The organism is Lutibacter aestuarii (assembly GCF_042676885.1).
Taxonomy (GTDB): Bacteria; Bacteroidota; Bacteroidia; order Flavobacteriales; family Flavobacteriaceae; genus Lutibacter; species Lutibacter aestuarii.
This window is the reverse complement of the sequence record NZ_JBHTIC010000008.1, coordinates 634,387-692,057: the sequence shown is the minus strand read 5'-3', so window position 1 is coordinate 692,057 and position 57,671 is coordinate 634,387. Positions and strand designations below refer to the sequence as shown.

The 57,671-nt window shown below is 28.8% G+C and carries 54 protein-coding genes and 1 other RNA gene (2 of these 55 only partly in view); 29 read left to right on the top strand and 26 right to left on the bottom strand.

Annotation, left to right across the window (positions count from 1 at the left end; all coding sequences use genetic code 11):
• A protein-coding gene (locus ACFQZW_RS10710) for a glycosyltransferase family 2 protein (protein ID WP_386782918.1) crosses the window boundary here: on the bottom strand, positions 1-324 show its 5' end (the start). Its footprint begins 624 nt before the window's first position; 324 of the gene's 948 nt are visible here — the first part of the coding sequence; the start codon lies at positions 322-324; its stop codon lies off the left edge, out of view.
• An 18-nt stretch (positions 325-342) separates the two neighbouring features.
• Complete coding sequence (locus tag ACFQZW_RS10705; protein ID WP_298263228.1) at positions 343-867, bottom strand: DUF4199 domain-containing protein; 525 nt, start codon at positions 865-867, stop codon at positions 343-345.
• A gap of 180 nt (positions 868-1,047) precedes the next feature.
• Here ACFQZW_RS10705 and ffs point away from each other — a divergent pair.
• The 3 genes from ffs to fsa all read left to right on the top strand — a co-directional run bounded on the left by ffs (position 1,048) and on the right by fsa (position 2,767).
• Positions 1,048-1,146: signal recognition particle sRNA small type (gene ffs / locus ACFQZW_RS10700), an RNA gene on the top strand.
• A 102-nt stretch (positions 1,147-1,248) separates the two neighbouring features.
• On the top strand, positions 1,249-2,052 hold the full coding sequence (locus tag ACFQZW_RS10695; protein WP_386782915.1) for an SDR family oxidoreductase: 804 nt from the start codon (positions 1,249-1,251) through the stop codon (positions 2,050-2,052).
• A gap of 61 nt (positions 2,053-2,113) precedes the next feature.
• Positions 2,114-2,767, top strand: a complete 654-nt coding sequence (gene fsa / locus ACFQZW_RS10690) for a fructose-6-phosphate aldolase (protein WP_298263226.1) — start codon at positions 2,114-2,116, stop codon at positions 2,765-2,767.
• A 66-nt stretch (positions 2,768-2,833) separates the two neighbouring features.
• Here fsa and ACFQZW_RS10685 read toward each other — a convergent pair whose 3' ends face one another.
• Both ACFQZW_RS10685 and uvrB read right to left on the bottom strand, forming a co-directional pair.
• Positions 2,834-4,648: an alpha-L-fucosidase gene (locus ACFQZW_RS10685; protein WP_386782912.1), complete on the bottom strand. Its 1,815-nt coding sequence runs from the start codon at positions 4,646-4,648 to the stop codon at positions 2,834-2,836.
• A gap of 100 nt (positions 4,649-4,748) precedes the next feature.
• A complete protein-coding gene (gene uvrB / locus ACFQZW_RS10680; RefSeq protein ID WP_298286615.1) occupies positions 4,749-6,737 on the bottom strand; it encodes an excinuclease ABC subunit UvrB in 1,989 nt (662 codons plus the stop codon).
• 122 nt (positions 6,738-6,859) lie between these two features.
• On the opposite strand from uvrB, the gene ACFQZW_RS10675 reads away from it, so the two are divergent.
• The gene (locus ACFQZW_RS10675) at positions 6,860-7,408 is read left to right on the top strand and encodes a hypothetical protein (RefSeq protein ID WP_386782910.1); all 549 of its coding nucleotides are present in this window, start codon (positions 6,860-6,862) and stop codon (positions 7,406-7,408) included.
• Between the two features lie 88 nt (positions 7,409-7,496).
• Here the strand turns inward: ACFQZW_RS10675 and ACFQZW_RS10670 are convergent, their stop codons facing one another.
• Both ACFQZW_RS10670 and ACFQZW_RS10665 read right to left on the bottom strand, forming a co-directional pair.
• Complete coding sequence (locus tag ACFQZW_RS10670; protein WP_298263221.1) at positions 7,497-8,342, bottom strand: ABC transporter permease; 846 nt, start codon at positions 8,340-8,342, stop codon at positions 7,497-7,499.
• A 2-nt stretch (positions 8,343-8,344) separates the two neighbouring features.
• Positions 8,345-9,247, bottom strand: coding sequence for an ABC transporter ATP-binding protein (locus ACFQZW_RS10665; protein WP_298263220.1), 903 nt, complete (start codon positions 9,245-9,247; stop codon positions 8,345-8,347).
• 91 nt (positions 9,248-9,338) lie between these two features.
• On the opposite strand from ACFQZW_RS10665, the gene ACFQZW_RS10660 reads away from it, so the two are divergent.
• On the top strand, positions 9,339-10,403 hold the full coding sequence (locus ACFQZW_RS10660; RefSeq protein ID WP_298263219.1) for a hypothetical protein: 1,065 nt from the start codon (positions 9,339-9,341) through the stop codon (positions 10,401-10,403).
• A 124-nt stretch (positions 10,404-10,527) separates the two neighbouring features.
• A complete protein-coding gene (locus ACFQZW_RS10655; protein ID WP_386782906.1) occupies positions 10,528-11,442 on the top strand; it encodes a DMT family transporter in 915 nt (304 codons plus the stop codon).
• Here ACFQZW_RS10655 and ACFQZW_RS10650 read toward each other — a convergent pair.
• Positions 11,439-11,936, bottom strand: coding sequence for an IS1096 element passenger TnpR family protein (locus ACFQZW_RS10650; protein ID WP_386782904.1), 498 nt, complete (start codon positions 11,934-11,936; stop codon positions 11,439-11,441). The two genes, ACFQZW_RS10655 and ACFQZW_RS10650, sit on opposite strands and share 4 nt — an antisense overlap.
• A gap of 78 nt (positions 11,937-12,014) precedes the next feature.
• Here ACFQZW_RS10650 and ACFQZW_RS10645 point away from each other — a divergent pair, with 78 nt between their 5' ends.
• Genes ACFQZW_RS10645 through ACFQZW_RS10635 form a run of 3 tightly spaced genes read left to right on the top strand, consistent with a single transcriptional unit; the run spans position 12,015 to position 14,379 of the window.
• Entirely contained in the window at positions 12,015-12,431 is a 417-nt protein-coding gene (locus tag ACFQZW_RS10645; RefSeq protein WP_298263215.1) for a PaaI family thioesterase, read from the top strand.
• 5 nt (positions 12,432-12,436) lie between these two features.
• A complete protein-coding gene (locus tag ACFQZW_RS10640; RefSeq protein WP_386782901.1) occupies positions 12,437-13,297 on the top strand; it encodes an alpha/beta fold hydrolase in 861 nt (286 codons plus the stop codon).
• A gap of 8 nt (positions 13,298-13,305) precedes the next feature.
• Positions 13,306-14,379, top strand: a complete 1,074-nt coding sequence (locus ACFQZW_RS10635) for a chorismate-binding protein (protein WP_386782898.1) — start codon at positions 13,306-13,308, stop codon at positions 14,377-14,379.
• A 199-nt stretch (positions 14,380-14,578) separates the two neighbouring features.
• Here the strand turns inward: ACFQZW_RS10635 and ACFQZW_RS10630 are convergent, their stop codons facing one another.
• Positions 14,579-15,712 carry a helix-turn-helix domain-containing protein gene (locus ACFQZW_RS10630; RefSeq protein WP_372800263.1) on the bottom strand — a complete coding sequence of 378 codons (1,134 nt, stop codon included), beginning with the start codon at positions 15,710-15,712 and terminating at the stop codon, positions 14,579-14,581.
• A 136-nt stretch (positions 15,713-15,848) separates the two neighbouring features.
• On the opposite strand from ACFQZW_RS10630, the gene menD reads away from it, so the two are divergent.
• Both menD and ACFQZW_RS10620 read left to right on the top strand, forming a co-directional pair.
• Positions 15,849-17,513 carry a 2-succinyl-5-enolpyruvyl-6-hydroxy-3-cyclohexene-1-carboxylic-acid synthase gene (gene menD, locus ACFQZW_RS10625; protein WP_386782896.1) on the top strand — a complete coding sequence of 555 codons (1,665 nt, stop codon included), beginning with the start codon at positions 15,849-15,851 and terminating at the stop codon, positions 17,511-17,513.
• A gap of 7 nt (positions 17,514-17,520) precedes the next feature.
• Positions 17,521-17,940: a DNA-binding protein gene (locus tag ACFQZW_RS10620; RefSeq protein WP_298263208.1), complete on the top strand. Its 420-nt coding sequence runs from the start codon at positions 17,521-17,523 to the stop codon at positions 17,938-17,940.
• Positions 17,941-18,017: 77 nt separating this feature from the next.
• On the opposite strand, the gene ACFQZW_RS10615 is transcribed toward ACFQZW_RS10620, so the two are convergent.
• From ACFQZW_RS10615 to ACFQZW_RS10605, 3 genes are read right to left on the bottom strand one after another with little or no spacing between them, the layout of a single operon-like run.
• Positions 18,018-19,175 (bottom strand): C1 family peptidase, encoded by a 1,158-nt coding sequence (locus tag ACFQZW_RS10615; RefSeq protein WP_386782893.1) that lies wholly within the window; start codon positions 19,173-19,175, stop codon positions 18,018-18,020.
• Between the two features lie 13 nt (positions 19,176-19,188).
• Positions 19,189-20,391, bottom strand: a complete 1,203-nt coding sequence (locus ACFQZW_RS10610) for an alpha/beta hydrolase (protein WP_386782890.1) — start codon at positions 20,389-20,391, stop codon at positions 19,189-19,191.
• Between the two features lie 22 nt (positions 20,392-20,413).
• Positions 20,414-24,118: a metallophosphoesterase gene (locus ACFQZW_RS10605; protein ID WP_386782888.1), complete on the bottom strand. Its 3,705-nt coding sequence runs from the start codon at positions 24,116-24,118 to the stop codon at positions 20,414-20,416.
• Between the two features lie 72 nt (positions 24,119-24,190).
• Between ACFQZW_RS10605 and ACFQZW_RS10600 the strand changes: the two genes are divergently transcribed.
• Positions 24,191-25,426: a Pycsar system effector family protein gene (locus ACFQZW_RS10600; RefSeq protein WP_386782885.1), complete on the top strand. Its 1,236-nt coding sequence runs from the start codon at positions 24,191-24,193 to the stop codon at positions 25,424-25,426.
• Here the strand turns inward: ACFQZW_RS10600 and ACFQZW_RS10595 are convergent.
• Positions 25,418-27,808, bottom strand: coding sequence for a GAF domain-containing protein (locus ACFQZW_RS10595; protein ID WP_386782883.1), 2,391 nt, complete (start codon positions 27,806-27,808; stop codon positions 25,418-25,420). The two genes, ACFQZW_RS10600 and ACFQZW_RS10595, sit on opposite strands and share 9 nt — an antisense overlap.
• Before the next feature lie 159 nt (positions 27,809-27,967).
• On the opposite strand from ACFQZW_RS10595, the gene ACFQZW_RS10590 reads away from it, so the two are divergent.
• Together ACFQZW_RS10590 and ACFQZW_RS10585 are read left to right on the top strand one after the other, a co-directional pair.
• Positions 27,968-28,807: a 1,4-dihydroxy-2-naphthoyl-CoA synthase gene (locus ACFQZW_RS10590; RefSeq protein ID WP_298263199.1), complete on the top strand. Its 840-nt coding sequence runs from the start codon at positions 27,968-27,970 to the stop codon at positions 28,805-28,807.
• A 46-nt stretch (positions 28,808-28,853) separates the two neighbouring features.
• Positions 28,854-29,465 carry a fumarylacetoacetate hydrolase family protein gene (locus ACFQZW_RS10585; protein WP_298263197.1) on the top strand — a complete coding sequence of 204 codons (612 nt, stop codon included), beginning with the start codon at positions 28,854-28,856 and terminating at the stop codon, positions 29,463-29,465.
• A gap of 4 nt (positions 29,466-29,469) precedes the next feature.
• Here ACFQZW_RS10585 and ACFQZW_RS10580 read toward each other — a convergent pair whose 3' ends face one another.
• Positions 29,470-29,889: a hypothetical protein gene (locus ACFQZW_RS10580; RefSeq protein ID WP_298263196.1), complete on the bottom strand. Its 420-nt coding sequence runs from the start codon at positions 29,887-29,889 to the stop codon at positions 29,470-29,472.
• 159 nt (positions 29,890-30,048) lie between these two features.
• Between ACFQZW_RS10580 and ACFQZW_RS10575 the strand changes: the two genes are divergently transcribed.
• From ACFQZW_RS10575 to rimO, 7 genes are all read left to right on the top strand, one after another.
• Positions 30,049-31,293: a competence/damage-inducible protein A gene (locus ACFQZW_RS10575; RefSeq protein WP_298263194.1), complete on the top strand. Its 1,245-nt coding sequence runs from the start codon at positions 30,049-30,051 to the stop codon at positions 31,291-31,293.
• A gap of 79 nt (positions 31,294-31,372) precedes the next feature.
• Positions 31,373-31,612, top strand: a complete 240-nt coding sequence (gene rpmB / locus ACFQZW_RS10570) for a 50S ribosomal protein L28 (protein ID WP_298263192.1) — start codon at positions 31,373-31,375, stop codon at positions 31,610-31,612.
• 9 nt (positions 31,613-31,621) lie between these two features.
• Positions 31,622-31,807 (top strand): 50S ribosomal protein L33, encoded by a 186-nt coding sequence (gene rpmG, locus ACFQZW_RS10565; protein ID WP_291799720.1) that lies wholly within the window; start codon positions 31,622-31,624, stop codon positions 31,805-31,807.
• Positions 31,808-31,852: 45 nt separating this feature from the next.
• On the top strand, positions 31,853-32,005 hold the full coding sequence (locus ACFQZW_RS10560; RefSeq protein ID WP_298263190.1) for a DUF4295 domain-containing protein: 153 nt from the start codon (positions 31,853-31,855) through the stop codon (positions 32,003-32,005).
• 88 nt (positions 32,006-32,093) lie between these two features.
• Complete coding sequence (gene ftsY, locus ACFQZW_RS10555) at positions 32,094-33,047, top strand: signal recognition particle-docking protein FtsY (protein WP_386782877.1); 954 nt, start codon at positions 32,094-32,096, stop codon at positions 33,045-33,047.
• An 83-nt stretch (positions 33,048-33,130) separates the two neighbouring features.
• Positions 33,131-34,780 carry an amidase family protein gene (locus ACFQZW_RS10550; RefSeq protein ID WP_386782875.1) on the top strand — a complete coding sequence of 550 codons (1,650 nt, stop codon included), beginning with the start codon at positions 33,131-33,133 and terminating at the stop codon, positions 34,778-34,780.
• 66 nt (positions 34,781-34,846) lie between these two features.
• Positions 34,847-36,160 carry a 30S ribosomal protein S12 methylthiotransferase RimO gene (rimO, locus tag ACFQZW_RS10545; RefSeq protein WP_298263187.1) on the top strand — a complete coding sequence of 438 codons (1,314 nt, stop codon included), beginning with the start codon at positions 34,847-34,849 and terminating at the stop codon, positions 36,158-36,160.
• Positions 36,161-36,232: 72 nt separating this feature from the next.
• Here rimO and ACFQZW_RS10540 read toward each other — a convergent pair whose 3' ends face one another.
• Positions 36,233-38,701 carry a M14 metallopeptidase family protein gene (locus ACFQZW_RS10540; protein WP_386782872.1) on the bottom strand — a complete coding sequence of 823 codons (2,469 nt, stop codon included), beginning with the start codon at positions 38,699-38,701 and terminating at the stop codon, positions 36,233-36,235.
• Between the two features lie 101 nt (positions 38,702-38,802).
• Here ACFQZW_RS10540 and ACFQZW_RS10535 point away from each other — a divergent pair, with 101 nt between their 5' ends.
• The 3 genes from ACFQZW_RS10535 (at position 38,803) to bshC (ending at position 41,931) form a co-directional block, all read left to right on the top strand.
• Positions 38,803-39,501 carry a Dph6-related ATP pyrophosphatase gene (locus ACFQZW_RS10535; RefSeq protein ID WP_386782870.1) on the top strand — a complete coding sequence of 233 codons (699 nt, stop codon included), beginning with the start codon at positions 38,803-38,805 and terminating at the stop codon, positions 39,499-39,501.
• 85 nt (positions 39,502-39,586) lie between these two features.
• Positions 39,587-40,249: a class I SAM-dependent methyltransferase gene (locus tag ACFQZW_RS10530; RefSeq protein WP_386782868.1), complete on the top strand. Its 663-nt coding sequence runs from the start codon at positions 39,587-39,589 to the stop codon at positions 40,247-40,249.
• Between the two features lie 80 nt (positions 40,250-40,329).
• Entirely contained in the window at positions 40,330-41,931 is a 1,602-nt protein-coding gene (gene bshC, locus ACFQZW_RS10525; protein WP_298263183.1) for a bacillithiol biosynthesis cysteine-adding enzyme BshC, read from the top strand.
• Here bshC and ACFQZW_RS10520 read toward each other — a convergent pair whose 3' ends face one another.
• The 5 genes from ACFQZW_RS10520 to ACFQZW_RS10500 all read right to left on the bottom strand — a co-directional run bounded on the left by ACFQZW_RS10520 (position 41,932) and on the right by ACFQZW_RS10500 (position 47,798).
• Positions 41,932-42,351 (bottom strand): hypothetical protein, encoded by a 420-nt coding sequence (locus tag ACFQZW_RS10520; protein ID WP_386782865.1) that lies wholly within the window; start codon positions 42,349-42,351, stop codon positions 41,932-41,934.
• Positions 42,352-42,368: 17 nt separating this feature from the next.
• A complete protein-coding gene (locus ACFQZW_RS10515; RefSeq protein WP_372800562.1) occupies positions 42,369-42,797 on the bottom strand; it encodes a hypothetical protein in 429 nt (142 codons plus the stop codon).
• Positions 42,798-42,911: 114 nt separating this feature from the next.
• Entirely contained in the window at positions 42,912-44,300 is a 1,389-nt protein-coding gene (lpdA, locus tag ACFQZW_RS10510) for a dihydrolipoyl dehydrogenase (protein ID WP_386782862.1), read from the bottom strand.
• A 145-nt stretch (positions 44,301-44,445) separates the two neighbouring features.
• Complete coding sequence (gene argS, locus ACFQZW_RS10505; protein ID WP_298263179.1) at positions 44,446-46,221, bottom strand: arginine--tRNA ligase; 1,776 nt, start codon at positions 46,219-46,221, stop codon at positions 44,446-44,448.
• 53 nt (positions 46,222-46,274) lie between these two features.
• Complete coding sequence (locus ACFQZW_RS10500; RefSeq protein WP_386782859.1) at positions 46,275-47,798, bottom strand: serine hydrolase; 1,524 nt, start codon at positions 47,796-47,798, stop codon at positions 46,275-46,277.
• A gap of 79 nt (positions 47,799-47,877) precedes the next feature.
• Between ACFQZW_RS10500 and ACFQZW_RS10495 the strand changes: the two genes are divergently transcribed.
• Positions 47,878-48,378 carry a YkgJ family cysteine cluster protein gene (locus tag ACFQZW_RS10495; RefSeq protein WP_298263177.1) on the top strand — a complete coding sequence of 167 codons (501 nt, stop codon included), beginning with the start codon at positions 47,878-47,880 and terminating at the stop codon, positions 48,376-48,378.
• Positions 48,379-48,682: 304 nt separating this feature from the next.
• On the opposite strand, the gene ACFQZW_RS10490 is transcribed toward ACFQZW_RS10495, so the two are convergent.
• The 3 genes from ACFQZW_RS10490 to ACFQZW_RS10480 all read right to left on the bottom strand — a co-directional run bounded on the left by ACFQZW_RS10490 (position 48,683) and on the right by ACFQZW_RS10480 (position 51,096).
• Positions 48,683-48,868 (bottom strand): hypothetical protein, encoded by a 186-nt coding sequence (locus ACFQZW_RS10490; RefSeq protein ID WP_298263176.1) that lies wholly within the window; start codon positions 48,866-48,868, stop codon positions 48,683-48,685.
• A gap of 48 nt (positions 48,869-48,916) precedes the next feature.
• On the bottom strand, positions 48,917-49,423 hold the full coding sequence (locus ACFQZW_RS10485) for a CAP domain-containing protein (protein ID WP_298263175.1): 507 nt from the start codon (positions 49,421-49,423) through the stop codon (positions 48,917-48,919).
• Between the two features lie 461 nt (positions 49,424-49,884).
• Positions 49,885-51,096, bottom strand: coding sequence for an exo-beta-N-acetylmuramidase NamZ family protein (locus ACFQZW_RS10480; RefSeq protein WP_298263174.1), 1,212 nt, complete (start codon positions 51,094-51,096; stop codon positions 49,885-49,887).
• A gap of 5 nt (positions 51,097-51,101) precedes the next feature.
• On the opposite strand from ACFQZW_RS10480, the gene ACFQZW_RS10475 reads away from it, so the two are divergent.
• Complete coding sequence (locus ACFQZW_RS10475; protein WP_386782855.1) at positions 51,102-52,337, top strand: ABC transporter permease; 1,236 nt, start codon at positions 51,102-51,104, stop codon at positions 52,335-52,337.
• Between the two features lie 50 nt (positions 52,338-52,387).
• Positions 52,388-53,749 carry a pyridoxal-phosphate dependent enzyme gene (locus ACFQZW_RS10470; protein WP_298263172.1) on the top strand — a complete coding sequence of 454 codons (1,362 nt, stop codon included), beginning with the start codon at positions 52,388-52,390 and terminating at the stop codon, positions 53,747-53,749.
• Positions 53,750-53,786: 37 nt separating this feature from the next.
• Here ACFQZW_RS10470 and ACFQZW_RS10465 read toward each other — a convergent pair whose 3' ends face one another.
• Together ACFQZW_RS10465 and ACFQZW_RS10460 are read right to left on the bottom strand one after the other, a co-directional pair.
• Complete coding sequence (locus ACFQZW_RS10465) at positions 53,787-55,373, bottom strand: peptide chain release factor 3 (RefSeq protein WP_298286546.1); 1,587 nt, start codon at positions 55,371-55,373, stop codon at positions 53,787-53,789.
• 66 nt (positions 55,374-55,439) lie between these two features.
• Positions 55,440-55,859 (bottom strand): MarR family winged helix-turn-helix transcriptional regulator, encoded by a 420-nt coding sequence (locus tag ACFQZW_RS10460; protein ID WP_298263170.1) that lies wholly within the window; start codon positions 55,857-55,859, stop codon positions 55,440-55,442.
• A gap of 346 nt (positions 55,860-56,205) precedes the next feature.
• Between ACFQZW_RS10460 and idi the strand changes: the two genes are divergently transcribed.
• Together idi and ACFQZW_RS10450 are read left to right on the top strand one after the other, a co-directional pair.
• The gene (gene idi / locus ACFQZW_RS10455; protein WP_298263169.1) at positions 56,206-56,724 is read left to right on the top strand and encodes an isopentenyl-diphosphate Delta-isomerase; all 519 of its coding nucleotides are present in this window, start codon (positions 56,206-56,208) and stop codon (positions 56,722-56,724) included.
• A gap of 3 nt (positions 56,725-56,727) precedes the next feature.
• Positions 56,728-57,138 carry a 6-pyruvoyl trahydropterin synthase family protein gene (locus ACFQZW_RS10450; protein WP_298286544.1) on the top strand — a complete coding sequence of 137 codons (411 nt, stop codon included), beginning with the start codon at positions 56,728-56,730 and terminating at the stop codon, positions 57,136-57,138.
• 26 nt (positions 57,139-57,164) lie between these two features.
• Here ACFQZW_RS10450 and ACFQZW_RS10445 read toward each other — a convergent pair whose 3' ends face one another.
• Together ACFQZW_RS10445 and ACFQZW_RS10440 are read right to left on the bottom strand one after the other, a co-directional pair.
• Positions 57,165-57,374, bottom strand: a complete 210-nt coding sequence (locus ACFQZW_RS10445; RefSeq protein ID WP_386782850.1) for a YgaP family membrane protein — start codon at positions 57,372-57,374, stop codon at positions 57,165-57,167.
• Positions 57,375-57,446: 72 nt separating this feature from the next.
• Positions 57,447-57,671 carry the final stretch of a hypothetical protein gene (locus ACFQZW_RS10440; protein ID WP_298263166.1) on the bottom strand. The gene runs 366 nt beyond the window's last position, so 225 of the gene's 591 nt are visible here — the last part of the coding sequence; its start codon lies beyond the right edge, outside the window — the gene reads right to left on this strand; it ends in the stop codon at positions 57,447-57,449.

The window sequence follows — 57,671 nt, the reverse complement described above, 5'->3', positions numbered from 1 at the left end:
TAAATTATATAGTTCAGGAATTTCATCTGGACTGTCTTGTAAATCGGCATCCATTGTAATTATTACCTTGCCTTGAACTTCTTTAAAACCAGCATTTAATGCTTGTGACTTCCCATAGTTTTTTTGAAACCTAATTCCTTTTACCTGTGGGTTTTCTTGAGATAGCTTTTCAATTACTTCCCACGAAGTATCTGTACTACCATCATCAATAAAAAGAATCTCATAAGAATAACGATTGGATTGCATAACTTTTGCAATCCAATCGTGTAATTCTTGTAAAGATTCGTCTTCGTTAAGTAGTGGAATAACTACTGATATATCCATGTATGTTTTTTTAATATTCTATTCTTCTACAGATCTTTTTAAAATCAATCCTTCAATTAATGAGATAATAAATCCAAAGAATAAGCTACCTACAATTCCCATAGCTGCACCAATTAGTGGGCTAGACATTTTTTGTTGCATTGCTTTTGCCGACTCTAATTGCTCATCACTCATATTTGGATATTGTTCTAACATTTTTTGCTCACCTACTTTCATCATATTTTCCATAAAATCAGGTTCAATAAAATTGATAAATATTTGATTGTAAATAATTGAAATAATTGCTCCAACTAAAGCAATACCTAAACCAATTTTTAATGCTTCTCCTAAACTTAAAAGATTATTGTTCCCAGCTCTAAAGTTTTTAAGTGCCATAAAAATAATTACAGCCATAATAACAAAGCTAGCAAACATTACTCCAAATCCTTGGTCATAGATTTTACCCATAGCATAAATTGCAACTGAAAGTATCACAGATACTACCCCAAGAATTAAACCATAATTTAAAATTACTTGTTTTGATGATGATTTTTGGTTTTCCATAATTTGTTTGTTTGATTTTTGTGTAACAAATATACTAAATCCCTATTTAGTATTAATCGTTAAGGTTAACATTATTCTTTTTTTTAAACTAAAATATTAGTAAACAGTTTTTTAAAAATGTTACATAAAATTATAAAAAAAAAGATTGTTTAAACTGAAAATAGATTGTAAATTTGCGCCCGGCAAGTCCTACACAACCAGCTCCCTTTGAATCCTCCAGGGCGGGAACGCAGCAAAGGTATTAGGTTGTAGCGGTGTGATGTAGGTAGCTTGCCTTTTTTTATACACTAAATTTAGGTAGTTTTTTCTTGTATAAAATTATTTTACCTTTTGTCTTAACATAAACTTTTTAATTTTACAGCGTTTAAATTTACACTTCATATGTCAAAAGTTGTTTTAATTACTGGTGGTTCTTCAGGTATAGGAAAATCGGTAGGAGAATTTTTATTACAAAAAGGGTTTATTGTTTATGGAACAAGTCGAAATCCTCAAAATAACCCAAACCACCCTTTTCAACTAATAGCATTAGATGTAACAAATGTTGAAACCATTCAAAAAGCTATAGATAAAGTAATTTCAAATGAAGGTAGAATTGATGTGTTAGTAAACAATGCGGGTATGGGAATTACAGGGCCTATTGAAGAAACTCCTACACAAGAAATGCGAAACGTATTTGAAACTAATTTTTTTGGTGCCATTGAAGTTATGAAAGCTGTATTACCTCAAATGAGACAACAAAAAAGAGGCTTAATTATAAATGTAACTTCCATAGCGGGATATATGGGACTGCCTTTTAGAGGAATCTATTCTGCAACAAAAGGAGCGTTAGAGATTGTTACAGAGGCGATTAGAATGGAGGTGAAAGGTTTTGGAATTCATATTACTAATGTTGCGCCAGGCGATTTTGCAACAAATATTGCCTCAGGAAGATATCATACCCCTGTTTTTGAAAACTCACCTTATAAAAAAACATATCAAGAAAATTTAGATTTAATGAATGCTCATGTTGATAGTGGAAGTGATCCTTTAGAAATGGCCAAAGCAATTTATAAAATAACCCAAACCTCAAAACCAAAAGTACACTATAAAGTAGGTAATTTTATGCAAAAGTTTTCAATTGTATTAAAAAAAATACTTCCAGATACAATTTATGAAAAGTTATTAATGAATCACTATAAATTGTAATCAATTAATTACTTTTGCCGAAGTAAATAATTCAATATAAACTAAATAAACACAACTCATAATGAAATTTTTTATTGATACAGCTAACTTAGAGCAAATTAAAGAGGCGCAAGCTTTAGGTGTTTTAGATGGAGTTACAACAAACCCATCATTAATGGCTAAAGAAGGTATTACCGGTAAAGACAACATTTTAAAACATTATGTTGATATTTGTAATATTGTTGATGGTGATGTAAGTGCCGAAGTGATAGCTACAGATTTTGATGGAATGATTAAAGAAGGTGAAGCACTTGCTGCATTACATCCACAAATAGTTGTTAAACTACCAATGATAGCTGATGGAGTAAAAGCTTGTAAATATTTTTCTGATAAAGGAATTAAAACAAATGTAACTTTAGTATTTTCTGCAGGACAAGCATTGTTAGCAGCCAAAGCAGGAGCTACTTATGTATCGCCATTTATTGGTCGTTTAGATGATATTTCTACAGACGGTTTAAACCTAATTTCTGAAATTAGATTAATTTATGATAACTATGGCTTTGATACAGAAATATTAGCTGCCTCTGTACGTCATACGATGCACATAATTGACTGTGCTAAATTAGGTGCTGATGTTATGACTGGACCTTTAAATGCCATTAAAGGATTGCTAAAACACCCTTTAACAGATATTGGATTGGCACAATTTTTAGCTGATTATAAAAAAGGAAATTAAACTTTTACGTATAAAATAAAATCCCGCATTTGCGGGATTTTTTATTAGATAAAGCAAAGAATCTAGTTACTTTACTAAGTAATTTTTAATTTTAAATGTCCAAGCAAAGTTACTAGGCATTTCATTATATTTAACGTTATCAACCTTTATATGAAGCTGATTATTTTTGTAATACCAATCTAAATTACCTTCTCTTCCTACTAATTGAATTTCTGTTTCTTGTTTTGGTTTTGGAATATTTAAAACAAGTTCTTCGTTTGGCCATTCTAAAGATATGGCATATAAGTTATTGTTATTTGTTGTATAAGCAATGTGTTGCAACATAGAATTGTAAGTTCCAGTTAAGCCTTTCTCTTCGACATTGTTATGTAATGTGGTAAATGCAGTTGTAGGGATGATCTCTTTTACTTGAGATTTACTTTGCCAAAATAATTTTACAAAAGCATTTTGTTTAGATTCGAAATAGTCAATTTTAATCTTGTATTTTTTCCCTTTTTTGAATTTAATTTTATTTATAGCTTTTTCTTTATTTACGTTCCCCATTACGTTTCCATCAGAAGCTTGATCTTTATTCTTCCATTGATCTAAAACAAGCTTATCATCAATATAAACTCTAATTCCATCATCGGCAGTTGCTTCTAATGTATAAGTTTCAGAAAATTTAGATTGTATAAAGCCTTCCCAAGAAATATTAAAATCATCTTCTTTAATAGGCTCTAAAGGCGTATTTCTAGCCCAATAAAAGTCAATATTTTTATCGATTCTTTTTTTAGAAATTTCTTTTTCTTCACCAGATTTAATCCAAGGTCTAGAGGCATAAATAGCCTCTTTATTGGTTTCAATCCAAGCTCCAAGTTGTAACAAACGTTCTTGTTGTAATAAAGGAATTTGTCCATCGGCTTTAGGACCAACATTTAAAGTGATACCACCACCATTTGCGACTGCTTTTACAAAGAAATGAATAAGTTCTTGTGGTGACATATAGGCCTCTAATTTCTCATTTCTGTTTAAACCAAATGAACGTCCAATTCCTCTGCATTCAGCCCAAGGTCTGTCTGGACTATTGATTCCGGCACTATACTCAGGTGTTAAAAAACCAGTGTCACTTCCATGTCCCCATCTGTTATTTACAATGGCATCATCGCCAACGATGTTATAGTACCAAGAAATAAGCTCGCGTGCGTGCCAAGTTTCCGCAGTATTAAACCACTCTCCATCTGTAAAGAGTACAGAAGGTTTATAGGTTGAAATTAAATCTTTAAATTGAGGTAACATTATTTTATCAACATATTCGCCGATGTTTTCATGGGGATCTATATACCATCTATGTAATTTATTGTTCCATTCTGGGAGTGAATAATACAAACCCATTTTCAATCCTTTTTTTCTAATAGCAGTTGTTAAATCTCCCACTAAATCTCTTTTAGGACCTACATCAACCGAGTTCCAGTTAGGGGCTTGTTTACTTGGCCAGAGACAATATCCATCATGATGTTTGGATACAAAAATGATGTATTTTGCTCCAGCTTTTTTAAATAAATCAGCCCATTCATTTGGATCGAATAATTCAGCTTTAAACAAAGGAGCAAAATCTTTATAAGTAAAGTTTTCACCATAATTTTTTTTCATAAAATTGGTACGAAGTGAATCTTTCATCTGTAAACCTCTTAAATACCATTCTCCATAAGATTCTTTACCTCCATAAGATGGTACAGAATAGAGTCCCCAATGAATGAAAATACCAAGTTTAGCATCTTTAAACCATTCAGGATAAGGTCTGCTATTTATAGATTCCCAAGTAGGTGCAATTTGCTGTTGAGCATAGTTAATATTGGTACTTAAAAGTACTAATAACACTAAATAATATAATTTTTTACGCATAGTTTAATTTCTTTGCCATTAAAATTAAAATTTCTGTTTACACTTACCAAAAATATTCCCCGAATGACAATTTTAGGAATATGAATGATCCATAAAGAAATTAAATCTTTTCTTTGAGATGTTTTATTTCGTCTCTGAGTTGAGCGGCAATAATAAAATCAAGAGCTTTGGCTGCTTCTTCCATTTGTTTTCTTTTCTCACGAATTTTATTTTCAATTTCGGATTTTGATAAATAATTCAATTCATCTTCAGCAGCAATTTGTTCATTCATATTGTATTTATATGATGAAACTGTATTTTTACTTAAAGTATTTTCTATACTCTTTTTAATTTGAGTGGGTGTAATATGGTTTGCAGTATTGTAAGCTATTTGTTTTTCTCTTCTTCTTGTAGTTTCATCAATAGTCAGTTGCATGCTTTTTGTTATTTTATCTGCATACATTATGGCTTTTCCTTCTACATTACGAGCAGCTCTTCCAATTGTTTGTGTGAGTGATCGGTGAGAACGTAGAAAACCTTCTTTATCAGCATCTAAAATGGCTACTAAAGAAACTTCTGGTAAATCTAAACCTTCACGTAGTAAGTTTACACCAATTAATACATCAAACAAACCTTTACGTAAATCAGCCATAATTTCAACACGTTCAAGAGTGTCAACATCAGAATGAATGTAACGACAGCGAATTTGAATTCTACTTAAGTATTTAGTCAATTCTTCAGCCATTCGTTTGGTTAGTGTTGTTACCAGTGTACGTTCATCTTTATCAACTCTTACTTGAATTTCTTCAATTAGATCATCAATTTGATTGATACTTGGTCGAACTTCAATTTCAGGATCCAGTAAGCCAGTTGGTCTAATTACTTGTTCTACAAAAACTCCTTCTGTTTTTTGTAATTCATAGTCAGCAGGAGTTGCACTTACATAAATCACTTGATTTTGAATGGTTTCGAACTCTTCAAATTTTAAAGGCCTGTTATCCATTGCAGCGGGCAATCTAAAGCCAAATTCAACTAAATTTTCTTTACGAGATCTATCACCACCATACATAGCATGTACTTGCGGGATGGTTACGTGGCTTTCGTCAATAACCATTAAATAATCATCAGGAAAATAATCTAATAAGCAGAAGGGTCTTGTACCTGGATTTCTTCCATCTAAATACCTAGAATAATTTTCTATCCCACTGCAGTAACCTAATTCTCTAATCATTTCTAAATCAAACTCTGTACGTTCTTTTAAACGTTTAGCTTCTAGATGTTTGCCAATTTCTTTGAAATATTCATATTGCTTCATTAAATCTTCTTGAATGGCATGAATGGCATTTTGTAAAACATCTGGTGAGGTTACAAATAGGTTAGCTGGATAAATATTAAGTTGCTCAAATTTTTCAACTACTTGATTGTTAGACACATCAAAGCTTTCAATTTCTTCAATTTCATCCCCAAAGAAATGTATTCTATAAGCGTGTTCTCCATAGGATGGATATACCGTAATAGTATCACCCTTTACTTTAAAAGTTCCACTGCTTATTTCTATTTCTGTTCTAGAATATAAACTAGTTACTAGTTGTTGTAAAAATTTGGTGCGTGAAATGGTTTGATCAACTTCAATTGAAATTACATTTTTCTTAAATTCAACAGGATTACCAATACCGTATAAACAAGAAACAGATGCTACTACAATAACATCTCTTCTGCCAGAAAGTAGGGCAGATGAAGTACTAATACGTAGCTTCTCAATTTCTTCATTAATTGATAAATCTTTTTCTATATAAGTTCCAGTAACTGGAATGTAAGCTTCGGGTTGGTAATAATCGTAATAAGAAACAAAGTACTCTACGGAATTGTTTGGAAAAAATTGCTTGAATTCTGAATATAATTGAGCAGCTAGTGTTTTATTATGCGCTAAAATTAAGGTAGGTTTTGAAACTTCTTGAATTACATTGGCTACCGTAAATGTTTTACCTGAGCCAGTAACACCTAATAAGGTTTGGTATTTTTCATGAGATTTAATTCCGTTCACTAATTGTTGAATGGCTTGTGGTTGATCTCCTGTAGGTTTAAAATTTGAAGCTATTTGAAATTGCATAGTGCAAAAATACTACTTAATTTTTTGAATATGTATGGTTCATTTTTATTTAACGAATCTTTAATTTAGTTACTTAGAATAGCAATAAAAAAATGTAAATTCGTTTATTAAAATATAACAATATGAAATTTAAGCTAGTACTTATAGGTTTTTGTCTAGTTTTTAGTGGTTTTAAAGGAATTAGTCAAGAAGTTTTTCCAAAATTTTGGGAAGGAAACTATAAAGGAGAATTACAAATTTATGGAGTAGACTCTGTACAAATGAGAGTTGCAATGCAACTTGCAATTGTAAAGAAAACAGACTCACTATATCAATGGAAAATGACTTATAATTATAGAGGGAAAGAAGATGTTAGAGCTTATGAATTGATAGTTAAAAATCATTCAAAAGGTCATTATATTATTGATGAAAAGAACAGTATTTTAATTGATGGATTTTATAAATCTGGTATATTTACAAGTTTTTTTAAAGTAATGAATTCTTTTATCGTTTCCACATATACCAAAAAAGGAGATGCTATTATTTTTGAAATAATAAGTGTAAATGGTAAAAGCAATACAAAATCAGGGAATCAAAAAATTGAAAATGAAGAAATACCTGAAGTAGTTTCCTATTTAGTTAATGGAAGACAGAAAGCCATTTTAAAAAAGGAGGATTTACCTTCCAATTAATTATACTAAAGTAAAACATCAATTTAGGCAATTCAATTCCATACTATAGTTCCATCAAAGTAATAAGAATCTTAAGAATGGTTTAAAATTATAAATCTCTTTTTTTAAGTAATTTATAAGAAAAATAGATAAAAATACTAGTCCAAAATAAAACAATAAGAATATCTAATGGTTGTACAGAAAAATCTTTTGATAAATCTTCTCCTACTTGTTTAGCTACTGTTTTTACAGCACTTAAACGTGTAAAAGGTTCTTTAATAAGGTTAGACATAGACTCTAGAGGTAGAAATTGCAAAATGGCATTAACCTTTTCTGTTGTGTTTTCTGCATCTTTAAATTGCCAAAATAAATAACCTTTAAAAATACTTTCTCCAAAAAACCAAATTACAATTCCTCCTACAGCAAATGCAGATCGTTTCACTAAAATACCCATAAAAAGTCCAAAAGAAAAGAATCCTACTAACTTTACAAAAAAGGCTAATAAATATTCTAAATCAGTTGTTACTATTGAAAATTCATTAAAATCGGAATAGCTGTACCCTAAGATAATTGAAACGATAAAAACAAAAATAGTAGAGATTAAAGCTAAAAGTATAACGGTATAAAACTTAGATAAAATAAATTCTTTTTTACTTAAGCCGTCAATTAAATTTTGTTTTAAAGTTTTGTTACTGTATTCATTAGCCATCATTGAAACAATAACTAATAATAAGAAAAATTTAAATATGGCAGCCATAAAAGTGTTAAAATGCCAAATGTATGGGAAGTTAAAAATACCCTGTTCTGCAAGGTGAAATTGTATAGGTCCGATATCAAATTTAATAGCAGCAATTAATGCAATGGAGGTAAGTAAAGCAAAATAAATAATAATTAAAACTTTACTAGCTCTGTTATGTTTTAATTTGTGAATTTCAATATTTAATAATCGTAGCATGTTTATTTTTTATTGTTAGTTAGTGATAAGAATTGTTGTTCTAGACTTGGTTTTCTTTTTACTAAATGAGATAGTACAATGCCATTTTTAAATAAATATGAATTTATTTCAGCAGCGGTTATAGGTTTGTTTAGCTTTGCAATTAATTTATCATCTTCGTTTTTAACGGTTTCAATTCCATCAAAACTCATCAGTAATTCTGTTAGCTTTTCTTGATTATTTTCAACTTTTAGTTCAAACAATCCATAAGAAGCAATCATTTCATCTACACTTCCTGAATATAATTTAATGCCTTCTCTAATTACTACTACATGCGAACAAACTTTTTCTACTTCATCTAATAAATGTGATGCCAATAAAATGGTAGTTCCATTGCTTGCAATGGTTTTAATAATTTGTCTAATTTCATGTATCCCCTGTGGATCTAAACCATTTGTTGGCTCGTCTAAAATTAAAATTTCAGGGTCATTTAATAAGGCTGAGGCAATAGCCAACCGTTGTTTCATACCCAAAGAAAACGTGCTGAATTTACTATTTTTACGTTCAAATAAATTAACTAACTTTAATTTTTCTTCAATTTTTGTAAAAGGAATTTCTTTGATTTTACAAACTAATTCTAAGTTTTGAACTGCGGTCATATACGGATAAAAATTAGGACGCTCAATAATAGCACCTACTTTTTTTAACGCTTGATGTGTAGATAAACTACCATCAAACCAACTAAATTCTCCGGTTGTTTTATTAACTACATTTAAAATAATTCCTAAAGTTGTAGATTTACCACTACCATTTGGACCTAAGATTCCATACACATTTCCCTTTTGAATTTCAAAAGACAAATTATTTACAGCATGAATTTTTCCAAATTTTTTGTTTAAATTATTGATTGATAAGATTGTTTCCAATATTTTTATGTTTAGTATAAAATTAAGACGATATTTAATAACAATTGTTACAGCAATATACTAAATTTGGATTTTACAATATTTTTAATGAATGGAAGAACAAAAATTAATTTCACAAAAAAAACCAGCTTATCCAATTAATGAAGAGCTATATAACTATTTAACAGAATATAATAGAAATATTAAAATTCCTGTTTTTTATGATGATTTATTACGCTTTGCAGGTGCTATTGTTGTATATGATAAAAATGGAGAAGATACTTTATGGGTAAGGGTTTACTATGCTGAACATGAAAGAGATGAAATTGATTTAAGTTTAAAAAGAATGTATTTAATTTTACACGGTGATGGTAGTGAAGACTCTTTACCTTTTTTAACAGTTGACGCCATAGATTATTGCACGTTTGGGAACTCTAAGCCATTTAGAATTAAAGTTAGAAATATTTTAAATGATAATCATACTTACCTATATATTAAAAAGGCTGATGCATCTAGAGTTTATGGATTAGAGCTAGAACATATTTTATCACCAAATAATATTAATTTTTTAGTTTATAAAGATACTTTAATTGAAGAGCATGTACTTGGTATTCCAGGAGATCAGTTTTTAGCTGAAAACTTAGAAACGGTTTCTGTTAGAGGTAAAAAACGTTTGTCTAAAGAATTTGTAAAATTTAATGAACGTTGTATGATTAGAATGCTAGGTGATATGCGTTCATATAATTATGTGATAGTAGCTTCTTACGATTTTGATCAGGTTGAATATAGAATACGAGCAATGGATTTTGATCAGCAGAGTTTCGAAGGCAACCTAAAAGTATATTTCCCACAATTTTTTAAAGAAAATTATCCATTTGTTAAAATGGTAGAAGAAAATCTACAAAAAGAGTCGGTTGAACAATATAAAAGAGAAGAACGTTCTGCAATTGCAAGAAGAATTAGAGGTTCTCAAGAACGTGTACATGATTTATTAAATTGCATGATAAAAGATAAAATTTCTACAACCGATAAAATTACCCAACTAAAAATGGATTTATACAACTATACCTTAGATATGGATTTTAAAAAGTGTAAATCTATGGGAGAAATTTTAAAAGTAGCTTTTGCTTTTGTAGTAAGAAACTATGAAAATGTAAATACTTATATCATACGATAATCTATTTTTAACAATTTTAAGAACTATAAATTAACAAATAAGGTAATATTTAACAATTTATTGATTAAATAAGGCTACTTTAAAAAATTCAACTAGCTTATTTTTGCCGATCAAATTTTAAGATATGACAAAAGCAAGAGTAGCATTAATAGTGGGTATAATTTGTATTTCAATTTTTCCAATTTTAGTAAAATTACATTTAACTTCAGGAGTAATATCTGCGTTTTACAGAATGGCAATAGCATCTGCAGTTATTTTACCGTACGTTTTAATCTTCAATAAATTCAGATTGCCCTCTAAAAGAATGTTGTTGCTTTCTATACTCTGCGGAATTATATTTGGAGCCGATGTTGCAGTTTGGAACATTGCAATACAAGAATCTACAGCTACACAAGCAACACTTTTAACAAATTTATCTCCAGTATGGGTTGGTATAGGAGCTTTTTTCTTTTTGAAAGATAAACCAACTCAAAATTTTTGGATTGGTACTGTTATAGCTATTTTTGGGATGGTTCTTTTGGTTGGGTTTAGTACTTTTTTAAACTTTAATTTTAATGTGGCTTTTTGTTTTGGAGTACTTTCAGGGATGTTATATGCTGTTTATATGTTAACAAGCAAAAATATTTTAAATGAAATAGACGTTACCAGTTTTATGACTATTAGTGTAGTCTCTTCAGCTATTTCTTTAGGGTTAATTAGCTATTTGATAGGAGCTTCTTTTACTGGATTTAGCGATTTAGCTTGGTTTGTATTATTAATACAAGGACTGGTATGTCAATTATTAGCTTGGCTATTAATAAGTTATGCTACAAAAAACATGAGAGCTACCAGAGTTTCTGTAAGTTTACTTGGACAAGCGGTATTAGCAACTTTATTAGCTTGGTTGTTTTTGGATGAAAAAATAACGTTACAAATGATTTTAGGAGGTTTCTTTTTGCTGTTTGGAATTCGAATTACATTTTACCAAAAGCAATTAAGCTTAAAAAAACTAGTGTTAAAAAGAAAACAATATAAAGTTAATCTAACCTTAAAACCTTAATAATTATCAAAATCAAAATCATCTATATTTTCAAAGTCGTCTTCATCATTGAAAATATCAAAATTATTGTTTGAATTTTCTGCTGTAAATTCTTTTTTAGGGGCTTCATCTGGAACATTACCAATAGATAAAGCTATATAAGGTAAGTTTTTATCGGTTGAAGTTATTTTAATTAATTCAATATAAAATGTCCACATAGAAAAGAAATCGTACACATAAATAAGTTTATCTCCTTTTGTTGTAAGAACAGATGAAAGGACGCAATTTTGCATAGAAACAGCATTTTCATCCTCAGACATATTGAATAAAGGAATTTCTTCACCTAGTTCCCATTCATTATTAGTTTGGTAAAATGAAGCCATTTCTTGTCCTTTAAAACCAAAAGATTTTGCAATTGTAAAGTGCAACTCTTCTAGATTAATAGATTCATTAACAATAAGATCTCTAATTACATCTTCATTTACATCTAATATTGCCCTAATTTTATATGCCATTTTGTTTAAATTCTATTCTAATGCAAAGGTAGTACTTATAGTTTTAATTCTTATTTTTACAACCTAACATTTTTTAAGATGGATCAAAAATTAGAAACATTAAAAGCTTTAAATAGTTTGTGTAAAGGTACTTTAATGGAAACTTTACATATAAAATATACCGATGTAGGGGATGATTTTTTAGAGGCTAGAATGCCAGTAGATTCAAGAGTTTATCAACCAGCAGGTATTTTAAACGGAGGCGCCACAATGGCATTAGCTGAAAGTGTAGGTAGTCCAGCTTCTTTATTAGTAATAGATAGAGATAAATTTACGGTTAAAGGTTTAGAATTTTCGGCAAATCATTTGCGAAGTGTAAAAGATGGGTATATAACAGCAACGGCAAGGTTTATTCATAAGGGAAGAACCACTCATTTACTAGAAATTAGGGTAGAAGATGATAAAGGAAAGTTGGTTTCTATGTGTAAATTAACCAATATTATTTTACCAAAATAATATGTATGAAGAAAAGGCTGAAAAAGATAGGTAAAATAACATTACTATTAGTTGTACTATTGTTAATAGTTTTAATAGCACTATTTTATCAATTTTCAACCCCAAAAGCTACACATAAAATAGAAAAAGAATTTGAAAAATTGTCATTTCCTATTTCACTTAGTACAAAAACTTACCAAAAATATAAATACCGAGTTTTAGAACTTCAAAAAAAGATTGATACAACATTACCAACCATAGTTTTTATTCATGGTTCTATAGGTTCTATTTTAGATTTTAAGAAATATTTAATGGATGAAGAGTTAAATTCAAGAGTAAATTTAATTTCTTATGATAGAATTGGATATGGAATTTATCATACAGGAAATGTTCAAGAATCTATACAATTTGAAACGAATTTATTAGAAGATTTAATCAAGAATATTCCATCTAAAAAAGTAATATTAGTTGGTTATTCTTATGGAGGACCTATTGCTTTAGCTTCGAAAAAAAAATATAAAAAAATTATTCTATTAGCTCCTGCTGTTTTTTCAAATAAAGAAGTTATGCCTTGGGCTTTAAACTTTTATAAATGGAAATTGACCAAAAATTTAATCCCCAAAACTTGGCAAGCGGCTTCAAAGGAAAAGTTATCACATCAAAAGGATTTAGAAAAATTTGAAAATAGTTGGAATAAAAACCCTTCAACGATTTTAAGTATCCATGGAAATGATGATGGAATTGTGCCTTATGAGAATTCACTTTATTTAAAAAATAATATTTCACCACAACAATTTGAATTGGTAACTTTGGATGGTGTAGGCCATGGGTTAGTTTGGTCTAATTTTAAGCAGATTAAAAGCATTTTATTACAACAGATAAATTAAATATCATATTGAAAAAAGAGATTGCACATTTTTTTAAAGAAATTGAAGTACTATTAACATCTAATTTGCCTTTTGTAGTTTATAGGAAACCTAATGAAAAAAAAGTTTCTTGCTTGGCTCAAAAAGATAAAACTTTGAATATTTTAAAAGAATTTAATGATTCTGGTTTTGTTTTTGCTCCATTTGATGATAGTAAAAACACCGTAATATTCCCTTTTAAAAAGTGTAAAAGTTTTGAAACTGAAATTTCGTTCAAATCAGATTTAGAAACTCCTCAAAACCTTGCTAATGTTAAAGCAAAAACCTCTTTAAAAAAGGCTCAACTTGAGCATGAAAAAATAGTTCAAAAAGCAATAAATTTTATTATAAGTGGCTCATCAAACAAAATTGTTTTATCTAGAAAAGAGGAATTAATAAGTTCAAATTTAGATGTGTTAGTTACATTAAAAAAGATGTTAAATACTTATAATAATGCTTTTGTGTATGTGTGGTTTCACCCTCAAATTGGTTTATGGATGGGAGCAACTCCAGAGCGATTATTAAGTGTTTCAAAAAATGTTTTTACTACTATGGCTTTAGCTGGTACACAGTCATACAAAAATTCATTAAGGGTAAATTGGGAATCAAAAGAAAGAGATGAGCAACAGTTTGTGACAAATTATATTTTATCAAGTATTCAAAAATGTGTTGATAATTTATCAGTTTCAAATCCATATACTATTAAAGCAGGAAATTTATTGCATTTAAGAACCGACATTACTGGTAAATTAAAGGAAACTAGTTTGTTAGGTGATATTGTAAAATCGTTGCATCCAACTCCTGCAGTTTGTGGATTGCCTAAAGAAGTTGCAAAAGAATTTATTTTAAAAAATGAAAGATATGATAGAGCCTACTATTCAGGTTTTTTAGGAGAACTAAACCTATATAATTCAACAAATTTATTTGTAAATTTAAGATGTATGCAGATTGAAAATTCGGTTGCATCATTGTATATTGGTGGGGGCATTACTGCAGAGAGTATTCCTCAAAATGAGTGGTTTGAAACAGTTTCAAAAGCCGAAATTATGAAAAAAGTGCTTTAAAAATCAACCGAATGAAAAGAACTAAGTTAAAACATTTTCAAATTTATAATGTTTGTGGGCTAACATTATAAATTTTCATGCAATTCTTCCCATGTATATTTAAGTACTTAACATCCAGTTGATTTTCTATTGTAAAACTATAAATAGTTGAAAAAAATAAACGTTTAAATCGTATAAAAGAGTGTTTAAATCGTAAAATTTAAAGAATCTTTTTACGATATTCTGAAGGAGTACATTTCTCCACTTTTTTAAAAATCCTGATAAAGGAATTTACAGACCCAAAACCAGCTAGTTCACTAATTTCTGTGATGGTTTTATTTGGAGTTTGTTTTAAAAGTAGTTTAGCTTCTTTAATTCTGTAGTTATTTACAAATTGGTTGAAGTTACAACCTACTTTTTCATTGATAACATTTGAAATATAAGAACGATTGGTTCCTAAATGTTTCGCTACTTCCCAAATATTTAAATTTGGAACTAACCAAGGTTTTTCATTGCTAAAATATAAGTATAACTCTTTCTCTAATTCGTTAAATTCATAAAGCTGTTCTTTACCAGCCTCATTTTTAGGAACCATTGTTTTTAAATCTATTGCCACAGGGATTTGGCGTATTCCTATTATAGCAATAATTAAATAAAGTAGGGAGAAGAGTATGCAAGAACTTAACAAAAGATAATCATTCGTATTTAATGGTGTTCTACCAATTAGAGTTACATAAAACCCTGGAATCGACATAAATAAGATGAAGGAGATGTTGACTACATAAAAATACCTAAGTTGATACTTATCTAAATTTGAAAATGAGTTATTCATTTCTTGATGCGCTCTCAAAATAAAGCGAATGGTTAAAAAATTGTATCCAATAATTTGAACTAAGTGAAAAAATCGAGTTCCTCTATATAAATAAGCTAATATTTTGGATGAACTTGAAGTTAATTCACTAGCATAAAGATTGTTATTCATATATTCGATATAATTTTCCCAACTAACTAAACTTGTAACAATTAACATTAGAGCTGCTATAATTATTGAGGGAGTAAAATGATAAATCCATTTAATAGGTATAATATTAAAATTAAAAGCACTATAGATATACAGATAATAAAGAGGATAAAAGGCTAAAATTGCTCCTAAAAAAAGGAAATCAAAATACTGAAATATTTTCCAATACTCATAAAACGATAAAAAATGACCGAGAAATAAAATAAAACTATTGGCTAAAAAAAGCCCTAAAAAAAATCTATTTTTAAATTGTTTAGTTGCTGTTGCAAATAAAAAAATTGCTCCATATAAATTGATAGAAAGTGGCGATAATAATGCAATTAGTTTAATCAAAATAAATTTTTTGCTTATTAAATTTAATGTAATGAATTCAATTTTTATATGATAAAAATCAATTATACTAAATTATTAATTTCTTTAAAAACTAGCATAACTTTACGTAACTTTGCACTTAAAATTAATTTATTAAATGCCTCAATTTCCTAAAAATAACTTAGCGCAGCTTGTTATTGCTTCTTGTATTTCTCATCAAATTAAGCACGTGGTAATTTCTCCTGGTTCAAGAAACGCTCCGCTAACTATTGGTTTTTCAAATCATACATCTATTCAAACATATAGTATAGTAGATGAACGTTGTGCGGCTTTTTTTGCTTTAGGAATGGCACAACAATTACAACAACCAGTTGCAATTGTTTGTACATCAGGGTCGGCATTATTAAATTATTATCCAGCTGTTGCAGAAGCTTTTTATAGCAATATACCTTTGATAATTATTTCAGCAGATCGACCAGATCATTTAATTGATATTGGTGATGGACAAACGATACGCCAAAAAAATGTTTTTGAAAACCATATTTTATGTTCTTCTAACTTAGTAGCTGATGAGGTTTCTAAAGCTTCAAATTTTGAATTAGTAACTACAGCTTTAAAACTTGCTAAATCTCAAAAGGGACCTGTTCACATTAATGTACCATTTGATGAACCTTTATATGAAATAACCAACAAAATAGTTGGTTTTGATGAAATTGATACTGTTGTAGAAGAAGTTCCTTTAGATGTCGATGAACTTCAAAATTTTGCAGATATTTGGAATGCTTCAACCAAAAAAATAGTATTGGTTGGAGCGCATTTTCCAGACAAATTAATACAAACTCAGTTAGAGCATTTCACAAAGGATCCTTCCGTTTTAGTTTTAATTGAAAACACAGCCAATGTTTCACACTCCAAGTTTATTAACAGTATAGATAAGTTAATTTTTCCTTTTGTTGAAGATGAATTTGAGCAATTTCAACCAGATATTTTGCTAACTTTAGGAGGGCTGATTGTATCAAAAAAAATTAAACAGCATTTGAGAAAATATCAGCCAAAACATCATTGGCATATAGATTCAAAAAGAGCTTTTAATACTTTTCATTGTTTATCAAAACACTTTAAAATTTCACCACAGTTATTTTTTAGTCAGTTTTTCTTTTTAACAAAGCCTAAAGAAAGTAGTTTTCAACAATTTTGGCTTCAAAAGAAGGTACACCGATTAAAAAATCATCAAAATTTTATAGATGGTTGTTCATTCTCTGATTTAAGAGTTTTTGAAAAAATACTACCAACTATACCTAATAATTCGCAATTGCAACTTGGAAATAGCTCAATTATTAGATACTCTCAATTATTTAATATAAATAATACTTTACAGGTGTTTTGTAATAGAGGTACTAGTGGAATTGATGGTAGTACAAGTACTGCTATTGGGGCAGCTATAGTATCAAACATAAGAACCACCTTTATAACAGGAGATATTAGTTTTTTTTATGATAGTAATGCACTTTGGAATGATTATATTCCAGCAAATTTTAGGATTATATTGATCAATAATTCAGGAGGAGGTATTTTTAGGTTTATACCTGGACCACAGCAGTCAAACGCCTTAAATTATTTTGAAACAACTCATAATTTAACAGCTGAACATTTGTGTAAAATGTATAAATTTGATTATGAGGTAGTTTCAGATGAAGAAAGTTTAATTAAAGTACTTGAGTGTTTTTTTGAAGATTCTAAACAACCAAGGTTATTAGAAATAAAAACGCCAAGAGAGAAGAACGATCAAATATTAAAAGCATATTTCAACAATTTAAAATAAATAAAGAATGGAGTTAAAAACAGGAGATAAAGTAGAGTTAATTGTTGTTAGAAATACAGCATTGGGTTTTACAGTTTTAGTAAATGAAGAATTTGAGGGAATGTTGTACAAGAATGAACTGTATCAAAAAATTGAAGAAGGACAAAAATTAACGGGTTATGTTAAAAAAGTAAGAGAAGATGAAAAAATTGACGTTAGCTTACAACCTGTAGGGTTTAAACAAACTATTGTAAAAAATGAAATTACTATTTTAAAAGCCTTAAAAAAGCATGATGGTTTTTTAGCATTGCATGATAAAAGCGATCCTAAAACTATTAAATATGAATTGGGAATGAGTAAAAAAGCCTTTAAAAATGCAATTGGAGGATTGTTTAGACAAAAGCTAATTACAATAGAAGATGAAGGTATAAGGTTGGTACTAAAATAAAAAGATAATATTTATAAATTAAAAGCGTCAAACTAAATTTAATTTGACGCTTTTTTTGGTTTGCAATTCTTGGTTGATTATACTTTTAACTCTTTTTTGAGAGTTTCACTTAAAGCATTTTTATGAACCATTACAGAAATGGTTTTCAATCTAAAAAATGGTTTACTCATATAAATATATCCACCATTTCCTATGCGTTTAGAATCTGTACCCCAAGAATTTTTGACTTTGTAATATTCAGTGCCATTTTGATCTTTTACCATTCCAACAATATGCATTAAATGGTCGTCTGTAGTATTATAGTTTTCAAATTCTTGTTGTCTAAATTCAGGAGTAATAGTTGCTTCATCAACTATATAAGTTAAAGCTTTTTCAGAATTTTTAAATTCTTTTGGAACTACAGCAATACCATATTTTGATGAAAATGTTTCTTCAGATACATCACAATCTAATGCTAAAGTATACCCTTTTTTTAGGGCATTATCTACTTCTTTAACAAAAATATCTAAATCAATATTGTAAAAACTTCCATTGGAAAAATTATCAGGAATGTTCAATATAAATGTTGAATTATAAGGTTGGTGTGTAAAAGAAGTAAGTGTAATATAATTTGACGTATTAATTTTTGTCATTTCTAAAAATGATTTTGGGGTATACGTAACACCATTATATATAAATTCTTCAGGTGCTTTCCCTAAATGAACAGTTAAAATTGAATCTACTGCTAATTTCCAATTAGGAAAGTTTGATTTTTTATCATTTTTAATATAAGTATCTAACACAGTTTTTAATTCAGGGATAATTTTTGAATGATCATAATTTTTAGTACTGTTTAATAAACCTGAATAAGAACTTTCCGGAACTAAGCCATTTAATTTTATTGAGTTCATAACATCATGAGCCAAACCACCCTCACTAAATTGAATTTTGCCTTGCCTCATTATATAATTCCACGATTTTGCATTGTATGTATGACGAACATTGTACATTTCTGAAATATCTATCATTTCACCAGAATTTCTATATATTTCCGACTCAATAAATGATGAAGCAGAAAAACTCCAACATGTTCCTGTGTTTCCTTGATTTTTAACAGCTGAAGCTTCAATATCGATAATAGGTGTAAATTGATATTTTTGTTCTTTTGGAATATTAACTTTTATAGCTACATCTTCTTGAGCATAAAATAAAGAAGTAATTGCTATAAATAGAATTGAGAAAAATGTGTTTTTCATGGATTATTTGTATTTATTGTTTATTAGGTTCGATATATGTTCCGTCTCGTTTGCTTAAAACTCTTTCAATATTTTTATAATAGCCATCAGCATTTGGATCTCCTTCAGGTAATTTCATATAGCCATTTTTGTAGTATTTAAGTGCTTGTTTAAATTTGCCACCTGTTTCATAATAGCGACCAATATAATAATCGCCAATAGGGGAATCGTTGTACAATCTATTAATCATTTCACCAAAACTTTTTAAATAATCACCATTTTCCTTATCCAAAATAATGCTTTCAATTGCAAAAATATCTCGTTCTCTAATTTTTAAATTACTACCAAATAGGTATTCAATTTCTACATATTTATTCTCTAAATAAGCAATGGCATCAGCAGGGGATAAATTTTGGATGTTATTTTCAAACTCTTCTTTAGAAATAGAAGAGTACATTTCAAAAATAAACGCCAAAGCACCTGAAATAGATTGTCCTATAGATGCTGTTTTGGTACTAGTATCAAATGTTTCGTATTGATATTTAAACTTTCCGTTGTTGGTGGTTGCTAATAATTCATTGGTAGCAGAAATTGAATTTCTGTACTTTTCTGAATTGTATTTTCCGTTAGATAAGTAATAATATATATTTTCATCTTTTATTGAAGGGATTTTATGTTGTAGCATTGTAGGCATATCTATTGCTAAATAAGGGTTAATGGATATAAATGCATTAAAACCTGGAAAATCTTCAATTAAAAAATAATTAATAAAATTAGCGGTTAATGTATTACCTACAATGGTTTTAAATTGTGATGTTCTATAATTTTCTTCTACATAATCAATTAGTTCACCTCTTATAAACCTGTAGAAAGCTTCACCTTCTTGGGTTGGATAACTATTTTCTTTGGAATAAGAACAATCTTCATAACGCTCGTTATATCTATTTTGATTAATTCCAATAATTATTTGTTCAGGAGCTTTGTCTTTAGCAGCAAAAAGTATGGCATTTCCTACAAATACATCAAATAAATATTCAGCATCTAATACTAAGGTAACTGGATATAATTTGGTAGAATCTATTTCATAACTTGGCGGAACATATATTTTTATATACCGTTCTGTTAAAAGTTCACTTGAATTAAATTTTTTGGTAGTTATGCTTTGTGAATTAAGATTCCAACAAGTTACTACAGTAATAATAATTGCTATTGAGTTTTTGATTTTAGATTTTTTCATAGTTTAAATTTACTTTTTTTTATTAAAACCCAAAACCTAAACCAAATTTAAAATAAGTTCCATCTTTAGAATTGAAAAGTGAAGCATTTAAATTAATAATTTCTGCAGCAACTAACCAAAAACCACCTCCATAGGAAGTTTTCCAATCTTTAGAATTTTCGTTTTTCAACCAAACTCTTCCGTAATCAAAACCACCAAATAATCCCATTTGAAGGGGTACTAGCCCTGTTTTAACTTTCCTTAGATTAAATCGAATATCTGTGTTTTGGTAAAAAGAGCGATTCCCAATAAAACGTTGATTTCTATAACCTCTCAACCCATCTAAACCTCCAATACTTGCTGCATTGTAAAATTTAAAGTGATCACCAATTATTAGATTTCCTTTCATTTTTGTTGCTAAAACTAAGTTTCCATTAGACGATATTTTGTGTGTGATGCCTAAAGATGGAGTAATATAGACATGATTTTCTATGGAATTTTTCAAATTAGTTTTCCAACCCATATCAAATGTAAAGTTCATACCTAAAGTTGGAAATAACTTATTGTCATAATTTTTATAAGTATATGACGATTTTAAACCTGTATAATTTTCTCTCTCATCTAACTTAAAATCTAATGTATTAATAAAACGATTGGTTGTATTTTCTACCTCGATACTTTCAATAAATGCGCCAATTTTAAATTCTGCACCAAAACGTCCTTTCCATTTTAAAGCTGGAGCTATGGAATAAGTACTCAATTTAACTCTATGAAAATCTTCATCAAATTCAACTTCATAATTAATAGTTTCATTTCCAAAACCAAAATAATTAATACTATAATTAGGACTTGTAAATGTTGATTCTATTTGAAAATTCCATTTGTTAAAAATAGAAGCAAATTCACCTGTATAGCGAATATCAAACCCTTTATGACTGAAATAATACGCAGCGTTTATGGTATGTTGTTGGGTAAATGGATTTCTTTCAAAAGCATATTTAGTAAAAACACTATTGATTCCAATTTTTATACCATCATCAGGATTAGAACCAATAGAAGGTAACAATTGGTAGTGATTGTATTTTAATTTTTTATAGTTGTAAAAATTAGTTTCGTAGTTGTTATATAGTTTTTGTTTTCCTTTGGTTGTTGTAAATGTATTTTTTTTAGTTTTATAATCGTAAATGGTTACTTTTTTATCGTTTTTAATGTTGTATGTATCATTATTTTGACCGCCAATAATTCTTAAAGGAATTATATTTTGTTTAATACCTGTTACATTAAAAACATCATTATCATCTAAGCCATATACCCAAAGTTCTTTAGTTTTATTTTTTGAATAAGTTTTTTCAAAAATTTTGTTTCCTTTTTTTTTGTTTTTTATGTTGAATATTTTAATAGATGTTTCTCCGTTTTCTAAACGCTCAATATCAAACCAATTATCTTTGTCGGTTCCTTTAACAACTCCATATTTTGAAAGTTGATTATAATATTTTTCCGCAATTAAAGGCAAATTTTGAAGTCGACCTTTTAATTTCTTTTTAATTTCAAGAATTGTTTCATCATTCACTTCAGTAGGTAATTTATTGAAAGCATCTTCAATTACTTCATCAGTTATGTTTTTTTGGATGAAATTAACTTGCTCTTGCCAATTTTTATATGTGGAATTATTGATAAGCGCCATGTCTAAAGGGTAAGGCTCTAAATTAAACCATTTTACATTTCTAATATTGGAATCATATACTTGCATTAATTTAAGTGCAGGAATGGCTCTTGTAATAAATCCTAGAATAAAACCGTCATTTTTAGAGAATGCTTGGTCTCTATCTCTAGGTACGGGTTGATATATCTTTTTCTTTCCATCTTTAAATTCTGCCCAACGCCATTGGTCTTCATGTCTATCCCAATCTCCAATAAGCATATCAAATAAACGAGCTCTAATATAACTGTTTTCATCAATAGTATTATCGTCTGTTTCTCTTAATTTTTCTAATAAATCAACAGTACTAATTAACTTATTTGAATAACCAAAATTAGCTTTATCTCCATGATTATTTGCGGCACGTTCTTCAATCATATATAATTCATCTCCAAAATCGTGATTAAAATTTTTTAATGCATTTTGTTTAGGAACATAATATAAAATAGGGTTTGGATGGTAAATATTTATAGCGTCGGAAAGTTTTCCTACAGAAAAAGGAGCGTAGGGATGAGCTGTGGTATAAATGTCGAGCAATAAATTTTCGGCATAGGTGTTTTCAAACTGACCTTCAACGTACGTGTCTTTATAGGCCACTGCTTGAATATATTGTGTGGCACTTTTTCGCAAAGCTCTCATTACATATTCTTTACCATTTTTATCTTCAAGTCTAAGTGATCTAGATTGGTTTCCACCTCCTTTTCTAGTAGGTTTTAAGCCACCAAACAAAGTGTCTAATAATACTGTTGGTGCAGAAATTGATGTTCCATAATATTTTCTATAATGCTTTCCCCATAACATATTGTGCAGTTTACTTTTACGAACTTCACTTTTGGAATAAATGGAACTAGAAACAAAGGGAGGAAATTTTACAGGATAAGATGTTAATTTTGAAGCTGTAGTTGCATTGTGTATTTTGGTAGTATATAATAGGTTATTTTCTCCATTTATTTCTGTAAAAAATTGTACCCAAGACTCTCCATTTTGGTAAACTGTAATTTTAGCGTAGCCTTTTTTCCCATAAGAAAATTGACTTCCATTAATGGCTCTAACTTCAGAAGTTTTAGATCCAGAACCACTAACAATTTGTGGAATATTATCTTTAAAAATATATTGTAGATTATGTTCATGACCCGATGTAAAAATTATTTTATCAGCTTTTTGACTTATGGTAATTAGACGCTTTTTTAATTCTAAATAAAGTTGATTGTTCATGTCTTGTACAGAAATACCGCTGGTTTTTCTTAACACATTAACCATAGTTCCAAGTAATGGTAATGGAATTTTATTGTTAACTGGATAAAATTGTTTGCGAAGTGAAAATTGTCCTCCATGTGATCCGTTACTAAATAAGGGATGATGTATGGCAACAACCATAGTTTTAGTAGCATTTTTTTTAATTAAACTTTCAAATTCATCAAAAAAGCGTTCTTTGGTTTTAATTTCACAATCATCATTCATAGTTGGGTTTTTATCCCAATCCTCTAAATACCACTGAGAATCTACAATAATCAAAACAAGATTTTCGGAGATATCTACTTTTTTTAGTGGACAACCATCTTTGGGTAAAAAACTGTTTTTATTTTTTAAATTTTCAATAATATATTCTTCTTCACGTTTTAGTCCTTTAATACCATCACTATAATACTCGTGATTTCCAGGAATAAAAATAGGTTGACCTTTAAAATTTTTAACTAATTCAATTTGAGCATCTAAACGATGTTCTGAAATTTTTCGAGTGACATGTTCTTTTTTAGGCATTCCTTTTTCATATAAATTATCTCCTAAAAATAAAACTGTTGAATTTTTATCAGCTATTGATAACTCTTCTTTTAATAAGTTGAAATGAGTTAATTGTTCATTTTCTTGAGCATTGCCTGCATCTCCTATTAAATAAAAAGTATGTACAATTTTTTCAGAAGAAGGAGGTTTTTGATTAAAAGAAAAAGTGTCATTTTTAGAATGGTATTTAGCTTGGTAAGTAGCGCAACTACTTAAAAAAAGTAGAGATATTATAACTAAGTATTTTTTGAATAATAGAATCTTCATTAATAGTAAAATTTCAGTGTTTAAAAATACATAAATTTATGTATTTTTGATTTTCAACGATTCATTTGTTTTATGTTAGAAAACGATTTTTTTAAAGAGGCTCAAAGTTTTGTTTTTAATTTATTGAAAAATAACCTATCTCCTAAAGTAGTTTACCACAATTATAATCATACTTATGAAGTAGTACAAGCAGTTTTTGAAATTGCCGTTGCTGAAAATATAATTGAAGAAGAATTAGAAGTTTTATTATTAGCTGCTTGGTTTCACGATACTGGTTATATAGAAGGAATTGAAAATCATGAAGATAAAAGTAAAAGTATTGCTAAACAATTTTTAGAAGAAAAAAACTACCCTGAAGACAAACTTAAAAAAGTATTTTCTTTAATTGATGCAACTGGAATGCCTCAAAAACCATCTAATAAATTAGAAGAAATTATTTGTGATGCAGATTTGTTTCATTTGGGGACTGAAAATTATATTGAAAAATCAAATTTATTACGTTCAGAGTGGGCGCAATTATGTGACAAACACTTAACAGATATTGAATGGTTAAAAAGTACCGAAGAGTTTTTAAGTAAACATAGCTATTTTACCAACTATGCTTTTAGTAAATTAAATGCGCAAAAAACATTTAATTGGTTGAAAATTCAAAAAGATTTAAAAAAAGCAATTGTAAAACAAGAAGAACAGGAAGTTAAAAATAAACTCAAAAAAGAAGATTTAAAACGTAAAAAGGCTAAAGATGAAAGACCTGATAGAGGTATTGAAACCATGTACAGGGTTACGCTTAGAAATCATATAAAATTGAGTGATATTGCTGATACGAAAGCCAATATTTTACTTTCTGTAAGTGCTATTATACTTTCTATAGCATTGTCCAATTTGTTTCCAAAGTTAGATAAGCCTAGTAATTACTATTTGATTTACCCAACACTTTTCTTTTTGTTTATTACAGTGGTTACTATGATTTTTTCAATACTATCAACACGCCCAAAAATTACTTCTGGAAAGTTTACTAAAGAAGATGTAGTAAATAGAAAAGTGAACCTTCTGTTTTTTGGAAATTTTCATAAAATGCCTTTAAAGGAATTTCAAGATGGGATGACAGAAATGATGAATGACCGTGACTATTTGTATCAATCTTTAATGAAAGATTTGTATTATTTAGGAATAGTTTTGGATAAAAAATATAGATTATTACGTATTGCGTATACAATATTTATGATAGGTGTTATTGTATCTGTTATAGCTTTTGTAATTGCTTTTGAACTAATGAAAAATAATGATACCATTGCAAGTTTAATTTAAATGCTCATCTTTTATAACTTTCATAATATCATTTAAAGTAATGCTTTTTTCGGATAAATTGTTATAATTAACAGCAACTCTTATTGCTTTTAATCCTGAAATACCCACTAAATCTTCTATTTCTAATTTTTCAATAGTTGGTAATAGATAATTGTTAGATTGTAAATATTTTATATATTTTAAGTATTCAGCAGCTTCTTTGTTTTGACTATAAACTATAGTGATTTTACCTGGTTGTGTAATTCTTTTTTTGGTGTTTTTTATAAGTGCTTTGTCAATACGTTTTTTAATAATTTCATACCGAATATTATAGGCACCATCAACATCAAATCGCTTTTCATCTAGTCTAAATTTAATAGCTAAAGGATTGCTATGAATAAGTATTAACGAGGCAATTTCTAAAGGGTGTTCTAATGTATCTTTTAATTTATAAGCTATATTTTCTAATTCGCACATTAGTTGCAATTGCCACAATCTTAAATTATATAAATACAACTTGTTGTAGGTGCAATTTTTAACTAAAGATTGACCAATATACATATTGTAATCAATTCCATCTGTTTTATAACGTTCAAAATAATGAGGGAACATTTTTTGAGCTTCTATTTGTTTTTTATCAATATATTTGGCAAGTTCATCATTTAGAATGGTAACACTTTCTTCGTATTTTTTTCTTTTATCATAAACAACAAAAAGTTTATCATCAATTTGTTGCATATAATTTTCAATTTCATTTTTTAAACTTTCATCTAATGTTTTTAAATGATTAAATACGGGATAAATATCTTTTTTTAAAAAATCTGTTAAAGACATCTCATCACCAGAGTTTAGTCCTTTTTTAGTATTATTTAGGCACTCATCAATTCTAAATAATAAATCATTATAAATAGGAAGTTTATAGAGTTGCTTAGCTTTTTCAATTACTTTTGAAGCCAGTCCAAGTTGTTTTACAAGGTCTTGCTGAATGGCTTTGTTTCTTGCAATGGATGATCCTTTAATATCACTTTGACCATATAGAGGAACTACGTTTTCAAAAACAATATTTTTCAAATTAGTAGCACCTTTACTATTAGTTTCGTTGTTAAATAGGTAGGCTTCAGCCTGCTCATAAAATTTCCATTTTACTGCTGGGTGTAGCGAAGTGTAATTTTCTTGAATAATAGATTCAAGTTTGGTTTCATATTCGTCCATATAACGCTCAATAGCAATTTTAAATACTGGAGCTACATCTTTAAGTTTAAAAGCATTAATAGAATTCAGTTCATATTTAGTGTCTGAAACCAATTCCATAACAACAAAAAAGTCTTCATTTAGTTTTAAAGGAACTAAAATTAAACTTTGAATGCCTTGTTGTTTTAAAGATTTATAAAATCCGTTATAATTTGAACCTTCACCATATTCATCAATATTGGAAATTGCTAATAATTCTTTGTGTTCAAAAACTTTGGAAATGATTGAGTTGCAGAAGAAATTTTGGCAATCAACATTTTCAATTGATTTTAAGATAAAACTATTTTGGGCTTGATAGTTTTTTGAAACGAAAGATTCTTTACTAATACCATAAGTTGAGAATCCAAATTTTATATTGTTTGAGCCAAATAAATTTGAAATACTTTTTTCAATTGCTTCAAAGGCTTGCTCATCTTTTCTAAGCAGGTTCTCTTTTAGGTTTGAAAGGGCTTGATCGGGGGTAACGTCAAACAAATTCATCATACCAAAACCTGTAAACTGATAGCTGTTAGGTGGAAATTTTTCTTTCCAAATGTCAATATTATTAAAATTATCTAATAACAACTTTACATCTTCATCAGCAATTTTTGGAGCAGATGCTAAAGGTGTAACTTTAAAAAAATCACCATTTAATAATGTTCTATAATGTTTAGTAATTCCAGTTTTAATATTTGGAATATCAAAAAGAAAAGGTCTTTTAAAATCAATCGTTACATTATGGCAATAAGATAAAATAAAAGCACAGCTAAGAATATATATTTTAGATTCATCAAAATTTCGTAGCTTGAACTCATAGTTTTCACCGGCATCTTCAATAATTTGTTGAAACCTTTTTGAAAGTTTGAATGTTGTAAATTCAAATGGAATAGTTGCAGCTTTTATTTCATTATTTTGTAATAAATCAGGAAATAAAATGGATAATAATTTATCAATTTGATTATTGTATTTATCCAAATAACTTAAGTCTTCAAAACCAGTTCTTAATTCAGGATATTGTTCGTATTCTTTTAATAATTCAAGAGCCGTTGAATTTAAATAATGGTTGTTATCTTTAGTAATATTTTCAAGATACTCAAAAACAGCCTCAAAACTAATTTTAAGTTTTAAAGGTAATTCTACAGGCTTGTTAAAATTAGTAGCAAGTATCCTCATATTGTTGAATTTTTATTTTTGTCGATATTGAAAGACCAAAATTACTGCTTTAATTCCTAATTTTCATTTTTTTGTCACCAAAGTAACATTTCATCTTTTGAATTAGAAATTTTTTTAACCATTAAAATAAGTTATTTTTACACATTAATTAAAATTAAGATGAAAGAAATTAATTGGAAAACAGCTAAAGAATTTGAAGATATAACCTATAAAAAGTGTAATGGTGTTGCACGTATAGCTTTTAATAGACCAAACGTTAGAAATGCTTTTAGACCAAAAACAACAAAAGAGTTGTATGAAGCTTTTTATGATGCTAGTGAAGATACGTCAATAGGAGTGGTGCTGTTGTCTGCTGAAGGACCTTCAACCAAAGATGGAGTTTATTCATTTTGTAGTGGAGGTGATCAAAAAGCACGTGGGCACCAAGGTTATGTAGGTGAAGATGGATACCATAGGTTAAATATCTTGGAAGTTCAACGCTTAATTCGCTTTATGCCAAAAGCTGTTATTGCAGTAGTTCCTGGTTGGGCAGTTGGAGGGGGGCATAGTTTACACGTAGTTTGTGATTTAACCCTAGCAAGTAAAGAGCACGCAATTTTTAAACAAACCGATGCCGATGTAACTAGTTTTGATGGTGGTTACGGTTCTGCTTATTTAGCAAAAATGGTTGGGCAAAAAAAGGCTCGTGAAATATTTTTCTTAGGAAGAAATTACTCTGCACAAGAAGCTTTTGAAATGGGAATGGTCAATGCAGTGATTCCTCATAACGAATTAGAAACAACAGCTTATCAATGGGCACAGGAAATTTTGGAAAAATCACCTACCTCTATAAAAATGTTGAAATTTGCAATGAACCTAACTGATGATGGTATGGTTGGACAGCAAGTTTTTGCAGGCGAAGCCACTCGTTTGGCGTACATGACAGATGAAGCTAAAGAAGGAAGAAATGCCTTTTTAGAAAAGCGTAAGCCTAATTTTGAAAAAAAATGGATTCCTTAATTGAATCAATCATCAATTATACTTAAAATAATATTTACAAGTACATATGAAAATAATTTGTATAGGACGTAATTATGCAAAGCATATAGAAGAGCTAGAAAATGAAAAACCAGAGAACCCTGTTATTTTTTTAAAACCAGATTCTGCAATCTTAGCTAAAAATCAACCATTTTTTATTCCGCCTTTTTCAAATGACATACATTATGAGGTTGAAATTTTAGTAAAAATTAATAAAGTAGGAAAGTATATTGAATCAAAATTTGCTCATAAATATTATGATGAAATAGGTTTAGGAATCGATTTTACAGCTAGAGATTTACAAAACGATTGTAAAGCAAAAGGATTGCCTTGGGAAAAAGCCAAAGCTTTTGACGGAAGTGCTGTAGTTGGATCTTTTTTGCCAAAAGAAAGTTTAGGAGACTTAAATAATCTTTCATTTACATTGCATAAAAATGATGAGTTGGTACAAGATGGGAATACCAAAGCTATGCTGTGGAAAATAGATGAATTAATTGCGTATGTTTCACAATTTTTCACCTTAAAAAAAGGAGATATACTTTTCACAGGTACACCAGCTGGAGTTGGCAAAATTGATGAAAATGATGTGCTAGTTGGTGCAATTCATCAACAAAAAGTATTTTCAATTAAAGTTAAGTAATCAATTAAAACGTAAATAAAATAGGTCTATTTGGGTTTGGTTTTAAATCCTCATTACGGTGTTCTTTTAAAATGTTATATCCGTAATGGGTTTTTACTAACTCTTTAAAATCAAACTTTAACCGAGGAAATTCTCTTAGTAATTTATCAAAATCTTTTGCTGAAGATCTTTCCATAAAATGATGAAGAATTTCCGTATAAGCTTTAGTTAAGGGTAAATTAAATTTTTTACTTTTTAAAGCATTTACATAGTAGTTTTCTTTAATCTCACAATTTTTTTTAGTTGCACCTTCTAACCCATAACGATTAATTAAAATCCAACTAAGTTTAAGTTGAATTTCATGAGTAAATAATTCTGGAGGTAAAGAGCATTCTTTAACTTGTTTTAAAAGCTCTTTGTCATTTAATTTTAAAGTTGTTGTCATAGCCTACTAATTTTTAATTTTTTTAGTTATTTATTAGATGCTAAAACTTTTAAAAGGTTGCTTTAAGAAACTCTTTATTTTTGCGGTTTAGAGAAGTTTTCTTTATTATTTGAAAATCAATTTAAACTTAATACTTTTACCAGATAACAATATCAAACAATGCAAGCAGAAATAATTACCATTGGCGATGAAATTTTAATTGGTCAAATTTTAGATTCAAATTCAAAATGGATTGCTGAGGAGTTGAATAAAATAGGGATATCAGTTTATCAAATAACTTCAATACAAGATGATAAACAACATATTTTAAAAGCATTGAATGAAGCACAAGCTCATGTTGATATTGTTTTAATAACCGGAGGACTTGGTCCAACTAAAGATGATATAACCAAAACAACTTTAACAGAGTACTTTAATGATACATTAGTATTAAATACAACTATAGTAGAGCAAATTAGGGCAATGTTTGCAAAATTAAATTACCCTTTTACTGAAGTAAATAAAAACCAAGCATTGGTTCCTTCAACATGTATTCCTTTAAAAAATGAATTGGGTACTGCTCCAGGTTTGTGGTTTCATAATAAGGGGAAAATAGTGGTTTCTTTGCCAGGTGTGCCAAATGAAATGAAGGGGTTAATGACTAATTGTGTACTGCCTAAGCTAAAACAAACATATAACTTACCATATATAATTCATAAAACTATTATTACTTATGGTATGGGAGAAAGTATGGTAGCTGAACGGTTGGAGGCTTGGGAAAATAACTTACCTTCATTAATCAAATTAGCTTATTTACCTTCTTATGGAAAATTAAGATTAAGGTTAACCGCTAAAGGAAAAGAAAAAGAAATGCTTGAAAAAGCAGTATTTATTGAAACTGAAAAGTTGACTAAAATTATTTCTGATATTATAGTTGGTTATGAAGATACTGTCTCTATTGAAGCAGTTTTAGGTACATTGTTTTCAAGTAAAAAAATAACTTTATCTGTAGCAGAAAGTTGTACTGGAGGTGCTATTTCGCAAAAACTAACCTCTATAGCAGGTGCTTCAAAGTATTTTATGGGATCCATTGTGGCTTACAATCCAATTATAAAAATCAAAGAATTAAGTGTTCAAAAAGAATTGATTGATAAATATTCTGTAGTAAGTTCGCAAGTTGCAGAAGCTATGGCTGTTGGAATTCAAAAAAAATATAAAACAACCTATGCAATAGCAACTACTGGTAATGCTGGTCCTACAGTTGATATAACAGATAAAACAGTAGGAGTGGTGTTTATAGCTATTGCAACACCAACACAAGTTTTTTCTAAAGAATTTAACTTTGGAAAACCTAGAGAAAAAGTTATTGAAAGAGCCTCTAATAAGGCTTTAGAATTATTAAGAAAAGAAATTTTAAAAAACTAGTAAAATAAGTTTGTGTATTAATTTTTAAAATTTTAATTTTGCATCTCGTTTTGAGAATACATTAAAAAGGTACAGAAATATGTCAAGAGTTTGTGAACTTACTGGAAAAAAAGCAATGGTTGGGAACAATGTTTCTCATGCATTGAATAGAACTAAAAGAAAATTTGACGCTAATTTAATTAAGAAGCGCTTTTATATTCCTGAAGAAGATAAATGGGTTACTTTAAAAATAGCCGCTTCTACATTAAAGAATATTAATAAAAAAGGAATCTCTGCTGTCTTAAAAGAAGCAAGAGAAAATGGTTTTTATAAAAAATAATCTAAGAAAATGGCAAAGACTAAAGGAAATAGAATTCAAGTAATATTAGAATGTACTGAGCATAAAGCAACTGGTTTACCAGGTACTTCAAGATATATTACTACTAAGAATAAGAAGAATACACCAGATAGAATGGAAATTAAAAAATTCAACCCTATCTTGAAAAAAATGACAGTTCACAAAGAAATTAAATAATTAGAGGTTTTCAAATAAAGAAAACATCAAATAAAATATAGAACCATGGCAAAGAAAGCAGTAGCATCGTTACAGACAGGATCAAAAAGGTTAACAAAAGCCATTAAAATGGTTAAGTCTCCAAAAACTGGAGCATATACTTTTGTAGAATCTGTAATGGATCCAACAATGGTAAAAGACTTTTTGAGCAAAAAATAAAAAATTGTTCACAAAATTATACTTAAGCTACTTTCAAAAATTGAGGGTAGCTTTTTCTTTTTTATATTTACACGATTAATTTGTAGTAATGAGTTTATTTAAAAAAATATTTTCGAAAGAAAAAAAGGAAACTTTAGATAAGGGGTTAGAAAAAACAAAAACTTCTTTCTTTTCAAAACTAACAAAAGCTGTAGCTGGAAAAACTAAAGTAGATGATGATGTTCTTGATAATTTAGAAGAGGTATTAGTATCTTCTGATGTAGGTGTAGAAACAACGTTAAAAGTTATTGATAGAATTGAAGCTCGAGTTGCTAAAGATAAATATTTGGGTACTGACGAGTTGAATAAAATTCTAAGAGAAGAAATCGCTGGTTTATTAGCAGAAACTAATGTTGGAAACGAAACGGATTTTACAGTTCCTGAAAATAAAAAACCTTATGTAATTATGGTAGTAGGTGTAAATGGTGTAGGTAAAACAACTACCATTGGAAAATTAGCCTTACAATTTACTAAGAAAGGGAAAAAAGTAGTGCTTGGTGCAGCTGATACTTTTAGAGCAGCTGCCATTGATCAATTACAGGTATGGGCTGATAGAGTTGGAGTTTCTATTGTTCGTCAAGAAATGGGAAGTGATCCAGCTTCTGTTGCTTTTGACACTTTAAAATCTGCTGTGGCACAAGATGCTGATGTAGTTATTATAGATACAGCTGGAAGGTTGCATAATAAAGTGAACTTGATGAATGAGTTAACTAAAATTAAACGTGTTATGCAAAAAGTTGTTGAAGATGCACCGCATGATGTTTTGTTGGTTTTAGATGGTTCAACTGGTCAAAATGCCTTTGAACAAGCCAAACAATTTACCAAAGCTACTGAAGTAACATCTTTAGCGGTCACCAAATTAGATGGTACCGCAAAAGGAGGTGTAGTTATTGGAATTTCTGATCAATTCCAAATTCCTGTAAAATATATTGGTGTAGGTGAAGGAATAGATGATTTACAAGTATTTAATAAAATTGAATTTGTCGATTCTTTTTTTAAATAATTAGCTTTAAACTTATAAAAAAACCTCTTAAAATTAATTTTAGGAGGTTTTTTATTTTATACCTTTAGTTAAAATTAATCAAAATGAAAAAACTATTTTTTTTACTAATAATGTTAATTGCAACGCTTTCTTGTAAAAAGAAAGAAAATCCGATTGTTTTTAATAAGTATGATGAATCATTTGAAATTAAAGAACAACAAAACCACGAAATTAATAGGATGCGTTTTAAACTAATTCAATCTAAATACTTAGATATGAATGAGGTTTTTAAACCTTTTGAAGAAGATTTAGCTTATTTTTCTGAGGAAGATTATGAAAATTTAAAACCCTATATCTTAGAAAAAAATATTCCTTCTCTACAAACATCTGTTAAAAATGGAATTTTATCTTATGAAAAAATAGCACTATTTTATTTGTATAGAATTCGAAAATTTGAAAGTGATAATAATCTAGCTTTGCATAGTATTATAACATTGAATCCAGATATTTTAAAGGAAGCAAGAGCTAAAGATAAAATCCATTCAACCAATAAAACAAATACACTTTATGGTTTGCCTATTTTATTGAAAGATAACATAAATACTATTGGAATGCCTACCACCGCTGGTGCATTTGTTTTAAATAATAATATTAAAACAGATGACGCATTTATAGTAAAAAAGCTAAAAGAACAAGGCGCATTAATTTTAGGGAAAGTTAATTTAAGTGAGTGGGCATATTACTTTTGTAGTGGATGCCCTGTAGGTTATAGTGCTGTTGGTGGACAAACATTAAACCCATACGGAAGAAAGGTTTTTGAAACTGGAGGTTCAAGCTCAGGAAGTGGAGTAGCGGTAGCAGCAAATTTTTCAGTGGCTGCAGTAGGTACAGAAACTTCAGGTTCAATTTTATCTCCATCAAGTCAAAATTCTGTGGTTGGATTAAAACCAACAATTGGTTTATTAAGTAGAACAGGTATAGTACCCATTTCGAGTACATTAGATACTCCAGGACCTATGACTAAAAGTGTGATTGACAATGCAATTTTTTTAACTGCTCTTTTAGGTGAAGATTCTAAAGATGTTGCAACCAAAGGAAATAGCCAACAAATTAATTATGTTGAAGCTCTAAAATTGGCAACCTTAAAAGGGAAAAGGTTAGGGGTGATAAAAGAATTGTTAAACGATTCAATTTATAAAACAACCATTGATAAATTAAGAAATCATGGAGTAGAAATTATAGAATTTGACCCTCCACAAGTTAGTTTAAGAGGCTTTTTAACTTTATTAAATAACGATATGAATAAAGATTTACCAATTTATTTAAAAAAGTATGCGGATACAAATCTTCAAGTTTCATCAATAAATGATGTTGTAAAATTTAATTTGAAGGATTCGATAAAAAGAGCACCTTATGGGCAACAACTTTTTGAGGGTATTCTAAAAGATACTACTTCAAATGAAACATTTAAAATTGTGAAAGATAATTTACGCCAAAGTAGTATTGAGTTTTTAAATACTCCTATAAAAAAATATCAGTTAGATGCTATTTTATCAATTAATAATTATCACGCTGGTTTTGCAGCAGTAGCAAAATATCCTTGCGTAACTGTTCCTATGGGATATAAAAATACTGGAGAACCCATTAGTTTAACTTTTATAGCCAAACCTTATCAAGAGCAAAAATTACTCCAATTAGGATATGCTTTTGAACAGTTAACTAAAATTAGAAGGCTTCCAGTTGATTATAAATAAAGAGTTTAGGTTATTTTATGGTTTAAAGTTGAAAAGTAGTACTTTTGCAAACCTTAAATAACAAAGATGAGAACTAAATCAAAAAAAGAGAATAAAATTAATGTAGTTACTTTAGGTTGTTCTAAAAATGTTTATGATAGTGAAGTTTTAATGGGACAACTAAAAGCTAATGACAAAAATGTGGTTCATGAAGATGAAAATGATGATGGTAATATTGTGGTAATTAATACCTGTGGTTTTATTGGTGATGCAAAAGAAGAATCGGTAAATACAATTTTACATTACGTACATAAAAAAGAATTGGGTGAAGTTGATCGAGTATATGTTTCGGGTTGTTTAAGCGAACGTTATAAGCCAGATTTGCAAAAGGAAATTCCTAATGTTGATGAATATTTTGGGACTCATGATTTACCAAACTTATTAAAAGTATTAGACGCAGATTATAAACACGAATTAGTAGGTGAGCGTTTAACCACAACACCTACGCATTATGCTTATTTAAAAATTGCAGAAGGCTGCGATAGACCTTGTTCTTTTTGTGCAATTCCATTAATGCGTGGAAAGCATATTTCTACACCTATTGAAGATTTAGTTATTGAAGCAACAAAGCTTTCAAAAAAAGGAATTAAAGAACTCATTTTAATTGCACAAGATTTAACTTATTATGGTTTAGATATTTATAAAAAAAGAGCATTAGCAGATTTGTTAAAAGAATTGGTTAAAATTGATGGAATAGAGTGGATTCGTTTACATTATGCGTTTCCCACAGGTTTCCCATTAGATGTTTTAGATGTTATAAATGCTCAACCTAAAGTTTGTAATTATTTAGACATTCCTTTGCAACATATCAATGACGAAGTTTTAAAATCAATGCGAAGAGGTACTTCTCATGAAAAAACAACAAATTTAATTGCAGAATTCAGGAAATCTGTCCCAAATATGGCAATTAGAACTACTTTAATTGTAGGATATCCTGGAGAAACAGAAGAAGCCTTTCAAGAGTTAAAAAACTGGATTCAAGAAATGCGTTTTGAACGTTTGGGAGCTTTTGCGTATTCTCACGAAGAAAATACGCATGCTGCCACTTTAAAAGATAATGTTCCAGAAGAAGTGAAACAGCAGCGTGTTAATGAAATTATGGATATTCAAAGCCAAATTTCTTTTGAACTGAATCAGAAAAAAGTGAATAATACTTATAAAGTTTTAATTGACAGAAAAGATGGGAACTATTTTGTTGGAAGAACTGAATTTGATTCTCCAGATGTTGATAATGAAGTGTTAATAGATGCTACAAAGCATTATGTGCAAATTGGCAAGTTTGCTCAAATTAAAATTACTTCGGCTACTGAATTTGACTTGTATGGTGAGCCAGTAAGTTAATTTAAGAATAACAGTATAAAAAAAAGCGAATATTAGTTCGCTTTTTTTGTTTATAGGTATTTTTATTCTTTTTTAATTGAAGAAAACGGCATTCACAAAAAATAGTTTGCCATTTTCCCAAAACGATCTAAATAAAGGATTGTCAACCATATAAATTAGCTGTCCCTTCCCTTTGTTTTCAACTCCAAAAAGTAAAGAATTTGAGATATTTTGTAAAGTATTTACTCCTGCAAACCCAGCAATGTTTTTTGAATCTTTTGGGAAATAACCAACATTATACCCATTTTCTAATAAATTATATGAAGTTGCACTTAATTTTAAACTATAATATTCATTAGTATAACCAAAAGCCAAAGGATGTGTGGCATCAATTGTACTTTTAAAAATACTCCCAGTAATACTGTTTTTCATATAATTTCTTTCACGTTGGTCAAATGGAGTTAAATCAATTTTTGGAGTGGATGAGCTATCTTCTTCTTTTTTAATTTTAATTGAATAGCCATCTTTATCTGCGAAATTATTAATGGCATTTGCAATGGCAATAACAGTTCCACCTTCAGAAGTAAATTTAGAAAGTGACTCAAGTTGTTTTTTACTGGCATTAAAACCACTTGGTAAAATTAAAACATTGTATTTAGTAGTACTGATTCTACTTAAATGATCTTTTTTTATAACATTTAAAGGATATTTTAATTGGGTTTCAAAGAAGTGCCAAATCTCACCAAAGTTTAAAGATGAAATGCCTTCACCAGCCAATACAGCTACTTTTTTTGATGAAATAAGTGGGTAGTTTGAGGAGCCAAAGTCGTAACCATTTTCTACAAAACCTGTAGAAACTGGAATAAATTCTTTAGTTATTCTATCGGCTATTTCTTCAATTTTTTCATTGAAATTTAGAATGTGTCTATTTTCACCTTTAAGGATAATAAAAGTTCCTTTTTTTAATGAATGACCTTCCACAGAAAAATCAGCTAAACTGTAACGAACATTAAAGCCTTCTTCTAATAAATCACCTAAAAGTTGCGCATCTGATACTTCATTCCATTTATGAAGATAGGCATAAACATTTTTTGAGCTTTGATTTTTTAAAGTTTTGTGAATTAATTTTGAAAAATTAGCAGTCAAATCAATTGAAGTTTCCGTTGCAAATCCTTGTAATCCGTAGGCAAAAGGTAAACTCCAAGCAGTAATATCATACGTAACAGAGTCAGTTAATTTAGAAGCTGGTTCAAATAATACTTTAACCATTTTTCCTTTAGGTTGATTGGTTGGAATTACTAAATCATTTTCTAATATTTTAAGTGTATTGGTAGTTTTTGTATGATAATTTAAGACTTTTACACTTTTTCCATTTCCTGCATAGTATTTAATTTCATGGGTATCTAAAAGTTCAGTCACTTTTTCAATTTTTTCAAGAGCACCTCTTAAAATATAATTTTTGTATTTTAAGTTAGAGTTATCGAAGAATTTTGAAAATTCAGTTAGCATTTGAGTCGTGTTTTTTGCAGCAACTTCAACTGTTGAAAGTCCTGTAGTTGTATGGTGGTCAATTCGGTCTCTTAAAGTAAGTTCTGTATTATTTTCAGTTGTAATACCTAAACCAGCTTTCCCATGTCCAGCTTGCTCATAAGTCATACCAATGGCACCCATATACGTAGGGTAGGTATCTCCATAACTTGGATAAAATAAATCAAAGGCTTCTTTTGTAAAATAACGCCAACCATTTTGGTCAAAATATTTTGCATGATTTTTGCCAATTTTAGTTTGAAAATCTCTTTGCCAATCTGTAATTATTTCGTGAAATGGTTCTGCAGCAGGAGCAAAGTAATAGGGACTGTTTATAAACTGTTCATGAAAATCTACATGAACTTGAGGCATCCACTTATTATAAATTTTTAAACGTTGTTGAGTTTCTACTTGTGTAGCCCAAGCCCAATCTCTATTTAAATCAAATAAATAGTGATTTGGTCTACCGCTTGGCCAAGGTTCGTTATGTTCAATAACATCAGGGTTTATGTTGTATGGATTGCTTTTCTTTTGGTTGTACCAATTTACATAACGATCTCGTCCATCAGGATTTAAACAAGGGTCAATAATTACAACTGTATGTTTAAGCCATTCTTGTTTTTTAGTAATTAGCTTGTAAAGAGTTAGCATAGCAGCTTCAGTACTTGAGGCTTCGTTTCCATGAACATTATAGCTTAACCAAACGATACCAATTTCGCTGGTAGAATTACCATTTATTAATCCTGTTTTTTTTAAATTATCTTTTCGAATAATTTCTAGGTTTTTTATGTTTTCTTTAGAAGAAATATAAGATATATATAAAGGCCTGTATTCATTAGTTTCTCCATATTTTTCTAATTGAACATTGTTCGATGTTTCACTCACATATTTAAAATAGTCTATTACTTTATGATGTCTTGTAAACCTTGAACCTAATTCATACCCTAAAAATTCTGAAGGAGATTTAATTGTTTGAGCATTACTAATAACATTAAAAAATAAGCTGATTACAAGTAAAATACGTAGTTTTTTCATTGAAAATTAAAATTTAAGTTTCAAATGTAATTAAATAAACTTAATTATTTAATGCATTAAACTATTCAGATTGTATTATTTTTACTTCAAAATTAGAACCATTGAAAAAAGCATATTTTAATTGGAGTACGGGAAAGGATTCTGCTTTAGCACTTTATAAAATTTTACAAGATAAATCATATTCAACTGAAGTATTAGTAACTACGGTAAGCAAGAAGCTTCAAAGAGTTTCTATGCACGGAGTTCGCGAAGAATTATTAGAATCTCAAGCTAAACAAATTGGTTTACCATTGTATAAAATTTATTTTCCTGAAGATGTTTCTATGGAAACGTACAATATAATAATGAAAGAGAATCTAGAAAAATTAATAATTTCAAATAAATATGAATATGCGGTTTTTGGAGATATATTTTTGGAAGATTTAAAAGCATTTAGAGAAAAAAAATTATCAGAACTTAATTTAAAAGCTGTTTTTCCTTTATGGAAAAATAATACTAAAGAATTGTTGTTAGAATTTATATCACTAGGCTTTAAGGCAATTACTGTAAGTGTGAATGCAAACTTGCTAGACGAAAGTTTTGTTGGAAGAATTTTAGATGAAAATTTTATCAACAATTTACCACCTAATGTAGATGTTTGTGGTGAAAATGGAGAGTTTCATACCTTTGTTTTTGATGGTCCAATTTTTAAAACACCAATAAAGTTTGAAGTAGGTGAAAAGGTTTTAAAAACATATGAATCTTCTGATAATGATACTTGGGACAATAGTTTTTGGTATTATGATTTAAAACCTATTTAAAATTAGTTAAAAAAGTGTTAGATGTTTTTATGTATTTCGACAAACAGTCTAAATTGTGTACTTTTATACTATTAAAAAATAGCCCATGAGCACTATTAAAAAAGAAAACGCTTCCTCTCATTACGATTTTGAAAAGCATTGGAATGCAGCATATCAAAAAACGCCTGTTAATAGCCTTGGTTGGTATGAAAAAAACCCAGCACCTTCTATTAATTTAATTGAAGAATGTAATTTACCTCATGATGCATTAATTTTTAATGCTGGAGCTGGAGCTACTACTTTAATTGAAGAGCTTTTAGATAAAGGATATACAAACATTGTTGTTAATGATATAGCTGTAGCTGCACTAACAGAACTTAAAAATTCTTTGACAAAACATAAAAACTCTAATGTTACATTTATTGTTGATGACCTAACGAAACCTACAGAATTATTAAAATTGAAAAATGTAGATCTATGGCATGATAGAGCAGTGTTGCATTTTTTTACTGAAGAAAAACAACAAAAAGCTTATTTCGATTTAATTAGAAAGGTAGTCAAACCTAATGGTTTTGTTGTTTTAGCTGAATTTAATTTGGATGGAGCAAAAAAATGTTCTGGTTTAGATGTGTTTAATTATAATGAAGAAATGTTGCAAGAAAGGTTAGGTGATGAATTTGTTCTTTTAAAAGGATTCAATTATACCTATACTCAACCATCAGGTAATTTGAGAGAATATGTTTATACCTTATTTAAAAGAAAGGCATAATTTCGTTTATAATTTAGATAATTAAAAAAAATGAAGTCAGAGATTAACTGTTGTCTAATAAAAACAATTCGAGTAACTGAATGAAAGTACATCATATTCCATTTAAAAAAACAGGTTATTTTTCAAAACTAATTAACGATTATCTTGATCAAAATTCTGAGTTAGATCAATTTTATGGTAATTTTCCAAATATTGAAGGGTTTTCAAATCAAATTGAACTTAAATATCAGTCAAAAATTGATTCACAGTTTAATAGAGTTCATTTAGTAAATTCATTAAAAAAGCAATATAGTTTAGTTGAATTTTCTGAAAACACAGCTAGTAATATTGAGTTATTAAAAGAAGAAAACACGTTTACAATAACTACCGGACATCAGTTAAATATTTTTACAGGACCATTATATTTTTTATACAAAATAGTTTCAACTATTAATTTAACAAGGCAGTTAAAAGAAGCATTTCCTTCCTACAATTTTGTGCCAGTTTATTGGATGGCAACCGAAGATCACGATTTCGAAGAAATTAATTATTTTAATTTTAAAGGCAAAAAAATTGAGTGGGAAAAAGACGTTAGCGGTGCAGTAGGCCGTTTAAATACAGAAGGTTTTCAAAAAGTTTTTAATGAATTTTCAAAGCATTTAGGCACGTCTATAAATGAGGAATTTATAAAAGAATTATTTCAAAAAGCGTATCTTAAACACACTAATTTAACAGCTGCTACGCGATACTTAGTAAACGAACTTTTTGGCAAATATGGTTTAGTAATTATAGATGGAGATGATAAACTACTAAAAAAACAGTTTAGTCCACTATTTAAAGATGAATTGTTACAAAAAACTTCCTATAAAAAGGTAACTCAGTCTAGTAAAAAATTAGAATCTATAGGGTATAATATTCAAGTCAACCCTAGAGAAATTAATCTTTTTTATTTAAAAGATGACATTCGTGAACGAATTATTTATCAAAACGATATATTTTATATCAATAATTCAACCATTACTTTTTCAAAAGAAGCCATATTAAAAGAGTTGGAAAAGCACCCAGAGCGTTTTAGTCCAAATGTAATTATGAGACCTTTATATCAGGAAACTATATTACCAAATATATGTTATATAGGTGGAGGTGGAGAGTTGGCTTATTGGTTACAGTTAAAAGCTTATTTTGAGCAAATGAATACTCCTTTTCCAATTTTGTTATTGAGAAACTCGGTATTGTTTTTAACCGAAAAACAAAACAAAAAGCTTCAAAAACTAAAGGTTTCTTTAGAAGAAATATTTTGTAAACAAGGAAAATTAGTTGATAAAAAAGTAAAAGAAATTTCAGAAATAGAAATAGATTTTTCCACTCAAAAAGCTTTTTTACAAGAACAATTTGATAGTTTAAAATTGATTGCAAAAAAAACAGATCAATCATTTATAGGAGCTGTTAATGCGCAAGAAAAAAAACAATTAAATGGATTGGATGCACTTGAAAAACGTTTGTTAAAAGCACAAAAAAGAAAGCTAGAAGATGAAGTTTCTAGAATTAAAGTGCTTCAAGATGAATTATTTCCGAGCAAAAGTTTAGAAGAGCGTTCACGTAATTTTTCAGAAATGTATTTAAAATTAGGAAAAGAATTGATTCCTATTTTATTGAACTCATTAGAACCTTTACAATTAGAATTTACAGTTATTGAGTATTAATTAAATTGGCTTAAAACTGTAGATTTTATTTTTGAACGTATAAGAAATTTCTTCTACATTATCATTTTTAATTTTTTTGGCTTCATCCTCATCAAGTTCAAAATCAATTTCAGTAAAAAATACTTGAGTATTTTTAATCTTTTCAGATTCTATAGTAGTATTATCCGAATTTAAAACAATTATATTATTCTCAAATTTAAATGTTAGAGTACAGCCTGTTCGTTTAATTTTTGTAGAAATATCTCCAATTATAATCGTTTTTATAAATGGAAAACCGCCTAGTTCTTCAAAATCTAAATAGACATCATTATTTAAATTTTCAGCATATTTAGTACCTCTTTTAAAATCAATTTTAGGTAGAGGTTCAGAATTTTCGTTTGTTTTTTTTGATTTTAATAAATTCGAAAGTGAAAAAACCATATAAAAATGTTAAGCTGTTAGTTGTTATGATATAATGTATTATGTTCCAAGGCTTCACCACAAACCTTACAATTACTTGCTGATGCTGCTCCACCAACGCAACCATTTTTACATGTATAATGAAATACTCCTGCTGCGTTTTGAGAAGGTGAAGGAGTAGTTTTGTTAGGAGCACTTGTAGTTTGGTTTGGAGTTAGGGCGTTACTCGGTACATTTAGTGGGCCGCTTTTTAAAAATTCATCCTTATGGTAGGCAGCATTATGTACATATGGTGTATTACAAGTAGCACATATACCAGCCATATTTGATCCACTATTTTCACACTTATTTTTACAAATATAGTGTAATTCTGTTTTTGTAGTTGTTGTTTTTACTTTCGCTTTTTCCTCTTTGCAAGCTATTAATAATGAGAAAAAAATAATAAGTATAACGTTGATATTTTTCATAAAAACTGATTTTTTTCAAATATACTATAAAATTATAGTTTGTGGAATTCTTAGTAAAAAAACAAAAAGCCTAAGCAAAATAAGCATAGGCTTTTTTATATGTGTTTTTAAGCTTTATAAATGAATTACTTCATCATAAGCGTCAGCTACAGCTTCCATAACAGCTTCACTCATAGTTGGGTGTGGGTGGATTGCTTTTAATACTTCATGACCAGTTGTTTCTAGTTTTCTACCTAAAACAGCTTCAGCTATCATATCAGTAACTCCAGCTCCAATCATATGGCATCCCAACCATTCACCATATTTAGCATCAAAAATAACTTTTACAAAACCTTCAGGTGTTCCAGCAGCTTTTGCTTTACCAGAAGCTGAAAATGGAAATTTACCAACTTTTAATTCGTAACCTTGTTCTTTTGCTTGAGCTTCGGTTAAACCAACACTTGCAATTTCTGGTGTAGCATAAGTACAACCAGGTACATTACCATAATCAATTTTTTCAGTGTGTAAGCCAGCAATTTTTTCAACACAAGTAATTCCTTCAGCTGAAGCTACGTGAGCTAAAGCTTGTCCTGGAACTACATCTCCAATGGCATAATATCCAGGAATATTAGTTTGGTAAAAATCATTAACTAAAATTTTATCACGGTCAACAACAATTCCAACATCTTCTAAACCAATATTTTCAATGTTAGATTTAATTCCTACTGCAGAAAGTAAAATATCAGCTTCTAAAATTTCTTCTCCTTTTTTAGTTTTTACTACTGCTTTTACACCATCTCCAGAAGTATCCACAGATTCTACAGAAGAATTCGTCATAACTTTAATGCCTGATTTTTTGAAAGAACGTTCAAATTGTTTTGATACATCTACATCTTCTAAAGGTACTAAGTTTGGTAAAAATTCTACAATAGTAACTTCTGTTCCCATTGAATTGTAAAAATGAGCAAATTCAACACCAATGGCTCCAGAACCAACTACTATCATTTTTTTAGGTTGTGTTGGTAAGGTCATTGCTTGGCGGTATCCAATTACTTTTTTACCGTCTTGTGGTAAATTTGGCAACTCTCTAGAGCGTGCTCCAGTAGCAATAATAATATGATCTGCGCTGTATTCTGCTACATTTCCATCGGTGTCTGTTACATCAACTTTTTTGCCAGTTTTTAGTTTTCCAAATCCATTTATAACGTCAATTTTATTTTTTTTCATTAAAAATTGAACTCCTTTACTCATTCCATCAGCCACATTTCTACTGCGTTTAATTACTGCTTCAAAATCTTTATCAATAGCTTCAGCTTTTAAGCCATATTCATCAACATGTTTCAAATAGTCGTAAACTTGAGCACTTTTTAATAAGGCCTTAGTAGGAATACATCCCCAGTTTAAGCATATTCCACCTAAATTTTCTTTTTCAACAACTCCAACTTTAAATCCAAGTTGTGAAGCTCTAATGGCTGTAACATATCCTCCTGGGCCACTTCCAATTATAAGTACGTCGTATTTCATGTGTTTCTGTTTTATTTTTATTTATGAATGCTGATTTTTCACAGCAAATTTAATGCTTTTTTCTTTTTTTAAAGTTTCTTATTGTATCAATTCACTAAAAGGCTTTCTTAAATTGATTAATTTTAAAATAGTTACTTTAATTATTTTACATTCTTTCAGGAACGTTGATTCCTAAAAGTTTAAATGCAGTTTTTATAATTTCTGCGACTTTAGCGGATAATTGAGTTCTGAATATTTTTTCATTTTTATTTTCACATCCCAAAATTGGCACAGTTTGGTAAAATGAATTGTATTCTTTTACTAAATCATAAGTATAATTTGCAATAATTGCTGGGCTATGATTTTGTGCAGCATTTTGAATGATTTCAGGAAATAATTGAATTTGTTTAATCAATTCTCGTTCCTTTACGTGTAAACCAACTTCATGTTCACTCATTTCAATGCTAAAATCAAAAGTAGCTTTTCTAAGGATAGATTGAATACGGGCATAGGTATACTGAATAAAAGGACCTGTGTTTCCGGCAAAATCTACGGATTCTTCTGGATCAAATAAAATACGTTTTTTTGGATCTACTTTTAAAATAAAGTATTTTAATGCTCCTAATCCAATGGTTTTGTATAAGCTTTCCTTTTCTTCTTTAGAGTAGCCTTCTAATTTTCCTAATTCTTGAGAAATAGTTTTAGCAGTATTGGTCATTTCTTCCATTAAGTCATCCGCATCTACAACGGTACCTTCTCTAGATTTCATTTTACCACTTGGTAAATCTACCATACCATAAGATAAGTGATATAATTGTTTAGCCCAATCAAAACCTAATTTGTCTAAAATTAAAAACAAGACTTTAAAGTGATAATCTTGTTCGTTTCCTACGGTATAAACTAATTCGCTTAAATCAAAATCTTTAAAACGTTCAATGGCTGTTCCTATATCTTGAGTCATATAAACGGCTGTTCCATCAGCACGTAATACAATTTTTTCATCTAAGCCTTCATCGGTTAAATCAATCCAAACACTACCATCTTCTTTTTTATAAAAAACACCTTTTTCTAAACCTTCGAGTACAATATCTTTTCCTAATAAATAGGTATTGCTTTCGTAATAATTTTTATCAAAATCTACACCTAGCTCTTTGTAAGTTTGGTCAAAACCTTCATATACCCATTGGTTCATGGTTTTCCATAATTTAACTACTTCTTTATCCCCAGCTTCCCATTTTAGTAGCATTTGTTGAGCTTCTATTAAAATTGGAGCTTCTTTTTTAGCTTCTTCTTCGGTTTTTCCTTGAGAGATAAGTTGTTGAATTTCTTCTTTATAAGCTTTATCAAAAGCAACGTAATAGTTTCCTACTAATTTATCTCCCTTTAAACCAGTGCTTGTAGGGGTTTCACCATTACCAAATCGTTGCCAGGCGAGCATACTTTTACAAATATGTATACCGCGATCATTAATTATTTGAGTTTTATATACTTTTTTACCTGAAGCCTTTATAATTTCAGCCACAGAATACCCTAATAAATTATTTCTAATATGTCCTAAATGAAGTGGTTTGTTAGTGTTTGGTGATGAATACTCAACCATTACCGCTTTTTCATTTTTTTTAGGTGTTACTAAACCATAGTTTGGAGTTTTAAAAATAGAATTAAAATTTTTGATAAAAAATGCATCTGAAATGACTAGGTTTAAAAACCCTTTTACTACATTAAAATCAGTTATTTCTTGTACGTTTTCTTTTAAATATTCTCCTATTTTGGTTCCAATTTCAACAGGATTTCCTTTTACGTAGCGTAAAAATGCAAATACTACTATGGTAATATCACCTTCAAAATCTTTTCGAGTAGCTTGAAATTCGATTGATGGTATTTCTACCTTATAAATTTCTTTAAATGCTTTTTTTACTGCTAGTTCTAAACTGTTTTGCATATTTTTTTGCTAAATTATTTCGAGGTGCAAAAGTACTAAATTTCGTATAAAATTTACTGTTTTATAAACTCAAATTCTGTAAAATCAAAATCAGGGTTAGGTACATCTATATGTAGCTTAGAAATTTCCCCATTTTTGTTTATATCAAACCATAATTTGCCTTCTGGTAATGAAGCTAAATGTTTTGGAAATCTAAAGGTAAAAATGTGATGATTCCAATGAGTTAAGTTCGCATGGAAAATAGGAGTGTTGTCCATTTTAAAATACAAGCTCTTATTTTTAATACTAACCGTTACATTACCATATATTTTATCTGTATAGATACCAGTATAATTTTGCAGTTCTAAATGATTTTTTTGCAATTTTCCTCTTAGAACTTCATTTTTTTGATACTTTAATGTTGTTAAGCTATCTTGATGTTTTTTATACCCTAAATAATTAGCACTCCAATCTAAGCCACTAGTATTGTTAGTAACTAGAACATCTAATATTTTATTGGTTAATGCACTAGGTACCCAGTTAATGCTATTGGTTAATATAACAACTCCTACATTTTTCTCAGGAATAAAGAAGGATTTTGAAATCATTCCGTCATAACCTCCGCCGTGCGAAATTACTTTTATTCCTTGGTAGTCTTGTACATTCCAACCTAGGGCGTAGGATTTGAAGTGTATATTTTCAGTGTTTTTTCCAACTTCAAAATTAATATGTGGTGTTGTTAGTTTTCTAAAACTATTTTCTGAAATAATTTGGAAGCTGTTTTCTTTTCCTTCAGTTAGGTTATATTGTAGCCATTTAGAAAAATCATCAACAGAAGAAATTAAGGCTCCAGCAGGAGCAATATTATCCCAATTAACCCAATTTAACTCATGATTTATTCCATTTTCAAGATAATAAGGGGTTGCTATATTTTTGTAATTTTTAAGTTGAGTTGTTGATGTTAGAGTACGGTTCATTTGTAAAGGATCTAAAAAATGTTGTTGGATATACTTTTGCCAAGATTTTCCAGATACTTTTTCAATAATTTTACCTGCTGTTAAATAAGCAATATTGGAATAGCCAAAGGTGGTTCTAAATTCGTATTCAGGAGTTAAATATTGTTGTGCCTCAATAATATATTCTGCACTATGTGTTGTTCCATACCATAATAAATCACCACTAAAAGTCTTTAATCCACTTCTATGGCATAGCAAATCTGTAATTGTAAAATGATTAGTAACATAATCATTATACATTTTAAAATAGGGAAGGTAATCAACAACTTTATCATTCCAATTTAGTTTTCCCTCTTCTACTAATTTAGCAATGGCTGAAGCTGTAAAAGCTTTAGTGTTGGAAGCAACTGCAAAGAGTGTACTACCATTAACTTTTGTTTTTTTATCAATTGAAGCATAACCATACCCTTTACTAAAAATAATAGAATCTGAATTTACAATAGCTATAGCCATTCCTGGTAGTTGCCATTCGGTAAGTGTTTTTTCAAAATAGTTATCTAAATGTTGGAGTTGCTCTGTAGTTTGCGAATAAAATGTAAGGCAAACAAAATAAATAAGGGTTGTTAGTTTGGTTAATTTCATATTTAATTTAATTAGGTGTTACTAAATTAATAATAATTACAGAGCTACTCTAAAGAAATAACATTTATATATTTGCATTATGGAAGATTTTTTAAAACAATTACCAGATTTAGCAAAAGAAAAACTCCCAGAGAGTAGAAAATATTTTCAAAAGTTAAAAAAACGTACTCCTAAAAATTTAGATTTAATAATGCAAGATTTGCATAGAGATGAATTTGAAAAAACAGACTGTTTAGCTTGTGGTAACTGTTGTAAAACAACGAGTCCAATATTTACAGATAAAGATATTCAACGTATTTCAAAATTTTTAAAATTTAAAGTTGCGGATTTTATTTCAAACTACTTAAAAAGAGATGAAGATGATTTTTATGTGTTAAAAACAGCGCCTTGTACTTTTTTAGATTTAAATGATAATATGTGTACCATTTATGATGTTAGACCTAAGGCTTGTAGAGAGTATCCACATACTGATCGACGTAAGTTTATTCAAATTACTGACCTAACTCTAAAAAATACAGAAATTTGTCCAGCAACTTTTAATATAATTGAAGCTTTAAAAAAGAAATTACCTGTAAAATAGATTTTTTAGTATTAAAGTTATACACTATGTAAAACGATTAAGGGAGATTTTATTATTTATAACCCCTTACAAATAATAATAATCTCCCTAATACTCCCTAAAAATATAGTATGTAACAAGATAGTTTAAAAAAAAACTATCCTGCTACAAATTTTTTAATGAAAATGATATGGAATTTTATTTTAATCAATTTTTTTAACTACCGTTGTGGGAACAACAATTTAATACTACTGTGTGGGGACAGCCTATCAATTTTTTAACTACCGTTGTGGGAACAACATTTTTTATATTATAAACTAACTACTTATAGTAGTGCGCAATTATTTGTGACAATTTTTTTTCCAGATTTATTAATATAACTAAATCCTGGAACTAATGTGTTGATGTAAATTTTTTTAATATTAGGCTTTAATGCTCTTTTTTTAGATTTGGTTTTAACTAGTTTTAAATGTGGTTCAGTATTGTTATTCTTTAGGGTATTTGATTTCATAATATTTGGTTTTAGGGGTTAATAGTGTAGAGGGGTTAAACTTGAAATTTACTTTTTAATAAAGATTTGAGTGAAATAATTTTTGTTGTCATTATCTGAATCTGTAGAAATTCCAAAGTGTGTATAATTAGGATTTTCTATTACATTTCTATGGGCTTGACTATTGAGCCAACCATTAAATACACCTTGAGCGGTATTGAAGCCATAAGCAACATTTTCTCCAACCGAAATTGCATGAGCTTGTTTTTTTAAATATTCAGATCTTTGTGAAAAATTATCATGGTTTATTCCACCAACTTCAATCATATAATTTGTATGACCATCGGCAACACCTGAAATAATGTTTAAAGTACTAAGAGTTGATAAACCTAAACTAGTTCTATGATTATTAACTAACTTCAATATTTCATTTTCAATAGATGAATAAGTAATATTGTTTTCGTTTACAACTTCTGCATTGTCATTAAAATATACACCATCTTCTTCTTTAGAACAAGATAATAATAACGTGCTTATAAAAAATAAGGATACAAGGGTTGAGATGAAAGACTTCATTTTTGAGGGGTTTTGGGGTTAAACTTTTTTGGGGGTAATTAATGTTTTTTTAAATGATTTTTTTCAGGGTTAATTTATTTATTTTTTTGTTTTGGGTATTTTTTAGGGGTATTATTAATTGTTAAATTCTTGATAAAGGTAAAAATATTTTTTTTATAAACAAATAAAAAATAAAAAAAATTACCATTTGTTTGTAAAAACATACCGTTTATTAGCTTTTAAAGCCTTTTTACTGTTATTTACAATGTGTTTTAAATATATTTTTACACCATTTATTAATAAAAGCATGTATTTTATTTAGTAAAACAAACTAAATAAAATGCTTAATATGTTCTCAATATGTCACTTTTTCAATTAAACGTGATTATGCTTATATTAATTTTTTAGTTTTTTTAAACTAAAAAAAGCCCAACAATTTGTGAAGGACTTTTAGTTAAATTTAATTTTTTTAGTAAAAATTACTAATTATAAATTAAATATTTACTTCTAACTTTTTTAAATGTTTCAATTGCAGGTTGCCAAGATTTATGAATAGCTTCAGCAGTATACCCTTTTCTTATTTGTTGTTCTAATTTTGTTGTTCCAGCATGTACTGTAAATGTTGGTCCAAAAAATGCTTCAGATTTTGGTGTTTTATTATAGGCATCAATAATATAGTTGATATTTACAAAATTTAAGTGTTTTGTTTTGGTCAAATTAACCCCAAAACAAATTTTACCTTGATGTTTTGGAGATTTAGAACCAAAGTTAGGTTGTGGAATATAGCTAAAATCACTTTTTTGAAAAAAAGGAGCTCCATATTGTTGAAATTGTTGTTCAGTTCCTCTACCTGCGTTAATTGTAGTGCCTTCAAAAAAGCCTAAGCTAGGGTATAAATTAATGGATTTATCATTTGGTAAGTTTGGAGAAGGACGAATAGCTAAATGATATAGGCTTTGATGTGTATAATTTTTTAGAGGGATCACTATAAGCTCACAAGTAACACCATTTTTTAACCATTTTTCTCCATTAATCATTTTAGAATATTCACCAATGGTCATTCCATATACTAAAGGTACAGGATGCATGCCTACAAAACTTTTATGTGAAGGATCTAAAGTTGGACCATCAATATAATGTCCATTAGGATTTGGTCTATCTAAAACCATCACTGGAATTCCATTTTCAGCACAAGCCTCCATAACATAATGAAGTGTAGAAATAAAAGTATAAAAGCGAACCCCTACATCTTGTATATCAAACACAACCATATCAATACCTTTTAATTGTTCATTTGTAGGTTTTCTATTTTTTCCATACAATGAAACTATAGGTATACCAGTTTTTGTATCTACACCATCGGCAATTTTTTCACTGGCATCTGCTTTACCTCTAAATCCATGTTCTGGAGAAAATACCTTTTTAACATCAACTTTCATTTTTAATAAACTATCTACTAAATGTGTGTATGTTGAATTGTTTTTAAAAATTACCGATGTTTGGTTTGCTACTATAGCAATATTTTTATTTTTTAATAAAGGCACATATAAATTAGTTTGTTGTGCTCCTGTAAGTATTTCTCCATCTAAAACAATTTGGTTGTTTAAATTTTTTACTTGTCCACAAGAAATGAAACTGTAAAAAAGTATTGAAAACAATAAGAAATACGTATTTTTGAACGGTTTAGAAATCATATATATTGAATTACGAGTTATTTATTGCCAAACGCATTGTTGCTGCAAAAGAGTATAAAAGTAGTATATCATCTCCAATAATAAAAATTGCTATTGTAGCAATTTCATTGGGGGTTATAATTATGATGATTGCAATGGCGACTGGAATAGGATTGCAACAAAAAATAAGAGAAAAAATAGCAGGTTTTAATGGTCATATTCAAATAACTAATTTTGATAATAACTATTCTGAAATTACTTTAGAACCAGTTTCTATCAATCAAGATTTTTATCCAAATTTCTCCAATATTTCTAATGTAAAAAAAGTTCAAGTTTATGCCACCAAAGGAGGAATTATTAGAACCGCTACTGATTTTGAGGGAATTATACTTAAAGGGATTTCAAAAGATTATGATTGGTCTTTTTTTGAAGAGTATTTAGTTGAAGGAAATTTGCCAGATTATACAAAAGATACATCATTTGATGTTCTAATTTCAAAAGAAATTTCTAATAGAATGCATATTGGTGTTGGTGATGAGTTTAATATTTTGTTTGTAAAAGAAGACCCTTCAAAAACGCCTTGGCTACGTGTGGTGAAAGCTGTTGGTATTTACAACTCAGGGTTTCAAGATTTTGATGAAAATTTTGTAATTGCGGACATTCGACATATCCAAAAAATGAATAGATGGAAAGAAAATGAAGTTGGAGGATTTGAAGTATTGTTAAATGATTTTGATGAAATTGAAGAAAAAAGTAACGAAATTTATACGCAAACAGCTTCCACTTTAAATAGTCAAAGTATTATTGAAAAGTATCCAGCAATTTTTGAATGGATAGGTCTTTTTGACAATAACATTTATTTAATAATTGCTATTATGATTATTGTAGCAGGGATAAATATGATTACTGCTTTATTAGTGTTAATCTTAGAACGCACTCAAATGATTGGTATTTTAAAAGCCTTAGGTAGTAGCAATGTAAGTATAAGAAAAGTATTTTTATACAATGCAGGATATTTAATTTTAAAAGGCTTGTTTTGGGGAAATATCATAGGTTTATTTTTACTATTTGCTCAAAAATATGGCGGTTTTATTACTTTAGATCCAAATACTTATTATGTAACTACAGTACCAATATATATAAATTTAAAATATTTAGTTGCTTTAAATCTAGGAACCTTAGTTTTATGCTTATCTATGTTGATAATTCCTTCAATAATAATTTCAAAAATAAACCCTGCAAAATCTATTAAGTTCGAGTAATACTTTGGTTTTTATAAAAGATTGTACCTTTGTATTGCTAAACTAAAAAAATGAAATACTCAAAAAATATATTAGAAACTATAGGCAATACACCTTTGGTGAAATTAAACAAAGTAGTTAAAGATATTGATGCTTTAGTACTAGCCAAAGTTGAAACATTTAATCCAGGTAATTCTGCTAAAGATAGAATGGCTGTAAAATTAATTGAAGATGCAGAAGCCAAAGGATTGTTAAAACCAGGTGGAACTATTATAGAAGGAACCTCTGGTAACACAGGTATGGGATTAGCCTTAGCTGCGATAGTTAAAGGTTATAAGTTAATATGTGTAATTAGCGATAAACAATCCAAAGAAAAAATGGATATATTAAGAGCTGTTGGCTCTGAAGTTGTAGTTTGTCCAACTAATGTTGAACCTGAAGATCCTCGTTCTTATTATTCAGTATCCAAAAGACTAGCTACCGAAACTCCTAACTCTTGGTATGTAAATCAATATGATAATCCATCTAATGCTTTAGCACATTATGAACAAACCGGACCTGAAATTTGGGAACAAACTGAAGGAAAAATAACTCATTTTGTGGTTGGAGTTGGTACAGGAGGTACTATTTCAGGCATTGGAAAGTACTTGAAAGAAAAAAATCCAGCTATTAAAATTTGGGGAATTGATACCTATGGATCAGTTTTTAAGAAATACCATGAAACTGGTATATTTGATGAAAATGAAATATATCCATACATTACCGAAGGTATAGGTGAAGATATATTACCAAAAAATGTGGATTTTAGTGTTATTAATGGCTTTACTAAAGTAACGGATAAAGATGGTGCAGTATATACTAGAAAACTAGCCAAAGAGGAAGGGATTTTTTGTGGTAATTCGGCTGGTTCAGCCGTTAAAGGGTTGTTACAATTAAAAAAGCATTTTTCTAAGGATGATGTAGTTGTTGTATTATTTCATGACCATGGAAGCAGGTATGTTGGTAAAATGTACAACGACGATTGGATGAGAGAACGTGGTTTTTTAGAGGAGGAAAAAATGATTGCTATTGATTTAATACAAGATCGCATAAATTCGCCTTTAATTACAGTTAAAACAGAAGAGTTAGTTTCTCATGCGATTGAGCGTATGCGTTTAAATAATATTTCACAAATTCCAGTAACTGATGTTAATGGATTTGTAGGCTCTGTTGATGAAGGGGATTTGTTCCGTTTGTATTTTGATGATAAAGATATTGCAAACAAACCCATTAAAGAGGTAATGAGAGCTGCATTTCCTATAGTAAAAAGCACTACTTCAATTGATAAAATTTCAAAATTAATTAACAGAGAAAATAGCGCTGTTTTGGTAGATCTAGGAAATGATAAATTTCATATTATCACCAAACATGATGTTATAAGAGCAATTCAATAATAAAAATACTCCAACCAAATTGGAGTTTTTTTATAAGTTAAAATTCGCTAGTAAAATGTAATTTAACAGATGGAAATTTACTTTGTGTCATTTGAATAGTAAAAGCACTATCTGCTAAAAATACTAATTGGCCTTGTTTGTCTTTAGCTAAAAAACGTTGTTTTACACGTTTAAATTCTTTAAATTCTTCATTCTTGGGGTCTTCAGGCTCAACCCAACAAGCTTTATGTACGGGTAAATTTTCATAACTACATTTGGCACCGTATTCATGTTCTAAACGGTATTGAATAACCTCATATTGTAATGCTCCAACAGTACCAATTACTTTTCGTCCATTTAAATCAAGTGTAAATAATTGTGCTACACCTTCATCCATTAGTTGATCTAATCCTTTATATAATTGTTTTGATTTTAATGGGTCTGCATTGTTAACATAACGAAAATGTTCAGGCGAAAAACTAGGAATTCCTTTAAAGTTTAATAACTCACCTTCTGTAAGTGTGTCTCCAATTTTAAAATTTCCAGTATCCTGAATACCTACAATATCTCCAGGGTAAGATTCATCAACAATTTCTTTTTTCTCAGCAAAAAATGCATTTGGACTCGAGAATTTCATTTTTTTATTTAAACGAACGTGTAGGTAAGGAGCATTTCTTTTAAAAATTCCAGAAACAATTTTGATAAATGCTAAACGGTTTCTATGGTTTGGATCCATATTCGCATGAATTTTAAAAACAAAACCAGTTAACTTTTCTTCTTTAGAATCGACCAACCGTTCTTCAGATTTTTTTGGTTGAGGTGATGGAGCAATTTCAATAAAACAGTCAAGCAATTCTTTAACACCAAAATTATTTAATGCTGACCCAAAAAATACAGGTTGAATTTCACCATTTAGGTATTCTTCTTTATTAAAAGTTGGGTATACTTCTGAAACTAATTCCAATTCTTCACGTAATGTTTCTGCAGGTTTTGTTCCAATAATTTCATCTAACTCAGGGGTAGAAATATCTGTAAATTCAATGCCTTTAGAAACGGTTTGTTTATTTTCTGCTGAAAAAAGATTCAGTTTTTTTTCATAAATATTATAAATTCCTTTAAAATCGTATCCCATACCTATAGGAAAACTTAAAGGAGTAACTTTTAAGCCTAATTTTTGTTCAACTTCATCTAACAAGTCAAAAGCATCTTTACCTTCTCTATCTAATTTATTGATAAAAACTATCATTGGAATTTTACGCATTCTACAAACTTCAACTAATTTTTCAGTTTGTTCTTCTACACCTTTAGCAACATCAATAACTACAATTACACTATCTACTGCAGTTAAAGTTCTAAATGTATCTTCAGCAAAATCTTTATGTCCAGGAGTATCTAAAATATTGATTTTTTTATCTTTATAAATAAAAGCTAAAACGGAGGTAGCAACAGAAATACCACGTTGACGCTCAATTTCCATAAAATCGGAAGTTGCACCTTTTTTTATTTTATTATTTTTTACAGCTCCAGCTTCTTGTATAGCGCCTCCAAATAATAATAATTTTTCAGTCAAAGTGGTTTTACCAGCATCGGGATGTGATATTATACCAAAGGTACGTCTGCGTTGTATTTCTTTTAAAAAACTCATCTATCAAAATTTGTGCGCAAATATAACCTTAAATGGGTGAATAGCCAATTTGTAGAAATGGAAATGTTATTCTTTAATTTTTTCTAAAAGTTGATTTAGTTGAGTGACTTCTTCTAAGGATAGATGGTTTATTTTAGTGCTTAAAAGTTTTTCTTGGCAGCCAATTTTTTCAATTAATTTTATTCCAAGCTGACTAATTTGAATTTCTTTTTGCCTACGATCTGTTTTGCATTCTTTTCTTATAACTAGTTTTTTATTCAATAACCTATCTACAAGCCTGCTTACATCAGAATTTTTGTCAATCATTTTTTCTTTTATACAATTAACGGAGCTACAATTTGGATAAGCTTCTTTTAAAATATTTAAAACTGAAAATTGATTTAAGGGTAAATCTAAGGGTTTTAACTCTTTCTCTAAATGTTGTTTTAATTGATTGTGGGTATAATGTATATTAAGTCTAGCTTTTACAAACTCATTTTTATGCATACTTATAATAAAGATATTTTAAACATTACTAATATAAACAAAAATAAAAAAAAGACTGTGTAATTTTCAACTGTAAAGTCTATTTTACACAATCCTATTTAAAAAAGAACATTAATTAAGCCTTGTTAAAAGGTTTATTAAATTAAAAATGAAACTTTGTAATAACTTTCATTTCTACCGCAAATATAAGTTTAAACAATAGATGTTGCAACACATAAAATGTTAATCTTTTATAAAGTTTTGTTAAATATTTATAATAAGCTGATAATTAGCTATTTATAGCTTTGTAAAATTATTTCTTTACCATAGTTAAATATTGTAAATTTGTAGCAGTTAAAATAAAAAAATGAGAGAAGAACAAGTTATTTTAGTAAATGAAAAAGACGAAAAAATTGGTTTAATGCCTAAGATGGAAGCCCATGAAAAAGCCTTATTACATCGCGCTTTTTCAGTTTTTATTTTTAATGATAAAAATGAACTTCTTTTACAACAAAGGGCTGCTGATAAATATCATTCACCATTGTTGTGGACCAATACTTGCTGCAGTCATCAACGAGATGGGGAAAGTAATCTAGAAGCTGGAAAAAGGAGATTACAAGAGGAAATGGGTTTTGTTTGTGAGTTAGAAGAAAAAACATCATTTATTTATAAAGCCCCATTTGATAATGGTTTAACTGAGCATGAGCTAGATCATATTATGGTTGGCTATTATAATGAAAATCCAATTCTAAATAAAGAAGAGGTAGAGAGCTATAAATGGATGACTTTAGAAGCTGTAAAAAATGACATACAACATCAACCAGCATTATATACGGAGTGGTTTAAAATTATTTTTGAAAAATTTTACGATTTTATAATTCATTAATCCATGAAAGTTACTGTACATAGAAAAGCACACTTTAATGCTGCACACCGATTGTATAATGGTGAATGGTCTGATGCACGTAATGCAACAGTTTTCGGAAAATGCTCAAATCCACATTATCATGGGCATAATTATGAATTAATAGTTTCTGTAAAAGGTGAAATTCATCCAGAAACAGGTTTTGTGATGGACATGAAGGTATTAAAACATTTGATTGAAACTGAAATAGAGGAAAAATTAGATCATAAAAATTTAAATGAAGAAGTTTCTGAATTTAAAACTTTAAATCCAACAGCCGAAAATATAGCAGTAGTTATTTACAACAAGCTTAGATCTAAAATAGATACGAAGTTGGAATTGACAGTAACACTTTATGAAACTCCTAGAAATTATGTTACTTATTCGGGCGAATAATAAATAACCATCTTTATCAAATACCCTTATTTTTTGGAAGAATTTCCTGTGTTTATTCCAAAAATTGTATATAGTGGGCAAAAATTAGCTAAGACGGTTACTAATAAAATAATACCAACAGTCATAAGTATAATAGCTAGCATACCAGATATAACATTGGTGTAATATAAGACGATAATTGCTATAGCAAATAGGATTCTTAATAATTTATCGGCGTTTCCAATATTTTTTTTCATAGTGCAAAAAATTAAATTAATTACTTTATAAAACTACAAGTTACTATTTTTTGTAAAATTAACAGATGAGTTTTAATCTTTTTTATTCTTATTTAACTCATCTTGAAGTTTTCTCATAACTTTTTGTTCACGTTCTAATGCCCTTTTTCTATGATTTTCATATTCATCTTCAAGTTCTTTTAAAGAGAGTTTAGTTTCTTTAATAATACTAAAACCATGTTTATATTTAGTAATAAAGAAGAGAAGTAAAATTGCTAAAATTCCAATAATTACAAAAAAGATAGTTTTAAATGTATC

What these genes read in the sequence shown, in the direction of transcription:
- ACFQZW_RS10575 (WP_298263194.1), top strand. Translation starts at nt 30,049, where the DNA reads ATGCAAGCAGAAATAATTACCATTGGCGATGAAATTTTAATTGGTCAA.
- ACFQZW_RS10530 (WP_386782868.1), top strand. Translation starts at nt 39,587, where the DNA reads ATGAGCACTATTAAAAAAGAAAACGCTTCCTCTCATTACGATTTTGAA.
- ACFQZW_RS10460 (WP_298263170.1), bottom strand. Translation starts at nt 55,859, where the DNA reads ATGCATAAAAATGAGTTTGTAAAAGCTAGACTTAATATACATTATACC.
- idi (WP_298263169.1), top strand. Translation starts at nt 56,206, where the DNA reads ATGAGAGAAGAACAAGTTATTTTAGTAAATGAAAAAGACGAAAAAATT.
- ACFQZW_RS10685 (WP_386782912.1), bottom strand. Translation starts at nt 4,648, where the DNA reads ATGCGTAAAAAATTATATTATTTAGTGTTATTAGTACTTTTAAGTACC.
- ACFQZW_RS10600 (WP_386782885.1), top strand. Translation starts at nt 24,191, where the DNA reads ATGTTAGAAAACGATTTTTTTAAAGAGGCTCAAAGTTTTGTTTTTAAT.
- ACFQZW_RS10675 (WP_386782910.1), top strand. Translation starts at nt 6,860, where the DNA reads ATGAAATTTAAGCTAGTACTTATAGGTTTTTGTCTAGTTTTTAGTGGT.
- lpdA (WP_386782862.1), bottom strand. Translation starts at nt 44,300, where the DNA reads ATGAAATACGACGTACTTATAATTGGAAGTGGCCCAGGAGGATATGTT.
- ACFQZW_RS10520 (WP_386782865.1), bottom strand. Translation starts at nt 42,351, where the DNA reads ATGGTTTTTTCACTTTCGAATTTATTAAAATCAAAAAAAACAAACGAA.
- ACFQZW_RS10515 (WP_372800562.1), bottom strand. Translation starts at nt 42,797, where the DNA reads ATGAAAAATATCAACGTTATACTTATTATTTTTTTCTCATTATTAATA.
- ACFQZW_RS10660 (WP_298263219.1), top strand. Translation starts at nt 9,339, where the DNA reads ATGGAAGAACAAAAATTAATTTCACAAAAAAAACCAGCTTATCCAATT.
- ACFQZW_RS10465 (WP_298286546.1), bottom strand. Translation starts at nt 55,373, where the DNA reads ATGAGTTTTTTAAAAGAAATACAACGCAGACGTACCTTTGGTATAATA.
- ACFQZW_RS10580 (WP_298263196.1), bottom strand. Translation starts at nt 29,889, where the DNA reads ATGACAACAACTTTAAAATTAAATGACAAAGAGCTTTTAAAACAAGTT.
- ACFQZW_RS10480 (WP_298263174.1), bottom strand. Translation starts at nt 51,096, where the DNA reads ATGATTTCTAAACCGTTCAAAAATACGTATTTCTTATTGTTTTCAATA.
- ACFQZW_RS10445 (WP_386782850.1), bottom strand. Translation starts at nt 57,374, where the DNA reads ATGAAAAAAAATATTGGAAACGCCGATAAATTATTAAGAATCCTATTT.
- menD (WP_386782896.1), top strand. Translation starts at nt 15,849, where the DNA reads ATGCCTCAATTTCCTAAAAATAACTTAGCGCAGCTTGTTATTGCTTCT.
- argS (WP_298263179.1), bottom strand. Translation starts at nt 46,221, where the DNA reads ATGCAAAACAGTTTAGAACTAGCAGTAAAAAAAGCATTTAAAGAAATT.
- ACFQZW_RS10495 (WP_298263177.1), top strand. Translation starts at nt 47,878, where the DNA reads ATGGAAGATTTTTTAAAACAATTACCAGATTTAGCAAAAGAAAAACTC.
- rimO (WP_298263187.1), top strand. Translation starts at nt 34,847, where the DNA reads ATGAGAACTAAATCAAAAAAAGAGAATAAAATTAATGTAGTTACTTTA.
- ACFQZW_RS10595 (WP_386782883.1), bottom strand. Translation starts at nt 27,808, where the DNA reads ATGAGGATACTTGCTACTAATTTTAACAAGCCTGTAGAATTACCTTTA.
- ACFQZW_RS10645 (WP_298263215.1), top strand. Translation starts at nt 12,015, where the DNA reads ATGGATCAAAAATTAGAAACATTAAAAGCTTTAAATAGTTTGTGTAAA.
- ACFQZW_RS10560 (WP_298263190.1), top strand. Translation starts at nt 31,853, where the DNA reads ATGGCAAAGAAAGCAGTAGCATCGTTACAGACAGGATCAAAAAGGTTA.
- ACFQZW_RS10550 (WP_386782875.1), top strand. Translation starts at nt 33,131, where the DNA reads ATGAAAAAACTATTTTTTTTACTAATAATGTTAATTGCAACGCTTTCT.
- rpmB (WP_298263192.1), top strand. Translation starts at nt 31,373, where the DNA reads ATGTCAAGAGTTTGTGAACTTACTGGAAAAAAAGCAATGGTTGGGAAC.
- ACFQZW_RS10605 (WP_386782888.1), bottom strand. Translation starts at nt 24,118, where the DNA reads ATGAAGATTCTATTATTCAAAAAATACTTAGTTATAATATCTCTACTT.
- ACFQZW_RS10485 (WP_298263175.1), bottom strand. Translation starts at nt 49,423, where the DNA reads ATGAAGTCTTTCATCTCAACCCTTGTATCCTTATTTTTTATAAGCACG.
- ACFQZW_RS10705 (WP_298263228.1), bottom strand. Translation starts at nt 867, where the DNA reads ATGGAAAACCAAAAATCATCATCAAAACAAGTAATTTTAAATTATGGT.
- ACFQZW_RS10490 (WP_298263176.1), bottom strand. Translation starts at nt 48,868, where the DNA reads ATGAAATCAAATACCCTAAAGAATAACAATACTGAACCACATTTAAAA.
- ACFQZW_RS10655 (WP_386782906.1), top strand. Translation starts at nt 10,528, where the DNA reads ATGACAAAAGCAAGAGTAGCATTAATAGTGGGTATAATTTGTATTTCA.
- ACFQZW_RS10500 (WP_386782859.1), bottom strand. Translation starts at nt 47,798, where the DNA reads ATGAAATTAACCAAACTAACAACCCTTATTTATTTTGTTTGCCTTACA.
- ACFQZW_RS10585 (WP_298263197.1), top strand. Translation starts at nt 28,854, where the DNA reads ATGAAAATAATTTGTATAGGACGTAATTATGCAAAGCATATAGAAGAG.
- ACFQZW_RS10620 (WP_298263208.1), top strand. Translation starts at nt 17,521, where the DNA reads ATGGAGTTAAAAACAGGAGATAAAGTAGAGTTAATTGTTGTTAGAAAT.
- ACFQZW_RS10540 (WP_386782872.1), bottom strand. Translation starts at nt 38,701, where the DNA reads ATGAAAAAACTACGTATTTTACTTGTAATCAGCTTATTTTTTAATGTT.
- uvrB (WP_298286615.1), bottom strand. Translation starts at nt 6,737, where the DNA reads ATGCAATTTCAAATAGCTTCAAATTTTAAACCTACAGGAGATCAACCA.
- ACFQZW_RS10650 (WP_386782904.1), bottom strand. Translation starts at nt 11,936, where the DNA reads ATGGCATATAAAATTAGGGCAATATTAGATGTAAATGAAGATGTAATT.
- ACFQZW_RS10615 (WP_386782893.1), bottom strand. Translation starts at nt 19,175, where the DNA reads ATGAAAAACACATTTTTCTCAATTCTATTTATAGCAATTACTTCTTTA.
- ACFQZW_RS10590 (WP_298263199.1), top strand. Translation starts at nt 27,968, where the DNA reads ATGAAAGAAATTAATTGGAAAACAGCTAAAGAATTTGAAGATATAACC.
- ftsY (WP_386782877.1), top strand. Translation starts at nt 32,094, where the DNA reads ATGAGTTTATTTAAAAAAATATTTTCGAAAGAAAAAAAGGAAACTTTA.
- ACFQZW_RS10470 (WP_298263172.1), top strand. Translation starts at nt 52,388, where the DNA reads ATGAAATACTCAAAAAATATATTAGAAACTATAGGCAATACACCTTTG.
- ACFQZW_RS10450 (WP_298286544.1), top strand. Translation starts at nt 56,728, where the DNA reads ATGAAAGTTACTGTACATAGAAAAGCACACTTTAATGCTGCACACCGA.
- fsa (WP_298263226.1), top strand. Translation starts at nt 2,114, where the DNA reads ATGAAATTTTTTATTGATACAGCTAACTTAGAGCAAATTAAAGAGGCG.
- ACFQZW_RS10610 (WP_386782890.1), bottom strand. Translation starts at nt 20,391, where the DNA reads ATGAAAAAATCTAAAATCAAAAACTCAATAGCAATTATTATTACTGTA.
- ACFQZW_RS10640 (WP_386782901.1), top strand. Translation starts at nt 12,437, where the DNA reads ATGAAGAAAAGGCTGAAAAAGATAGGTAAAATAACATTACTATTAGTT.
- rpmG (WP_291799720.1), top strand. Translation starts at nt 31,622, where the DNA reads ATGGCAAAGACTAAAGGAAATAGAATTCAAGTAATATTAGAATGTACT.
- ACFQZW_RS10670 (WP_298263221.1), bottom strand. Translation starts at nt 8,342, where the DNA reads ATGCTACGATTATTAAATATTGAAATTCACAAATTAAAACATAACAGA.
- bshC (WP_298263183.1), top strand. Translation starts at nt 40,330, where the DNA reads ATGAAAGTACATCATATTCCATTTAAAAAAACAGGTTATTTTTCAAAA.
- ACFQZW_RS10695 (WP_386782915.1), top strand. Translation starts at nt 1,249, where the DNA reads ATGTCAAAAGTTGTTTTAATTACTGGTGGTTCTTCAGGTATAGGAAAA.